This is a genomic window from Sphingomonas degradans, assembly GCF_053502645.1.
Genome location: NZ_CP177172.1, coordinates 3,958,129 through 4,010,000, shown reverse-complemented (window position 1 = coordinate 4,010,000; position 51,872 = coordinate 3,958,129). Strand labels below are relative to the sequence as shown.

Genomic DNA, 51,872 nt, shown 5'->3' with positions numbered 1-51,872 from the left:
GACCGTACCCGAAACCGACACAGGTGGTCAGGTAGAGTATACCAAGGCGCTTGAGAGAAGTGTCCTGAAGGAACTCGGCAAATTGCCTCCGTACCTTCGGAAGAAGGAGGCCCCATGTAAGCGCAAGCTCTCATGGGGGGCACAGGCCAGGGGGTAGCGACTGTTTAGCAAAAACACAGGGCTCTGCTAAGTCGGCTTCAAGACGACGTATAGGGCCTGACGCCTGCCCGGTGCCTGAAGGTTAAGTGGAGGGGTGCAAGCTCCGAAATGAAGCCCAGGTAAACGGCGGCCGTAACTATAACGGTCCTAAGGTAGCGAAATTCCTTGTCGGGTAAGTTCCGACCTGCACGAATGGCGTAACGACTTCCCCACTGTCTCCAGGACATGCTCAGCGAAATTGAATTCTCCGTGAAGATGCGGAGTACCCGCGGTTAGACGGAAAGACCCCGTGCACCTTTACTGCAGCTTCAGAGTGGCATTAGGAAAGAACTGTGTAGAATAGGTGGGAGGCTTTGAAGCCATGGCGCCAGCCGTGGTGGAGCCACAATGTGAAATACCACCCTGTTGTTTTCTGATGTCTAACCACGCACCGTCATCCGGTGCTGGGACCCTCTGTGGCGGGTAGTTTGACTGGGGCGGTCGCCTCCCAAAGAGTAACGGAGGCGCGCGAAGGTTGGCTCAGGCCGGTTGGAAACCGGCTGTTAGAGTGCAATGGCATAAGCCAGCCTGACTGCGAGACTGACAAGTCGAGCAGAGACGAAAGTCGGTCATAGTGATCCGGTGGTCCCTCGTGGAAGGGCCATCGCTCAACGGATAAAAGGTACGCCGGGGATAACAGGCTGATAACCCCCAAGAGCTCATATCGACGGGGTTGTTTGGCACCTCGATGTCGGCTCATCACATCCTGGGGCTGGAGCAGGTCCCAAGGGTTTGGCTGTTCGCCAATTAAAGTGGTACGTGAGCTGGGTTCAGAACGTCGCGAGACAGTTTGGTCCCTATCTGCCGTGGGCGTCGAAATTTGAGAGGAGTTGACCCTAGTACGAGAGGACCGGGTTGAACATACCTCTGGTGTACCAGTCGTTCTGCCAAGAGCGCAGCTGGGTAGCTATGTATGGACGGGATAACCGCTGAAAGCATCTAAGCGGGAAGCCTCCCTCGAGATAAGATTTCATAGGACGGTCGGAGACCACGACCTTGATAGATCGGATGTGGAAGTGCGGTAACGCATGAAGCTAACCGATACTAATTGTCCTATTCGCGCTTGAGAGTTCCACCATCAATGTCAGCACTGGGCAACCAGCGCCGTCATGGTGTGATGATCATCGCAGCCCGTATTATCATCTTACAATTACCGTGCACGGTATCGATTTGAAAAACTTCCAGCTGCACCTGCTTCATTGCTTGGTGACCATAGCGTCTGTGACCCACCCGATCCCATCCCGAACTCGGCCGTGAAACCAGACAGCGCCGATGGTACTATCGCCTAAGCGATGGAAGAGTAGGTCGTCGCCAGGCATTGAAGCCGGTGCAGCCAGAAGTTTCTTCGCACGAAGAACCCATTCACAACGCCAAAGACATACACCCTGACGCGGGGTGGAGCAGTCCGGTAGCTCGTCAGGCTCATAACCTGAAGGTCACAGGTTCAAATCCTGTCCCCGCAACCAAAACACACAACCGCTTCAGCAACACGCTGAGGCGGATTTTTTTTGCCCGCGCCAGGCCGGCGCACATGCTCCCGCCTACGACCGCACGAAGAAATCGCGCAGCCACGCCGCTCGCGTCCGCCCCGCCGTCCGCCAGTCGGCGTCCTCCTCCGGCTGATACGTCGTCGGATCCAAAACCCGCACCCGCGCCGCCTTGAACGCCGCGCCGTTGCGCGTCACCAGCGTCAGCCCGTGCTCCAGCGCCGTCGCCGCGAACAGCGCGTCGCGCGTCACCGACAGCCCGATCTGCCCGCGCCGCCGCGCAACCGCCAGATCCAGCGGCAGGATATTGCCCTCAAACGCACGAACCACGCTCTCGTCGATCCACTTGCGCAGCGCGGCGCCCGCCGCCTTGTCCCGTCGCGCCGCGTCTGTCGCTGCCGCCTCCAGTTCCACGAGCGTGATCGACGACACGAACAGCCGCTCGCGCGCCACTTGCCCTGCCCAGAGCGCGAGTCCGGGCGCGACATCGCGCTCCCGCGCACGGCGCAGATCGAAGACGATCGGGGTATCCAGCAGGTACATCAGCCCCCGTGCCTGTCCCAGGATTCGGGTGGCGGCAGCACGCCGCCCGCCGCGTCCGGCATCGCCAGCAGATCGACGATGCTCTCGCGCTCGCCGCTAAGCGCGCGAAACGCCTCGACGCTCATCAGCACATGCGTGGGCCGTCCCCGATCGGTGATGAACACCGGCTCGACCCGTGCCAAACGTTTTGCGGCGCTGACATCCTGATTGAACTCGCGGCTGCCGATGACTTTCATGCGTACCTACATCGCTATTCTGATCGCAAGTTAATGTAGCGAGGTTACTACCTTGTGGGCCAGTTGCAACACTCAGCGGTCGCGCGCCGGAAAAGCGATTGCGGGGCCCCTTTTCCCCTTGCGCAGCCACAGCGGCCCGCGCTCTCTCAACGCCGCGCAAAGGCTCGACAAACGGCCGCGCGACCATGGGGGGATGCGGAATGTTCGATCTGATCACCGGCGCATGGCATGCGCTGCTCGACGTGCTGAGCCCGCACGGCCCGGCCGTACATGCAGCGAAAAGCTACGCCCCAGGCGACTTCAGCATCCATTTCTTCCTCCAGCTCGCGATCATCATCCTGGCGTGCCGCGTCGTGGGATGGCTGGGGCAGAAGCTGCTCGGCCAGCCGCAGGTGGTCGGCGAGATGATCGCCGGCGTGGTGCTCGGGCCGTCGCTGTTCGGCCTGCTGCTGCCTGACCTTCAGCTTGCGATCTTTCCCAAGGAGACGCGCAACGTGCTGTATGTCGGTGCGCAGCTGGGTGTCGGGCTGTACATGTTCATCGTCGGGCTGACGCTGAATCTGGGCCATTTCAAGTCGAAGGTGCGCAGCGCGGCCGCGGTGTCCGCGGCGGGGATCGCGGCGCCGTTTCTCTTCGCGGTGCTGATCGCGCCGTTCCTGCTAACGGTGCCCGGCCTGTTCGCGCCCGGAATCGATCGCGGCAGCGCGACGCTGTTCATGGGGGCGTGCATCGCACTCACCGCCTTTCCGATGCTGGCCCGCATCATCAACGAACGCGGGCTGGCCAATTCGTCACTGGGCACGCTGTCCCTCACGGCCGGTGCGTTCGACGATGCGGCGTCGTGGTGCGTGCTGGCGATCGTGCTGGCGACCTTTGGCGCAGGTCCCGGCGTCGCCGTGCTCGCGATCGGGGGGGCGGTGCTCTATACCGGCTTCATGCTGCTGTTCGGGCGGCGGTTGCTCGCGCCGCTGGGCCGTGCGGTCGAGCGGCGCGGCGAGATGAGCAGCCAGGTGCTGGCGATCGCGATGCTGCTGTTCTGCCTCTCCGCGTTCCTGATGGACGCGATCGGAATCCATGCGATCTTCGGTGGGTTCCTGATGGGCGTGTGCATGCCGCGCGGGCTGTTCGTCGAGGAATTGAAGCGCAAGGTCGAGCCGCTGGCGGTGGTGCTGCTGTTGCCGATGTTCTTCACCTATTCGGGGCTGAATACCCGGATGGACATGGTCAATTCGGGATCGCTGCTGCTGATCGCGCTGGGCATCCTGGTTGTGTCGATCCTGGCGAAGTTCGGTGCCTGCTACGCCGCGGCGCGGCTGTCGGGCGAGGATAACCGCACCGCGCTCGGCATCGGCGCGCTGATGAACTCGCGCGGGCTGATGGAGCTGATCATCATCAATATCGGGCTGCAAAAGGGTATCATCGGGCCCACGCTGTTCTCGATGCTGGTGCTGATGGCGATCGTCACCACGGTGATGGCAACCCCGCTGTTCGAGCTGGTCTATGGCCGCAAGGCGCGTGCGCAGGGCGAGCTGGACGCAATCGATCCGGGCCTCGCCACCGCCTGACCGAGCGGCCAAGGGCCCGAATCCTCGCATGCACCGGCGCCAATGCCCCGGATATCCGGATCAGGACCCGGTGGGGTTCATTACAGCCGCACGCCGCCGGTGTTGATCGCCCCGATCAGCGCGCGATGCGTGGGCAGGTCGGCGACGGCGCGGTCGCCAAAGGCGCGGATGCGCGCGAACGTCTTTTCCGCCGCTGCGCCATCGGGGAAATCGGCGCGCCCTGCCCCCAGGTCGGTCGGGTATTCCATCCCGTAGAGGATGTACTGATAGTTGAAATAGGCGAAGCTTTCGACGTCGATCAGGAAGTCGAACCGGTTGGGCGGGCGGTGCCGCCACTGGTCGAGCAGGTCGCGCAGCGCGGCGGGAATCGACTCCGGGGCGGCGTTGTCGCGCCAGAACGGCTCCGCGCGCCGGCTGAGGCAATAATGCAGCTTCAGGAAATGGACGATCCGGTCATAGCGCGCGGCCATCAGCGCGTTGAACTGGCGGGCGGGAGCATCGATCGGGCCGCTATGCGGGAACAGTTCGGCGATCATCGCCACTGCCGCCTCGACCAGTACCACGCCGGTCGATTCCAGCGGCTCGAGGAATCCGCCCGACAGCCCCACCGCGACGCAATTGCCGATCCATTGCCGGGGGCGATACCCCGATTCGAACGGAATGATCCGTGCGTCGAAACGGTCATGGCCGATATAGCCGCGCAGCAGATCGGCGGCGGCAGCGTCGCCCAGATGGGCGGAGGAATAGACACAGCCGATCCCGCGCGCGCCCTCCAGCGCGATGTCCCAGGTCCAGCCTGCCTGATGCGCGGTGGCGATCGTGAAGCTCTCGATCGGGGCATCGTCGCGGTCATGGGGCAGCTTGCAGGCCAGCGCACGATCGGTGAACAGCTGGTCCTGCACCGACGTGAACGGCGCGCCGAGCGCCTTGCCGATCAGCTCGGCGCGGAAGCCCGAGCAATCGAGGTACAGGTCCGCCGTGAGCGCGCCATGTTCGCGGGTGTGGACACAGGCGATGGTGCCGTCCTCGGCCAGCTCGACGCCGGTCAGCAACCCCTTCAGGTGGCACACGCCGAGCGCCGTCGCGCGGCGGGCGATGACATCCACAAAGCGCGCCGCATCGAAATGATAGGCATAGTTTAGCGGCCCGGCGAATGCGCCTTCATCGGCGCGCTTTGGGGCCCGGCTGCTTGCGGCGACGCGGTTCTGGATCGTCACCGCTTCGGCAAAGGGGGCGCGCGTCGCCGGGTCCTGCAACAGCCAATAGGGGACCAGGCTGGTGCCGTCGGTCTGGAACGGCGGGTCGAACGGGTGGAGATAGCGATGCCGGCGCCCGTCGGCGGTGGGCGCGTGCAGCCAGTCGTCGAACCGGATGCCCTGTTTGAACGTGCCCGAGGTCTCGCGCAGGAACGCGCCCTCATCGATGCCCAGGAACTGCAGCGTCGTGCGGATCGTCGGGAACGCGCCTTCGCCGACGCCGATGATGCCGATGTCGGGCGATTCGAGCAGCGTGACGTCGATCCGTCCGCCGAAGAAGCGGGCGAGATAGGCGGCGGCGAGGCACCCCGCCGTGCCGCCCCCCACCACCAGAACGCTTCGCTTCGCAGGCATGGCCAACCGCTACCGCATCGGCGCGGCGGCGGGAACATCAAAAGGGGGAACTATCCCTGGAGCACGGCGCGCCCCGCCGCGCGGCCGGAGAACAGGCATCCGCCCAGGAACGTCCCCTCCAGCGCGCGATAGCCATGCATGCCGCCGCCGCCGAAGCCCGCGGCTTCGCCCACCGCGTAGAGCCCGGGGACCACTGCGCCGTCGCTGCCCAGCACGCGCGCGTCGAGATCGGTTTCCAGCCCGCCCAGCGTCTTGCGCGTCAGGATGTTGAGCCGCACGCCGATCAAGGGGCCGTTGGCGGGATCGAGGATCGGGCGCGGCGGGGCGGTGCGGACCAGCCGTTCGGCAAAGCCGAGCCGGGCGTTGCGGATGCCCATCAGCTGGAAATCCTTGGAAAAGCGATTGTCCAGCTGGCGATCGCGCGCGACGATCGCGTCCTCGATCTCCTGCCGGTCGAGCCGGGCGGCGTCGCCGATGCGGTTCATCCCCTCCACCAGCGTGGCGATGTCGCCGGCCACCACGAAATCGGCGCCGTGACGCTTGAAATCCTCGACCGGGCCCGGCGCCTTGCTGCCCCCCACGCGCCCCAGGATGCGGCGCCAGCTGCGGCTGGTCAGGTCGGGATTCTGCTCCGACCCCGACAGCGCGAATTCCTTGCGGATGATCGACTGGTTGAGCACGAACCAGCTGTACGGATTGCCGCCCTGCATCAGATAGTCGAGCGTCCCCAGCGTGTCGTAGCCGGGATAAAAGGGCGCGGGCAGCCGCTTGCCGCGCGAATCGAACCACATCGACGACGGGCCCGGCAGGATGCGGATGCCGTGATCGGCCCAGATCGGCCGCCAGTTTCGCAGCCCTTCGACATAATGCCACATCCGATCGGGATGGATCACGCGCGCGCCCGCATCCTGCGCGATGCCGATCATCCGGCCATCGACATGCGCGGGCACGCCGCGCACCATGAAGGCGGGGGGCGTGCCCAGCCGCTGGGGCCAGTTGCGCCGCACCAGGTCCAGATTGCCACCGATTCCGCCCGAGGCGATGATGACGCTGCGCGCAGTAAGCGTGAAATCGCCCGCCGCATCCTGCGCGCTGGCGGCGCCGCGTTCCACTGCGCTGGGGCCAAGGATCGTGCCGCTCACACCCACCACCGCGCCGCCGCGCCTGTCGAGCGCATCGACGCGGTGGCGCCACAGGAAACGCAGCCGCCCCCGCCGCTGGGCGTCGAGCGCCGCGAGCGCAAAGGGCTCGACCAGCCCCGGCCCGGCGCCCTGGGCGATGTGGAAGCGGGGGACCGAATTGCCGTGCCCGCTGGCATTGCCGTCGCCGCGCTCGGCCCAGCCGACCACCGGCATCACCCCGACGCCCTTCGACCGCAGCCAGGCGCGCTTTTCATGCGCAGCGAAGCTGACATAGGCCTGTGCCCAGCGGCGTGGCCATTTGTCGTCCGCGCGATCGAAGCCGGCGGTGCCCATCCAGTCCTGCCACGCCAGCGCCAGGCTGTCGCGAATGCCCAGCCGGCGCTGCTCCGCCGAATCGACGAGGAACAGCCCGCCCAGCGACCAGAAGGCCTGGCCGCCCAGATTCTGTTCGGGCTCCTGGTCGACGACGATCACGGTCGCATTGCCCGCAACCGCCTCCAGCGCGGCGACCAGCCCGGACAGCCCGGCGCCGACCACGATCACATCCGCTTCGTTCGTCATCGTCACCGCACCTCCCGTCGCAGGATCTTGCCGACATTGGTCTTGGGCAGCGGCGTATCGCGCATCTCCACGATCGCCGGAATCTTGTATCCGGTCAGGCGCTCGCGGCAATGGGCCCGGACTGCCTCGGCCGTCAGTCCGGGCGTGCGCGGGTGGATCACGGCCTTGATCCGCTCGCCCTTCACCGGATCGGGCACGCCGACCACCGCGACTTCGGCGACGCCGGGATGGCCGGCGATCACGGCCTCCACCTCGGCGGGATAGACGTTGAACCCGGAGACGAGGATCATGTCTTTGATCCGGTCGACGATGCGAACCGCGCCGCTTTCGTCCATCACCCCGACATCGCCGGTCGCCAGCCAGCCGTCGGGTGAGAGCACCGCCGCCGTCGCCTCGGGCTGTCGCCAGTATCCGGCCATCACCTGCGGCCCGCGCACGCACAGCTCGCCCGGCTCACCGATCCCGGCCCAGCTGCCATCGGCGCGGCGCATCCGAACCTCGGTGGAGGGGACGGGGAGGCCGACCGTGCCATTGTGCCGCATCCGATCGGGCGCGGCGAAATCGACGGGACGGATGCACACGATCGGCGCGCATTCGGTGAGGCCATAGCCCTCGACCAGCGGCTTGCCGGTCATCGCCTCCCACCGCGCCGCCACATCGGGATGCGTTGCCATGCCCCCGGCGATGGTCAGTTCCAGGGCGGAGAAATCGCGGGTGCGGAACGCGGCGTCGTCCATCAGGCTGGCGAACAGCGTGTTGACGCCTGCCAGCCCGGCAAAGCGTTCGTTGCGCAGGATCCAGCGCACGCGCTTGGTATCGCGCGGATTGGCGATCAGCACGTTGCGCCCGCCGATGCCGCTGAACAGCAGCAGGTTCGCGGTGAGCGAGAAGATATGGTAGAGCGGCAGCAGCGTCACGTTGGTGCGCGGCCTATCGTCGGGCAGCTGCGACATCACCCAGGCGCGCCCCTGCAACACATTGGCGACGACGTTGCGGTGCGTCAGCATCGCCCCCTTCGCGACGCCGGAGGTGCCGCCGGTATATTGCAGGAACGCCAGGTCGCCCTGCGTCACGGACACGCGGCGGAACGGCAGGCGGCGCCCGCGTCGCAGCACCGCGCCCCAGCGCAGCATCCCCGCACGGGGATAGGCCGGCGGCGCCTGTCCGGCGGCGCGCAGCGACAGCGCGAGGAGCGGCCCCTTTACCGGCCCCAGCATGTCGCCCATCCCGGTAACGACGGCATGTCTCACCGCCGTTTGCTCCCGGATCGCGGCGAAGGTCGCGGCGAACAGGTCCATCACCACCAGCATTGTCGCGCCGCTGTCGCGCAGCTGGTGCGCCAGTTCGGGCGCGGTGTAGAGCGGGTTGACGTTGACCACGACGCCGCCGGCGAACAGCGTGCCAAACAGCGCGACCGGATATTGCAGGCAATTGGGCATCATCAGCGCGACGCGGTCGCCCTTTTCCACGCCCATCGCCTGAAGCCATGCGGCGAAGGCGTGCGCATCGCGCAGCACCGCGCCATAGCTGCGTCCGGTGCCGAGGCTGACGAACCCCTCGCGCGCGGCATGGCGGGTCGCGTCGCTTTCAAACACATCCGCCATCGACCCTGCGGCATCGAGTTCCGCGTCGATCGTGGCGGGGACACCGGGGCTGTAGTGATGGGTCCAGAATCGCTCGGCCCAGAGCCGGTCCGCGTCCGCCGCCTGCCCCGGCGCGGCGCTCATTTCTCGACCACCGCGACGACGCCCTGTCCCCCGGCGGCGCAGATCGAGATCAGCCCCCGCCCGCCACCGCGCCGGTGGATGCTCTGCGCCAGCGTGGCGAGGATGCGGCCCCCGGTCGCGGCAAAGGGGTGGCCGGCGGCGAGCGAGCTGCCGTTGACGTTGAGCCGTGCCCGATCGATCGCCCCGGGGGGTGCCGCGCGGCCCAGTTTCTCGCGCGCGAAGTCCGGGTCTTCCCAGGCGGCAAGCGTGCACAGCACCTGTGCGGCAAATGCCTCATGCACTTCGTAGAAGTCGAAATCCTGGAGCGCGATGCCCAGCTTGTCGAGCATCCGTGGCACGGCATAGGCGGGGGCCATCAACAGCCCCTCTGCACCGCTGGCGAAGTCCACGGCTGCCGCTTCGCCCGCGCGCAGATAGGCGAGCACCGGCAGGTCGTGCGCGCGCGCCCAATCCTCGCTGGCGAGCAGCACTGCCGCCGCGCCATCGGTGAGCGGGGTCGAATTGCCGGCGGTCAGCGTGCCGTTGGCGCGATCGAACACCGGGGCGAGCCGGGCGAGCTTTTCGACGCTGCTGTCGGGGCGTAGGTTATTGTCGCGCGACAGGCCCCGCCACGGCGTGACCAGATCCTCGAAGTCGCCCCGGTCATAGGCGGCGGCCATCGCGCGGTGGCTGGCGGCGGCAAGCGCGTCCTGATCGGCGCGGGCGATGCCCCAGCGTTTCGCCATCTGCTCGCAATGCTCGCCCATTGACAGGCCGGTGCGCGGCTCGGCGTTGCGCGGCAGTTCGGGGCGGAAGGGCAGGTCGGGGCGGATACCCGCCAGTGCCTTCAGCCGCGCGCCCATCGTTCGGGCACGGTTCGCGCGGAGCAGCGCCTGGCGGAACCCTTCGTTGATCGCGATGGGCGGATCGGAGGTGGTATCCACGCCGCCGGCGATGCCGACATCGATCTGTCCCAGCGCGATTTTATTGGCGACCAGGATCGCGGCCTCCAGCCCGGTGCCGCAGGCCTGCTGCACGTCATAGGCGGGGGTCTCGGGCGACAGGCTGGTCGACAGCACCGATTCGCGCGTCAGGTTGATGTCGCGCGAATGCTTGAGCACGGCACCGGCGACGACTTCGCCCAGCCGCATGCCCTCCAGCCCGAAACGATCGACCAGCGCCTGGAGGACCACGGTCAGCATCGCCTGGTTCGACGCATCGGCATAGGCGGTGTTCGATCGCGCGAACGGGATGCGCCGTCCGCCCAGGATCGCCACGCGGCGCGGTGCGGAAATGCTAAGCATGGTCGGTCTCCCGGAATCGGTGGCTGCGCCCGAGGCAGCCGATCAGATGGAGGCGCGCGCCGCTGGGGTCGCGCACTGCGAAGTCGGTGGTTTCGCCGTGCGCGCCGACGCAGAATGCGGCGCGGCCGGGCAGCAGGATCGGCGCGCGGAACGCCACGTCGATCGCCACGGCGTCGCTCTGCATGGGCGGCAGAACCAGCGCGAGTGCGCGCGCCTTGGTCCACATGCCGTGGGCGATCGGCTGGCGGAATCCGAACAGCCGGGCGCCCAGCCACGACATATGGATCGGGTTGCGATCGCCTGACAGCTGCGCATAGCGCCGGGCCACGGCGCGCGAGATGCTTTCGGGCAGGACGGCTTCGGTCGGCGCAGTGTCGGCGGACAGGGTGCGTAGCGGCGTGCCCAGCGCGGAGCGCGCGCCGACGCGCAGATAGCTGCTCTCGCTCTGCCACACCGTCGCGCCGCCCCGCTGCGCTTCGACCAGGATGGTGAAGGCCTGGCCGCGCGAGTGCGTGTGGAACGCGCCGCAACGCGCGGCGATGTCCAGCCGGTCGCCGGGCTGGATCGCCGCATGCTGGACGATGCGATTGGCGACATGCACCAGCCCCGCCATCGGATAGGGGAAATCGCGCCGCATCATCAGCGCCAGGTGCAGCGGAAAGGCGAGCAGGTGCGGATAGCTGGGCGGCACGCCATGCTCGGGTGCGAAGCCGCAGAGCGCGCGATAGTCGGCCACGGACTGCGGCTCGACCACGACGCCGCGCCGCAGCAGCCGGACGCCCGGCAGCACGGGCGCGGCGGGCGCGCGCTTGGCCAGCGTCGCGAGCCCGGCGACCAGCACTGCACCTTGGGAAGGGGGCGCGTCCAGAATGCGGGTGTCTGCGCGCGCCATCGGGGTCATGCGCCGAGCAGGCTCTGGCCGCAGACGCGGACGATCTGGCCGTTGATCCCGCCGCTGGCCGGATCGGCGAGCCAGGCGATCGTCTCCGCCACATCCTCGGGCCGGCCGCCCTGGCCCATCGCGTTCATCCGCCGCCCCGCCTCGCGGATCATGAAGGGGATGGCGGCGGTCATCTGCGTCTCGATAAAGCCCGGCGCGACGGCGTTGGCCGTGATGCCCAGCGACGCCACGTCGCGCGCCAGCCGCTCGATCCAGCCGATCACGCCCGCCTTGGACAGCGCATAGTTGGTCTGGCCCATATTGCCCGCGATCCCGCTGAGCGAGGAGACTGCGACGATGCGCCCGCCGGGACGGATCTGGTTCGCCGCGAGCAGCGCCGCCGTGGTCCGCATCGGTGCCGCGAGGTTGACGGCCATGACGGCATTCCAGCGCGCGGCGTCCATCCGCGCGATCGTCTTGTCGCGGGTAATGCCGGCATTGTGGACCACCACGTCATAGCCGCCGCGCCCGGCGGCATCCTCGGCAATGCGTGCGGGGGCGTCGTCTGCGGTGATGTCGAGCGCCAGCGCGCTGCCGCCCAGCCGCGCGGCCTGTTCGCGCAGTGCGGGCTCGGCGCCGGGGACGTCGAGCCCGACGACGTGCGCGCCCTGCGCGGCGAAGCTGGCGGCGATGGCGGCGCCGATGCCCCGCGATGCGCCGGTCACGAGCACGACGCGCTGGCGGGACGCCTCTGCCGCGGGCGCAGCGCCGATGCGCACCACCTGGCCCGAGACATAGGCCGACCGGCCCGAGAGAAAGAACGCCAAGCTGCTCGCCAGCGCGGGCGGGGCCGCCAGCGGGACATAGAGGAGCTGCACGGCGATCGCACGACGCGCTTCCTTGCCGAGCGAGCGCGTCAGCCCCTCGAGCCCGCGCCAGATCGCGGCGGACTCCGCATCGGGCGCGTCTGCCGGATCGGTCGCGAACACGAGGATGCGGCCATTGGCGGAGACGGCGCGGATATGCGCGTGGAGCAGCCGGTACAACGCATCGGTGTCTGCAACGGTGCGGCAGCCCGTCGCGTCGATCAGCAGCGCGTCGAAGGTCGCGCCCGCGCCTGCTGCCACGCTCGCAATGCCAAGCCCGCGCAGTTCGGCGGCAAGCTGTGGCAGCAGCCGGCCGTTGCCGCCATCGGCGAGCAGCGTGGTTTGCGCGATGCGCCGGGGATCGCGGTCGATCGGCACCGGCTGGGGCATGCCCAGCGCGCCGGTCAGCCAATGGCCGAGCCCGGAATTGGCGAAGGCGAGATACCGGTCGCTCATTCGGCGGCCTCCGCTACCGACGCGCGGGGTGCCTCTGCCGCGCGGCGCTGCAAGCCTTCGGCCAGCCCGAAATCGGGGGCGAAGTCGTCCACCTGCACCGCCAGGTCGGCATGATGCGCGAACCGCTCGATCACCGCGCGGTCGGTCGGGCCGATCAGCCCCTGCGCTTCGGCATCCGCTGCCCATGCGGCGAGTTGGCGGTAATTCTGGGGCAGGCGCGCGATCCGGCCGCTGCGGATCGCGTCGCGCAGCCGCCGCTCGATCGCTGCCACGGCGGGGTAGCATTCGAACGCGACCTGCGTGGCGGCAATGGCGTCGACCTCCATGCGCGGCGTCCAGCTTCCGGCGAGCAACCGGTCGCGTGCCGGGCCGTGGGTCTGGACCAGCTGCGCCACGGCAGCGCTCACGCGGTCGTCCGGGCCAGCAAAGCTGCCGCCGAACGGCCGCACCAGCACCCGCAGTACCAGCGCGGCGGCGCGGCTGGGGTGGTTGTCGATCACTGCGCGCAGCGCCGCGTCTGCCCGCGTCAGCGCATCGCGCGCCGCCCAGTGGACGAAGGGCAGGTCGGCCGCCGGCCGGCCATCATCCTCGAACCGCTTGAGGATCGCGGAGAGGATGAACAGTTGCGACAGAATATCGCCCAGTCGCCCGGTCACGGTCTCGCGCCGCTTCAGCGTGCCGCCCAGCGTCGCCATCGACACGTCGGTCGCAAGCGCGAGCGCAGTCGAAAGCCGGGTCGCGGCGCGATAATATCCCGCCATTTCGGGCGCGGCCCCGCGCGGGCGCCCGAGCAGCAGCCGCGCCGGCGTGGCAAAGGCCAGTGCCCGCGCCGCATTGCGCAGCAGGAAGCCGAAATAGCCGAACAGCGCGCGATCGAATGTCGCGAGCCCGTCGCGGCCCGGCGCCTCGGCCGAACGCATCAGCGTGAGGATATAGGGATGGCAGCGGATCGCGCCCTGGCCAAAGATGATCAGCGTGCGCGTCATGATGTTCGCGCCTTCGACCGTGATCGCGATCGGTATCTGCTGATAGGCGCGGGCAAGGAAGTTGCCCGGCCCCATGCACACGCCCTTGCCGCCGATCAGGTCCATGCCGTCGTTGACGATGATGCGCGCGCGTTCGGTGACGTGATATTTGACGATCGCCGACACGACCGACGGCTTTTCCCCCAGGTCGAGCCCGGCGGCGGCGAGCCCGCGCGCGGCGTCGATCGCGTAGAGGTGGCCCGCCATGCGCGCCAGCGGTTCGTGCGCCCCCTCGAACGCGCCGATCGGCACGTTGAACTGGCGCCGGATCGCCGCATAGGCACTGACATTGCCGGTCGCGAGCTTGGCCATGCCCACATTGGACGAGGGCAGCGAAATCGCGCGCCCGGCCGCCAGGCACTCCATCAGCATCCGCCAGCCATTGCCGATCTGGTCGCGCCCGCCGATCACCATGTCGATCGGCACGAACACGTCGGTGCCGGAGGTCGGGCCGTTCTGGAACACGGCGTTGAGCGGCCAGTGGCGCCGGCCGATCTCCACGCCGGGATGGTCGCGCGGGATCAGCGCGCAGGTGATCCCCAGATCGTCCGCGCCGCCGAGCAATCCCTCGGGATCGCGCACGCGAAAGGCCAGGCCGAGCACCGTCGCGATCGGCGCCAGCGTGATGTAGCGCTTGTTCCACGTCACCCGGAAGCCCAGCGTCTCGCGCCCCTGCCACACTTCGCGGCATACAATGCCGGTGTCGGTCAGCGATGCGGCGTCCGAGCCCGCATAGGGGCTGGTGAGCGCGAAGCACGGAATTTCGGCGCCGCGCGCCAGCCGTGGGAGATAATGGTCCTTCTGCGCATCGGTGCCATAATGGAGGAGCAGTTCGGCGGGGCCGAGCGAGTTGGGGACCATCACCGATACGGCGGCCGCCGAACAGCGCGTCGACAGCTTCTGGATCACCTGGCTGTGCGCATAGGCGGAGAAGCCGAGGCCACCGTAGCGCTTGGGGATGATCATCCCCAGGAATCCCTTGTCCCGGGCATAGGCCCAGGCGGCGGGGGGCAGGTCCTGCCACACGGCGGTGCTGTCCCAGTCGCTTGCGAGGTCGCACAGCTGCTCGGTCTCGACGTCGAGGAAGCGCTGTTCCTCGGCGGTCAGCGCGGGCGCGGGCGTCGCCAGCAGGCTCTGCCAATCGGGGCGCCCGCCAAAGAGCTGCGCGTCCCACCAGATCGTGCCGGCGTCGATCGCCGCCTGCTCGGTCGCGCTCATCCGGGGCATCACCCGGCGGAACAGCGTGCGCAGCGGCGCGGTCACCACCCGGCGACGCAGCGGGCGCAGCGCCAGCAGGGCTACCGGCAGCCACAGCGCCGCGAGCACCGCAAGCCCGGTATCGCCCACCAGCCCGAATGCCCGCCCCGTCGCGATCCAGAAGGCCAGTGCCCCTGCCCAGGCCCAGAGCGGCGGCTGCACCAGCAACAGCGCAAAGGCGGGGAGGAGGGCCGCGATCCACAATGCCATGACCATGATGTCCGCTCCAATAATATTGACATCAATGTCAATATATAAGGGGTCGCTGTCAAGCGCCTTTAGCGTGCGCTGCGCAGGCCTTTGGTTTCAAAGATGTTTTGGGATGGGGCGGGGCCGGCGGTGGCGAGGAGGACCGATGGTACGGGTCGACTCCGCGCGGGGCGGCGGTGCCCCAAGGGTGCCGGGCGCACCATCGGCGCGCCCGGCGGGTAGATCAGTAGGTCAGCGTGGGCGACAGCCGCACCTGGCCGTTGACCCGGCACGGCGAACCGCCGGCGGGATTCGACGGAATCGGCGCGTTGACGAAGGTGAGGATTCCGGTCGACTGGTTGTAGGTACCCGAGAGGTTGCCGAAGCAATTGCCGGTGATCGCCGTCACGGTGACGTTGTTGATCGTGACGGTGGTCCCGCTGGCGGTCACCGCATAGGGCGTCGAGGTGAAGGTCACCGAAGTGCAAAGCGGCCCGCTGAGTGCGATGCCCGTGACGCTGGCGGCGCCGCCCGACGTCACGTTGCCGCTGCCACTCAGGCCACAGCTGAGCGTGATCCCCTTGCTGACGCTGATCGCGCCGACATTGGTGATCGTGAACGAACCGGCCGGCGAGAAGGTCTGCGCCGAGGCTTGCGGAACCAGGAACACGGCGGATGCGGCGAGTGCTCCGGCCGACAAGATCTTCTTGATCATATTTCCTCTCCTTGCTTTTTCGGGCATTGCGTTGCCCATTGCGGAGGCGAGAATTTCTCCCCCCGCTCATCAGACGCAGGGGCGGGGCAGCCGGGGGGATCGCGGCGCGCCGACACGTCCAAAGCGGAGGGGATACATCATCCGGACCCTATATCCTTCGGACCATCGGGCCGTCCGCGCGGCATGAGCGAGGCGCGGACCAAGCGGCGCAAGCGCAGCGCGGGCGAGGCGCGCGACGAAGGGCTCGCCGCTGCGCGCACGCTGTTGCTGGCACAGGGGCCGGGCGCGGTCACGCTTGCCAATGTCGGCCGCGCTACGGGCATGTCGCACAGCAACGTCATCCACCATTTCGGTTCGGCGTCGGGGCTTCAGGCCGCGCTGATGGAGGCGATGATCCGCGACCTCGACGGGGCGCTGGGCGATGCGGTGGGCAGCCTGGGAGTCGATGCCGAGGCGCCGGCCCTGCTGGTCGGCCGCGTCTTCGATGCGTTCGACCATGGCGGCGCGGCGCAGCTGGCGGCGTGGCTGGTGCTTGCGCAGGAGCCGGGGCATCTGGAATCGCTGGGCGGCGCGGTGCGCGATCTGGTCGATGCGGTCCGCGCGCGCGTTACCCCCGGTGAGGGCAGCGACCAGCGTATCCGCGCGGGCGTGCTGCTGATCGCGGTGTGCGCCTTTGGCGACGCGCTGATCGGGCCGCCGCTGCGCAGGATGCTGGGCCAGGAGGATGCGGCGATGCGCACGCTGCTGGCGCAATTGCTGCCCGCGCTGATCGCGCCGCCGCGCTGAGCATTTAGCGCGCGCGGCGCCAGGTCTGGGTGCGGCACAGGAACATCGCGATGCAACCCTTTACCGCCAGCGTATCGGCGTCGGTGAGCGTCAACGTGCCCGAGCCCGCCAGATTGCCCGTTTCGGGATCGTAGAGCGGCCCGCCCTTCCACCGCTTCGGCCCCCCGGAAAATCCGTCGAGCACGCGAAGCCCCTTCACCTTGCGGGTGCGCAGCGCGGGATCGGGATTATGGACGTCGCGCTGGTCGGGATTGGCGCGCAGCGGCGCTCCGTCGAGCACGCGCCCGCACAGCGCAGCGCCGCAGCGATGGATTTCCACCATCCCGTCCTTGCGCTCGGTCCGCCATTTGCCGAGCAGCGCCGAGTCTGCACCCGATTGGGCCGCGGTGGATATGGGGAGCGCCACCAGCAGCGCGGCGGCGGCGATCATGGGCCCGCGCAGCGCGCCGGGCAGGGGTGTGGAAAGCAATGGTCACTCCCTGGCGTTGGGTCGTGCCCGGGCATGCGCGCCCGATCCCGGTGTGCGGGGATCGGGCGCGCGCCCCCGGAGTTCAGAAGCGCTTGGACAGGCGGAAGCCGATGATGCGCGGCTCCAGCGTGAACACGTTCGTGGTCAGGCCCGTATCGTCCGAATTGGTGAACGCATCGGTGATCGGGGCATCGTCGAACAGGTTCTTCACATAGAGCTGCGCGGTCATGTTCCACATCGAATTCTCGATCGTCAGCGCCATGTTGACGTTGTTCCACCCGTGCAGCCGGTCATAGGCGGTGTTGTACACGCGGGCGAAGCTGGGCCCCTGGCGATAATAATCGCCGCGCAGCGTCACTTTCCAGGCGTCGGCGAACACCGTGTATTCGGCGCCGACATTCACGGTCACGCGCGGCGAATTGGGCAGTTCGTTGCCGCTGAGATCGGCATAGAAACCACGCCCGCCATTGGGGGCGCCGCTGCGCGGATCGGTGCTGCCCAGCGTCCCCAGCGGGTTGAGATTGGGATTATAGGGCAGCAGCGGATCATAGGTGAAGCCCATCAGCGCGTAATAGGGGATCTGCCCTTCGGGCAGGCCGGGTTCGTAGTCGCCGAGCCGGTTCGACGCGCTGCACAGCGCCGCGAGCGCATAGGTGCCCAGCCCGCCATCGGGCCCCATCGATAGCGGCGAGGCGAGGATCGTCTCCACTGCAGCGCGCGGCGCGATGCAGTTCGACGGCACCTGGATCCACGGGCGCACCACCACCCAATCGGCATTGCCCTGGGTCCGGTTCATGATGTCGATCGAACGTTCGCCCTTGTTGATGCGGGTGCGTAGATAGCCGGCATTGGCGTTGAGCCGGAAGTTACGCGACGGCCGCCACCAGGTTTCCAGCTCCAGACCCATGCTCTTTGCGTCGAAATTCTCGTTGAGCGAGATGCGGTCGACGATCTGCGAGACCTGGTAATTGGTATAGTCGTAATAGAAGCCGGTCAGGTTGAGCCCGCCCTTGCCATTGCCCAGCACGTTCTTGGTGCCGATCTCGAACGCATTGACATATTCCGGCTCGAACGTCTGGGCGAGCGGCTGGTAGCGCACGATCTCGGGATCGAAATCGACGCGCGGCGGGTTTGCGCCGCCGCCCTTATAGCCGTGCGAGAACGAGGCATAGACCATGGTGTCGTCGGTGAACGAGAGGTGCGGCTTCCAGTCGAGCACGGCGCGGCCGCTGAAACGCCCCCATTTCTGGACGATGTCCGGTTGCGCGGGATAGCCAATCGCGGTCTTGCCGCCGGTCGAGCCGCTCAGTACCGGGCCGATACCCAGCAACAACTGGCTTGGATAGGGCGTGCTCGTCTTCGAATCATTAGTGTAGCGCAGTCCCGCCGTAAGCTTCAGCGAATCCGTAAACTTGTAATAGGTTTCGCCGAAAAGTGCCCAACTCTCTGTTTTGACGACATTTTTGCTGCGGAAATAATTGTGACCTTCGCCATTGATGTTAGCCAACGTGTTCGGATCAATATAAACGCAATCTGAAGCGCTATCGGTGGTTCCGGTTGGTTGGCATTTGCGGGTGGCAATAGTATAAGTTGCCTTGTCGAAGTCGAAGTTGAAATCTTGATTGTAAAAATATTGAGATATCAGCGTGAAGAAGTTGCTGAATACGTAGTAATCATCTTCAGATTTGAATTTTAGATAATTTGCCCCCAGGCTGATGTTCAGCGGCCCGTCCCAAGAGGATTGCAGCCGCAGCTCCTGAGTCCATTGTTCGTTGCGCGACTGGCTGAGGTCGACCGACAGGAACCGGTTCGACGGGCCGAGCTGGGGGTCGGTGAAGATGCCACCCGGGGTCAGATTTGGCGCAATTACCTCGAAGCCAAACGTAGAGGTCAGTCCCGGCTGGGTGGAATTGCCGAAGATCGGGTTCGACGCGAAGCGGTTATAATCCTGTGACGAATAATAACGGTCGCGCGCGTACGCGCTTTGCGAGATCAGCCGCAGTCCGTCGGCGACGCCGAAATCGAGATTGAGCTGGTAGAAATCGTTGCGGGCGCGGAAGATCGGATCATAGCTTGTCGAGATTTCGCGCAGGTCTCGCGACTGGCTTAGCCCTTTATAAGGGTCCGTTTGTAGTGGAACGGCCCTGACAAAAGTGCCGTCCGGCAATTCGCCGATCCCAATCGAACTGGCGAGGAACACTTGCGGCAGGCTCTCGGCGTTCGGCATGCCGAACGCGGCATCGTCGTACAGCGATGCCGGGCGGCAGCCCTGGCTCAGCCGCGCGCGCAATGCGTCGGGCACCGGGGTGCTGCCGATCTGGGTGGGGCCGTCGTCGCGCGTGCACAGCTGCTTGCCGCTGCGCGAGCGATTGTCGTCTTCGTTGAAATGCTGCCACACCACGCTTGCGGTGAAGTCGCTGCTGGGCTTCCACGACGCCGACACGCGCGTCGACCACAGGTCGCGCCCGTTCACATGGGTGTCGTTGAAGCTGTTATATTCGAACCCGTCGCGCTTGGTATAGGCGCCGGCGGCACGCACCGCGAGCGTGCTGGAAAGGGGCAGGTTGACCATCCCGCTGGCCCGGCGCGTATCGTAATTGCCCGCCTCGAGCGACAGCGCGCCTTCCAGCTTGTCGGTCGGCAATATGGGCAGCACGTTGACCACGCCGGCGGTCGCGTTGCGGCCATAGAGCGTGCCCTGCGGCCCGCGCAGCACCTCGACACGCTCGACATCGAAGAATTCCTGCTCGAACAGGCGGTTGCGGATCAGCGGCGTGTTGTTGAAGCTGACCGCGACGGCCGGATCGGAGCTGGCCGACACCGCCTTGGTCCCGACCCCGCGGATCGAGAAGTTGTAGCCCGAGAAATTGCTCTTGGAGAACGTCACGTTGGGGATGGCGCGCAGCAATTCGCCGCCGGTCTCGATCTTCTGGCTGTCGAGCGCGGCGGCGGAAAAGGCGCTGACCGCGATCGGCACGTCCTGCACCGACTCGCGCATCTTCTGCGCCGTCACGACGATGATGTTGGGGTCGACCGCCTCGGGCGGCGTCTGTTGCGCAAGTGCGGTCTGGTCGGTCTGGGGGGCCGCGTCGCTGGTCGGGCCGGTCACCACCACATAGACTTCGCCGCGCCGCCGATAGGAAAGCCCGCTTCCGCGCAGCAGCGCGGTCAACGCCATCTCGACATCGCTGGTCGCGACATAGCGCGGCGCGAGCTTGCCCCGGGTCAGCGCGGCATCGGCCATGATCGAGACCCCGCTCTGCAGCGCCAGGTCGCGCAGCGCGCCGGCCATCGACTGCGCTTCGATGCGGAAGGCGACCACATTGGGCGCGGCCTTTGCCGGTGCCGCCGCTGCCATCGATAATGTTGCCGTTCCGATCAGCAGCAGACAACGCGTTACCGGCACCCATTTGCGCATGTTTTTCCCCTCCATTTTGAACGTTTCGCCCGCCGTTTCGGCGTGACTCGTCCTTCTCTGGAAAACCAAGACGCCGGCGGGGGCCGAACCGGGGGGATAGTCAAAAAAATAAATCGTGCGGCTGACGAACAATGTGTTCGCATATGCGGCGATGCCCCTCACGGTGCACTGCAACAATGAACGATTAGCGTCCATTTTCGAGCTAAGGGTATCGATATTGACAAGTAATTGAACGGCGTGCCTCTCTGGTTTCGAGGGATGGGCATGCTGAGGCTGGATCGAATCTGCCGACAGTACGACGCGCCAACTCGAACGCTCACGGTGCTCGACTCCGTGACGCTTTCGGTGGAGCGCGGAGAGTTCTGCGCGATTGTCGGGCCGTCGGGCTCGGGCAAGAGCACGCTGCTCAACATCATCGGGCTGCTCGACGTGCCGACCAGCGGCCGGCTGGAAATCGGCGGGGAGGCGATCCGCTCGTGGACGCCGCACGCCACCGCGCTGCTCCGCAACCGGCTGATCGGGTTCGTCTTCCAGTCGTTCCAGCTGCTGCCTCGGCTCACCGCGTGGCAGAATGTCGCGCTGCCGCTGCAATATCGCGGCGTCGCGCGGCGGGATCGGCGCGCGGTGGCCGAGGCGATGCTGGCGCGGGTCGGGCTGGCGGCGTGGAGCGAGCACATGCCCAACCAGCTGTCGGGCGGCCAGTGCCAGCGCGTGGCGATCGCGCGCGCGCTGGTCGGCACGCCGCGCCTGCTGCTGGCGGACGAGCCCACCGGCAGCCTCGACACCGCGACCTCGCGCGAAGTAATGGGCTTGCTGCGTGCGCTGAACGCGGAGCTCGACGTCACCGTGCTGATGGTCACGCACGACCAGGAAGTCGCCGCCAGCTGTCCCCGCCAGATCGCGCTGCGCGACGGGCGCGTCGTCGAGCGATCAGAGGCGCAGGCCGCATGACCATCGGCGCGCCGCCCCTGCCACTGCTCGAGTCGCACCTGCCCGACACGCTGGCAGAGGCATGGACCAACCTGCGCGCGCAGGGGCGGCGCTCCGCGCTGGCGCTGCTCGGCATATTGATCGGCACCGCGTCGATCATCGCGATGCTCAACAGCGGGCACATGGCGCAGCGCGAATCGCTCAAGCTGTTCGCCAAGCTGGGCGTCGACATGCTGCAGGTCCAGGCGACGCCGGCGGGCGACGCGCCGGTCGCGCTGTCGCAGGCGGCGATCGACGCGCTGCCGGTGTCCGACCCCGATGTGGTGGAAGTGATCGCGCTCGCCACCGGGCGGGCGATGGCGCGCGCGGGCGGGACATCGGCGGACCTCGCGGTCTTCGCGCCCCCACCGGCGCTGGCGCCGCTGGCCGGGCTGGCCGCCGCGCGCGGCCGGCTGTTCGTCCCGGCGGAGAATTGCGCGCTGTCGGTGGTGCTGGGGGCGGAGGCGGCTGTCGCGCTGTCGGGCCCGGCAGCGGCAGTCGGGCCGGGCAGCACGGTGCTGCTGGGCGGCTATGGCTTCACCGTGGTCGGCGTGCTTGCGCCGGTCCGGCCCGAGACGCTCGACCCGGTCCAGTACAACATGGCGGCGATGATTCCCCCCCGCTGCGCGCGCCGCGTGATCGCGGGCGGCGGACCCAATACGCTGCTGGTTCGGCTGCGGCCCGGCGCGGACAGCAAGGCGGCGGGCGCGCGGATCAGCGCCCGGCTGGCGCCGCGCGACGGCACGCTGACCGTGCTCGACGCCCAATCGATCCTGGCGACGATGCAGGCGCAAAAGGCCGTGCACAGCCGGATGCTGATCGCGATCGGGGCGGTCTCGCTGCTGGTCGGCGGGATCGGCGTGATGAACGTGATGCTGATGACGGTGATGGAGCGCCAGCGCGAGATTGGGCTGCGCGCGGCGACGGGGGCCTCGCCGGGCGCGCTGCGGATGCTGTTCCTGACCGAGGCCGTGCTGCTCAGCATGGCGGGCGGGGTCGCCGGATCGCTGCTGGGGGCGGGGATCAGCTATGCCATCGCGCGCGGATCGGGATGGGATTTCGACCTGGCGCCATGGACGCTCGCGCTTGGCCCCGCCGTGGCCGGGGGCATGGGGCTGGTGTTCGGCCTGTATCCCGCGATCACGGCGGCGCGGCTCAATCCGATCGATGCGCTGCGTGCGGATTGAGCGGACATGCGCGCCGCTGGCGGCGGCCTTGCTGATGCTGGCGGCTCCGGCGGCTGCGCAGCGCGTGTCGCCGGTCGCGCCGGTGCCCGCGCCGTCGAGCATCGGGCCGTTGCAAGTGTCGGCGCCGATCGCGCTCAGCCTGGTCGAGGCCGTGGCGATCGGCCTGCGCGACAATCGCACGGTGCGATCGGCGTTTCTGGAGCGCGTGGCGCAACGCTTCAGCCTGGACGCCGCCGAGCGGCGCTTCGCCCCGCGGCTCAACATTGTCGCGGACCTGTACCGGGCGGACAATGACGGGCGGGTCACGACCCAGGCGGATGTGAGCGGCACCGCCAGCTGGCTGCTCCCCACGGGCGCGCAGCTCGGCTTCGTATGGGACCGGCGCCAGCGGCTGGACCGGCGCGAGGACGGCGATACCGCGAGCCTGGTGCTGACCCAGCCGCTGCTGCGCGGGGGGGGGATCGCCGTCAATCGCGCGCCCCTGCGCATCGCCCGGCTGCGCGATGCGACCAACCGGCTGATGCTGCGCAACACGCTGGCCGAGACGATCAGCGCCATCGTCTTTGCCTATCGCGCGCTCCAGCGGGCACAGGCGCAGGTGACGCTGGCCGAGATGGCGCTGGCCCGCACCGGCGAACTGATCGCCACCAACCGCGCAATGATCGAGGCGGGGCGGATGGCGGCGGCTGACATCGTCCAGACCGAAGCCGATCAGGCGAACCAGCAGGGCGCGGTCTATGACGCGCGGCAACAGCGCGTCTCGGCCCAGCTGCGGCTGCTCGAGCTGCTCGCGATCGATCCCGGCACCAATGTCACCGCCGCCGATCCGATCGCGGCGGAGCATGTCCCCATCGACCTCGGCTCCGCGATTGCGCTCGCGCGCGAGAACCGGATGGACATCCGGGCCCAGCGCTATGCCGTCGAACAGGCGCGCGAATCGCTGCGGATCGCGCGCAACCAGCGGCTGTGGGACGTGTCGGCGGTGGTGGCGGCCACCCGCACCGGCGGGCGCGATGCCCAGATCGGCGCGCTGCAGCCGCGCACCGACAATCGCGTCGGATTGCAGCTTTCGATTCCGATCGGCGATCCGGGACCCCGGCTGGCAGTAATCGAGGCCGATACCGGACTGCGCACCGCCGAACTGCGGCTGGAGGCGCTCGACCAGAGCGTGGAGACGCAGGTGCGAGACGCCGTGCAGCGCGTCGAGGCGGCGTGGCTCCAGCTGGAGTCGGCGGAGCGGTACAAGACGCTGGCGAAGCGCGCGGTCGACATCGAACGCGACAAGCTGGAGGCCGGGCGATCGAGCAATTTCCAGCTGTTGTCGCTCCAGGACGCGCTGCGCACTGCCGAGATCCAGTCGCTCAACGCGACGATCGGCTATCTCGATGCGCTGGTATCGTTCGACCTCCAGATCGGCGCGACACTCGAGAGCTGGAAAATCGACTGGAGCGACGAATGAGCCGGATTCCGCGACGCATCTGGATCGGGCTGGTCGCGCTGGTGGCGCTGGCCGGGTCGGTATGGGTGCTATGGCCGGAAAAGGGCGGGGCCGAGGGGCCGGCGGCGGGAACCGAGCAGCGCCTGGTCGTGGCGTACCAGCCCTTTGTCGCGACATTGGTCTTTGCCGGTCGGATCGCGCCGGGCGATGCCGTCGGCATCACCGCGCCGTTCGACGGGGCGGTGCGCACGCTGTCCTTTGCTTTCGGCAATCGCGTGGCGGCGGGGGACACGCTGCTGGTGCTCGACACCGAAGAAGCGGCGGAGGCGCGCAATGTCGCCGAGGCGGGCGTGCTCAAGTCCGCAGGGCCGGCGCGCGACCTGGCGAACTGGGCGAGCGGGCCGGAAGTCGCGGCGGCGCGCCGCCGGCTGCGCCTCGCCGAACTGGAGCTGGCGCGGTACGAACGCGAGGCGGCGGAAAGCCGGCGGCTGTTCGACAAGGGGCTGATCGCGCGCAACGAATATGCCGGCGCCGAGCAGCAGCTGACCGCGCAGCGCATGGCGACCGCCGCCGCGCGCGACGAACTGGCCGATACGCTGTCACGGGGAGACGCCGTCGCCGTGCGGGCCGCACAACTCGAACTGAACGTCGCACAGGCCCGCCTGCGCCATGCCGAGGAGGAGATGCGCGCGGCAATCTTGCGCGCGCCGGTGTCGGGGGTGATGGTGCGTCCCGCGACGGTGGGAACGCTGGCCGGCGCCGCGCCGATCTATGCCGGCGGGCGGGTGTCGCGCGGGCAGTTGATCGGGCTGATCGCGCGCGATGGCGGGCTGTCCGCCAGCTTCGAGATCGACGAGGCGGATGTGAACGCGCTGGCGGTGGGCCAGGCCGTGACGGTCACCGGCCCCGGCTTTCCCGGGCTGGCGCTGTCCGGCCGGGTGGCGTCGATCGCCGCCGATACGGCGGAGGCGGGTACGGCGGGCAAGACTCGATTCGTCGCGACGGCGACCCTCGACGCCCCGCCCGCCGGGCAGGCCGGGCGGGTCCGCGTCGGCATGACGGCGGCAGTCGCGGTCGTTACCGGGCAGAAGCCGCGCGCGATCGTCCTGCCCCCGCTTGCGGTAGAGGGCAGCGCGCCGGCGACGACGGTGCGCGTCCGCGTCGGCACGGCGACTGAGCAGCGCGCGGTGCAGGTGGGGCAGGCAACGCCCGCCGGAATCGAGATTATTTCGGGCCTGACCCCCGGCGAGACCGTGGTCTGGAACGCGCCGCCGCCGCCGGCCCAGCCGGGGTCGCAGTGAAATGATATTCGCGCACTCCCCCCGATCGTCGCGCGGATGCGTCCCTGGCTGGAAGGGGGGCCGCAGTTTCGCGGCGCCCGGTGCCGTAGGGGAACGATGCGCACGATGTGGGCGAGACGGGTGCCAGGGGGAGCGGATGCCGCGATGAGCGACGCCTCGCGCCTGCAATCCGATCTGACGCTGTGGGTCAGCCGCCACGGCCCGGCGCTGCGCAGTTATTTCCTGCGGCGCGTCAACGAATCCGAAGCCGACGACCTGATCCAGGAAGTGTTCCTGCGCCTGCACGCCATGCGCCGCGACACGCCGATCGAAAATGTCGATCGCTTCATCTTCAAGGTCGCGCGCAACATCCTGATCTCGCGCCACCGCTATCTGAAGGCGCGCCATGCCTCGGCGCATACCCCCTTGACGGGGGCGAACGATCCGGTCGATGCGATTTCGCCCGAGCGGATCGCGATCGGCGTCGACGAATATGAACGGGCGGTGCGCGCGATACTGGAGCTTCCGCCACGGGCGCGCGCCGCGTTCCAGCTCCATCGGTTCGAGAAAATGACGTATCAGGAAATCGCCGAACGGATGGGAATATCGCGGGAATCGGTCAAGGAACTGATCCACCGGGCGCTGGTCCGGCTCGCCGAGCGACTGGACCGCGACGCATGATCGGCCGTCTCCGCATGCGATCCGACCGGGCGGTCCGCGAACGCGCCGCGCAGCGCTTCCTGGCGTGGCGCGCCCAGGACGCCGTGCTCGACCCGGTACGCCCCAGCGACGCCGATGCCGCCGCGACCGAGGAAATGCGCCGGGTATGGGCGCTGACCGGTGCCGTCGCCGACGACCCCCGGCTGCGCGACGCGCTGCGCAGCGACCTTGCCCGCTTCGCGCCCGAGCGGCGCGCCCGGCGCCCCCGCGCGCTGGCCGCGGCGATCGCACTGATGCTCGCGGTGCCCGGCGCCGGGCTGGTCGCATGGCATGCGCTCGCCCCCGAGCCGGAGGCCGTGGCGGCCAGCGGGCACCATTTCTTCACCGGCGTCGGCCAGCGCACGCGGATCGTGCTCGCCGACACGTCGAGCGTGTCGATCGACACCGACAGCGCGCTGCTGATCCAGATGGACGAGCATCGGCGTTCCGTGACCCTCCAGCGCGGTCGCGCCTTTTTCAAGGTGGCGAAGGACCGGACCCGCCCCTTTGTGGTGACCGCGGGGAACAAGCAGGTGCGCGCCGTCGGCACGGCATTCGAAGTGCGGATCGACCGGAACCGCGTCGTCGTGACCGTAGTGGAAGGCGTGGTCGAAGTGACCGAGCGCGGGCCGCGCCGCCCGGTAGAGCACGAGGCGTCGATCGAGGCCGGCACGCAACTCGTCGCGCATGACGACAATGCCTGGGACATCGGCCAGATCGATCCGAAACAGGCGACCAGCTGGCTGACCGGGCGGCTGTCGTTCATGGGCGAGCCGCTGGCCGATGCCGTCGAGCAGATGAACGGCTATTCGCGGCGAAAGCTGGTGTTCCGGGGCAATCACATCCCCGACGAGCGGATCGTCGGCGTGTTCCGATCGGGCGATACCGAGGCGCTGGCACAGGCGATCGAGCTCAACGGATTCGGGCGGATCGTCGCCTCCACGCCCGAGCAGATCGAGATCGAGGTCCGCGAATAGCGTGGCCGGGGCGCGCGGTCATTTATAGTACTTATGGACTTGCCGATGGCAGGCGCGCCGTTACACCGGGCGCGAATGACCTATCCTGACCTAGACGGCGATCACTCCGGGCCCCAGCTTGGCCGAAACCTCACATACGGCATGCTCGACTGCCTGGGGCGTGCGATCGTCACCGGCCAGTATGAAAGCCAGGCCTTTCCGACCGAGGCCGAACTGGCCAAGCAGCATGGCGTCAGCCGTTCGGTGACGCGCGAGGCCGTCAAGATGCTCACCGCGAAGGGGCTGCTCAGCGCCCGCCCGCGCCAGGGCACGCTGGTCCAGCCCGCATCGTCGTGGAACCTGTTCGATGCGGACGTGCTGAACTGGCTGCTCGAGCGCAAATTCTCGGTGCAGTTGCTCACCCATTTCAACGAATTGCGCGTGGCGATCGAGCCCGAGGCGGCGGCGCTCGCGGCCAGCATCCGCGATCCGGCCGACCTTGCCGGCATCGCCGCGGGGCTGGCGCGGATGCAGGCCGCCGACGCCGGCAATGACGACCCGCTGGAGGCCGACATCGCCTTTCACGTCGCGGTGCTCCGCGCGTCGAAGAACCCGTTCTTCGCGCAGTTCCGCGATGTCGTCGGCACGGCGCTGCGCACTTCGATCCGCTTCACCAATCGGATCAAGGGGCGCACCGCGAGCCTGGCGGACCATGCCGCCGTGCGCGACGCGATCGCCGCGGGCGACGCCGATGCCGCGCGCACTGCGATGCGGGCGCTGATCGGCGACGTGCTAGCGCTGATCGGGCATGGCGATGCGGGCAACGCCGCCGGCCCCGAGGCCGGCGCGCGCGCTTAATTCATCTTGATCGGCAGGATCGCACCGTCGGCGCGATAGTCGAACGGCTGCACCGCGATGCAGCGCTCGTCGCTATAGGGACCATCGCCTTTGCGGTCTTCCCACCGGTGATAGGCGATGTACCATTTCCCGTCCTTGGGGTCCTCGAAGAAGCTGTGGTGGCCGGGGCCCTTGTACTTCTTGTCGCTCTGGAGGATCGGGCCGCCATAGCGCCACGGACCGACGGGCGAGAGCGCGACGGCGTAATGGACCTGGTAGTTGGAATAGTTCCACTGCCCCGCGCTGTACGACAGATAGTACACGCCCTTGCGATAGTGCATGAACGCGCCCTCGGTGAAGTTGGGCGGGGTATCGATCGGTACTTCATGATCGATCGTAACCCTATCGGGCTTGAGCACCCAGGCGCGCAGCTTCTTCCCCGCGCTGCCGCCCGCATAGAGATAGGGCGTGCCCGTCTTGGGATCGACGAACACGGCGGGGTCGATCGCCTCGAACCCGTTTCCGCCGGTGACCAGCGGCGCGCCGCTGTCCTTGCAGCCGCCGCCGGGCGTGTCGCACACCGCGACGCCGATCCGGCTGGGCGTCGGGTTCTGCGGGCCGACCGAGTAGTAGAAATAATATTTCCCGTTGGCGGCGGTCATCGCGGGTGCCCACAGGAAGTGGACCCGCGCCCGATCATCGTCGATCCAGCGCACGTCCTTCTGGGTGAGGAGCGGCTGGGCGCCCCGCGTCCAGGTCTTGAGGTCGCTCGATTCCCACGCGAACATCTTGTCGCCGCGCCCGATATCGGTGGGATAGATCCAGTATTTCCCTTCCGCCGCGATCGCTTCGGGGTCCGCGCTCGAAAAGGCCGACGCGACCGGCTGGGCCTGCGCCGCCAGCGGGAGCCCCGCCAGCAGCGCCGCTGCGAAAACCAGGCGCTTCATCACTGCACCGCCGGGACGACGCCCTTGGGGGCGGCGGCGAGACGCTGGATCAGGTCGGTTTCGGCCTGGCGATAGGGGGTGCCGTCGCCACGGAATACTTCGTGGAACCAGATCGTCGGCTCTTCGAAGGTATAGGGCTTCTTCCAGCTGTCCCAGGGCAGGCGGGTCTGCGTCTTCCCGTCGACAAAGCCCCAGTTCATCATGCCGATCCCCAGCCGCTTGGCGATCGGCAGCGAACCGTCGAAGGTCGATCCGTTACCGCGCGCCATATATTCGGTGCAGAACACCGGGCGGCCATAGCTCAGCATCTGGCGTGCGCGCTTCTCGAAGGTTTCCGGCCAGGAATAATCGTGGAAGGTCAGCACGTCGGACTGGGTGAGCTGGACCTTTTCGATGGCATCGACGCGGGTCATGTCGTCCCAGTTGTCGCCGATCCACACGCCCGAGGTGAGCGGCTGGCTGGGGTTCGCGCTGCGGGCCCAGGCGAAGACGCGGGGCAGGAGCAGGCCGACATATTTGTTCTTGTCGACGGTTGCCGGGTAATTGCCGCCGCCGCCGTTGTTCGGCTCGTTCCACACGTCCCAGCCCAGGATGCGCTGGTCGTTCGCGAAGCTGCCGACCACGTCCTTCACATAGGCTTCGAGCTTGTCATACTGGCCGGCATCCTTCAGCCGGGCGCTGCCCGGCCCCTGGACCCAGCCCGAATTGTGCACGCCCGGGATCGGCGGATGCTGCGGCCCCGCCTTGGGATCGGGGTCCCAGCAGCTGTCGAACAGGACGAACAGCGGCTTGATCTTGTGCCGGGCGGCGATCGCGAGGAACTGGTCCATGCGCTTCTTCAGGCCCTTGGGATCGTTTTCCCACAACAGGTTGTGCACGAACACGCGCATCGTGTTCATGCCGATGCCCTCGGCCCAGCCCAGTTCCTTGTCGATCGTCGCCGGATCGAAGGTCTCGGGCTGCCACATTTCGAGCTGGTTGATCGCTGTGGCCGGGGTGTAGTTGGCCCCGATCAGCCAGGGCTGGCGGGCGTACCAGTCATTTGCCTGTGCCTTGGTCCACTGGTCGCGCGCCTGGGCGGGCGCGGCGGCGGCGGTGAGCGCCAGTGCGGTGGCGGCGAGCAGGAATGTGCGGCGGATCATGCGGTTCTCTCCCATGGTGCTCAGCGCTTCTTGGGCGCTGCGGTCTGCCCCGTGCTGAGGCGATAGGTCATCGTGTTGCGATAGGTCTGGCCGGGCGCCAGCCGCGCGTCGGGATAGCCCTTCTGGTTGGGCGAATCGGGGAAGATCTGGGGCTCCATGACGATCGCGTCGCCTTCGCGATAGATCCGGCCGGCCTTGCCGCTGGTGGTGCCGTCCAGGAAGTTGCCCGAATAGAATTGCAGCCCCGGCTGGTTCGACCAGAGTTCGAAACCGCGCCCGGAAACCGGGTCATGCACCTTGGCCATCAGGTGCTGCTGCGACGTGACGGCCTTGCCGATCACCCAATTATGGTCATAGCCGCGCCCCCACACGATCTGCTGGTCGCGGGCATCGCGGACGCGATCGCCAACGGCGCGCGGCGTGCGGAAATCGAACACCGTGCCGGCCACGGGCCGCGCCGCGCCCAGCGGGATCGCGCCCTCGTCGGTGGGCAGATAGCTTTGTGCCGGGATCGTGACGACATGCCCCATCGCACCATTGGCCGATCCTTCGCCCGACAGGTTCCAATAGGCGTGGTTGGTGATGTTGACGATCGTCGCCCGGTCGGTGGTGGCGACATAGTCGATCGTCAGATTGTCGCGTTCGTCGAGCGCATAGGTGGCCTCCACCGTCATCGTGCCGGGATAGCCCTGGTCGCCATCGGGGCTGACATAGCGCAGCGTCACCGATGCCACCGGGCCGCTGCGGGTCGATACGACGTCCCACAGCACCTTGTCGAACCCGGTCGTGCCGCCGTGGAGCGCGTTCTTGCCGTTGTTTATCGGGGTCTGATAGCCCTGGCCATCGACGCGGAAGCGGCCTGCGGCGAGGCGATTGGCGAAGCGGCCGACCGTGGCGCCGAAATATTGCGGCTTGGCGAGATAGTCGCCGAGCGTGGCATAGCCCAGCGCGACGTCCGCCTTGCGCCCCAGGCGATCGGGCATCACCAGCGACTGGAGGCTCGCGCCATAGGCGATGACTGTGGCCGAGATGCCATGCCGGTTGGACAGCGTGACCGAGGGGACGGGGCGGCCATCGGGCAGCGTCCCGAATTTCGCCGTGCGCGCTTCACCGGCGCTGGCGGGGGCGGCCATCAGCGTCAGGCAAAGCCCGGCCAGCGGCACTAGCGTTCTCGACAACATCCTCTTTCCTCCTTTTTGTCTTTTTTCACGTCGTGGGGCCGGGGAGGGCTTCCCCGGTCCGGGGCATCAATGGCTGTCGCGCGGCAATCCCCTGGTCTGGGCGATGCGCTGGTATTTGACGGCGCTTTCCAGCACCGCCCCGCCCTCGAACTGGCCCACCAGGTCGCGGTGGATTTCCTGCCACGGGGTCTGCGATTCGGGCACATAGTCGACCGCGAGTGCGGCGCGGCGGCGGGCAAGCTCGGCATCGTCGACCAGCATGTCGGCGCGCCGGTTGGCGAGATCGATCCGGATGCGGTCGCCGGTGCGCACCAGCGCAAGCCCGCCGCCCACCGCCGCTTCGGGCGCGGCGTTGAGGATCGACGGCGAGCCGCTGGTGCCCGACTGGCGACCGTCGCCGATACAGGGCAGCGCGTGGATACCGGCGCGGATCAGCGCGGCGGAGGGGCGCATGTTGACCACTTCGGCCCCGCCCGGATAGCCGACGGGCCCCGCCCCGCGCATGATGAGGATCGAGTTGGCGTCGGCGCCGAGCGCGGGGTCGTCGATGCGGCGATGGTAATCCTCGGGCCCGTCGAACACGATCGCCACGCCTTCGAACGCTTCGGGATCGTCGGGATTGCGCAGATAGCGGGTGCGGAATTCCTCCGAGATCACACTCAGCTTCATCACGGCATTGTCGAACAGATTGCCCGACAGCACCGACAGCCCGGCCTTTTCCATCATCGGCGCGTCGAGCGGGAGGATCACGTCGGGGTCTTCGCTCACTGCCGTGCCGACATTCTCGGCCACGGTCCGGCCATTGGCGGTCAGCGCGCTGCCGTCGATCAGCCCGGCGCGCAGCAACTGGCCCATCACCGCCGGCACGCCGCCGGCGCGGTAATAATCCTCGCCCAGATATTTGCCGGCGGGCTGGAGGTTGACCACCAGCGGAATGTCCGCGCCATGGCCTTCCCAGTCGGCCAGATCGAGCGCGACGCCGATATGGCGGGCGATGGCATTCAGATGGATCGGCGCATTGGTCGATCCGCCGATCGCCGAATTGACGCGGATCGCATTGAGAAAGGCCGTGCGGGTCAGGATGTCGCTGGGCTTGCGATCGGCGCGCACCATCTCGACGATCTGGACGCCGGTGCGATAGGCGCATTCCTGGCGATCGCGATAGGGCGCGGGGATCGCCGCCGATCCGGGCAGCGACATGCCCAGCGCCTCGGTCAGCGAGTTCATCGTCGTCGCGGTGCCCATCGTGTTGCAGAAGCCGGTCGACGGCGCCGACGAGGCGACCAGTTCGATGAACCCCTTGTAATCGATCTCGCCCGCCGCGAGCATTTCGCGCGCTTTCCACACGATGGTGCCCGAACCGGTCCGTTCGCCCTTGTGCCAGCCGTTGAGCATCGGGCCGACCGACAGCGCGATGGCGGGAATGTTGACCGTGGCCGCCGCCATCAGGCACGCCGGCGTGGTCTTGTCGCACCCGATCGTCAGGACGACGCCGTCGATCGGATAGCCGTAGAGCGTCTCGACCAGGCTGAGATAGGCGAGGTTGCGATCGAGCCCCGCCGTGGGGCGCTTGCCGGTTTCCTGGATCGGATGGGTCGGAAATTCGATGGCGATTCCGCCCGCGTCGCGGATCCCTTCACGCGTGCGTTTGGCGAGTTCGATATGGTGGCGGTTGCACGGCACCAGATCGCTGCCGGTCTGGGCGATGCCGATGATCGGCCGACCGGACTGGATCTCTTCCAGGCTGATCCCATAGTTCAGATACCGCTCGACATAGAGCGCGGTCATGTCCGGGTTTTCCGGATTGTCGAACCAGGCGCGCGAACGCAGCGGCACGGGGTTCGAATCGGTCTTCTCTCGCATGCATCCTCCGGTGGCCCTGCGTGGTGCCGGTGCGCCCCGGCTTGCTACAGGTCCCGCGTCCGAATAGAAAGCATATATATCGTATAAAAGGAAGGGCGGAGCGGACGTCGCGGCGGATCAGGCTGGGATTGGTGGGCGTGGGCAAGATCGCACGCGACCAGCATCTGCCCGGCGCTCGGGGCCGACGGGCGCTTCGACGTTGTCGCCACCGCCAGCCGCCATGGGCAGGTAGAGGGCGTGCCGGGGCACGGCGATATGATGCGATGCTCGCCGGGGGGCGGGGGGGCATGCGCTCGGCGCGGTCTCGCTCTGCACGCCGCCCGGTGGCCGCTATGACCAGGCGCGCGCCGCGATTCATCGCTCACTCCGCTTCCCTGACCCTCCTCCATAACTGGAATTTTCCAGCTCAAAACGGCCCAAGAAACGGGCAGCACGTCACTTCACACGGCCCGCATTCCCTGTGGATTGCCGGTGATCCGCTCCGCCGCTCAGTCAAGCTCCCGCGCGATTGGATACTCCAGGAGATGCGGGTGCCCGGGGCCCGCGTGCGCATGCAGCCAGGCGAGCCGCGCGTCCGGATCGCGCGCGAAATCCGGTTCCGCCTGAAGCTTCGCCTCGAACGCGGCCTTTACCGTGGGTTGGGTCGCCAGCAGCCGCTCGCCCAGCGCGGCGAGGGCGAAGGCATCGGTGCTTGGCACGGGCGCCAGCATCTCGGGGAAGAAACCCCAGGCGAGGAACGAGTCCTGGCTCTCCGGCTCGAGCAGCGCCGCCGCCAATAGCCCCAGCGGCTGATCGGCAGGCACGCGGATACTGCCCGCTGGCATCACCTGCTCGGCCACGCCGTGGACGAAGCCGGCGGTGATCGGCACGCGCCCTTCCTTGGGCTGGGCCAGCTTGGCATCGACCAAGCGTACCTGATCGAGCCGCAGCGCGCGGGGCGCATCGATCGTCTCGAGGGCGATGCCGTGGACGCGGAGGCGATCGATCACCTCGGTCTGTTCGGGCGGAATCCACCACGCCTTGGGCAGGCGGACGGTTTCGGTCGGGCGCTGGCCGATGATCGGCATGCGGAAGGTGATCGGCGTGCCGGTCCAGCGCTGTTCCGGGCGCCCCGAGGCGGGCGAGGGCACCATGTCGAACGCCACGCCCTTGAACTGCTCGATCCAGCCGATCGGCTGTTCGGCGGGCGTCCAGCGGGTGAGCAGTTCCGCCGGGCGGCTGGCGCGATCCTGCGCCTTGGCCTCCGCGATCCGCGCGGCGTCGGTCCCGGCGATCCGCAGCGCGGCCTCCAGCAGCACATAGGTGCCGAGCACGCGCTGCCGATAGGGCTTCAGCATATGGTTCTCGACCAGCACTGTCGGCATGCCGATGAAGTCGCCATAGCCGGTCGAGTAGCGCGGCCCTTCGGGGCTGTAGCGGATGCCCTTGGCGGGCTCGCGCGTGTCGATCGGGCTGGGGTAGATAATCGGCGTATGGCCCGCGCGGGTCAGCGCCTGCATCGCGGCGGGGCCGAAGCGCTGCTCCAGCCAGTCGGCGGTGGCGCGGTGACGGGCATAGCGGCCCCAGCCGGCATAGGTGAAGGTGATATCATACTGCATGTCGAAGCCTTCGCTGACATGGCAGTCGATATAGAGGATGGGGTCGAGCTGCCGGATCAGGGCGATCATCGCCCGCGTCTCGGGCGCGTCCGCCTTGGCATAATCGCGGTTCAGGTTGATGTTGCGGGCGTTGGCGTCGCGACCCTTTTCGGCAGGACCGCGCAGATGGACGTAGTTCCACGGGCTCCTCTGCTCGTGCCCGTCGATATTGTAGATCGGCACGAAGACCAGATCGACCTTGTCGAGCAGGTCCGCCTTGCCGCGCAGCGCGATGTCGCGCAGCAGCATCAGCCCGGCGTCCTTGCCGTCGATCTCGCCCGAATGGATGCCGCCCTGGACCAGCACCACCGGCTTGGGTGCGTCGCCCTTGCTGGCCCGCACATACAGCATCTCGCGGCCCTGTCCGGTGCGGCCGAAGCTGTGCAGCGCGATCAGGTCGGACGCCGCGTCGAGCCGCTCCAGCCATGCCCGCACCTCGGCATAGCGCGGCGTCGTCTTGAAGTTCCCAGCCTCCGCCGGGGTGATCCAGGGATCGCCGGGCCGGGCAACCAGCGCCTCGCTCTTCCCCGACCAGGGCAGCGCCGGCGGCAGGTTCAGCACGTCCTGGGCGGACACAGGGGTAGCGCTCGCGCAGAGCAAGGCGGCGGCGAGCATTGCCGCCCGGCGGGGTCCGTCAGCGTTCATCGTCATATCACTCACATCAGGTGGGGCGCACGGGCCAACGCTCAGAAACTCGCGCGCAGCCCGATCGTGGCAGTGCGCGGTGCCCCGGGCTGCACCCAAAGCTGGGTATAGCTGTTCGCATACCAGTGCGCGTCGAACAGGTTGGAGACGGTGCCGAACAGCTGGAGGCGATCGGTCAGCGCCACTTCCCCGAAGGCGCGCACCAGCGTGTGCGACGGCAGGGTGAACCCCGTCCCCGTCTCGCCGGAACGCTCGCCGACATACTGAACGCCGCTGCCGAACCGCGCCTTTACCCCCGCGACCGTCACGTCGCGCGCCAGCTGCACGTTCAGCGTGTGGTCGGGGATGTTGATCAGCCGATCCCCCGGCCGCACCTGGAACGAGAAGTTCGGATCGAGCACGTTGGAGCGCGCCTCGGCATCGACATAGGCATAGCTGAGCAGCAGATCGACATCGCCGGGCAGCTTGCCGGTCAGGTCGACCTCGACGCCGCGGCTGCGCGCCTTGCCGATCGCCACCGAGAAGCCGGGGTTGCCGGTATCGGTCGCCAGCACGTTGCGCTTGTTCATCTCGAACACGGCGACGGTGCCGTTCAGCCGCCCGCCGAACGCGGCGAACTTGACCCCTGCCTCGATCGAGCGGGTCGTCTCCGGATCGAAGATCACCCCAGCCGCGTCGGTGCCGACATTGGCGCGAAAGCCTTCGCCATAGCTGGCATAGAGGCTGATCGGATCGCTCAGTCGATAGACGATCCCGGCCTGCGGGCTGAACCGATCGCGGCTGCGGCGGCTCTTCACGCGGGTCAGGTCGTTGTCGGTGCGCAGCAGCAGATGATCGTAGCGGCCACCCAGCCGGATCTCCAGCCGGTCGGTCAGGCCGATCTGGTCCTGCACATAGGCCCCGGTCGCGCGCTGCAAGTCGCTGCGATCGGTGTTCACCACCGGCGTCGGCAGCGGAAAGCGGCCATAGACGGGGTTGCGGATGTCGATCACATAGCCCGCAGCGTCGCTCGGCGCCGACGAAACCGCCGGCGGACGAACCCGCGCGAAGACCTGGTCGTAGAAGAACCGGTCATGGTCCGCGCCGAACAGGATGCGGTGGCGCAGCGATCCGGTTTCGAACGAACCGGAAATTTCGGCGCGCACCACCGACTGCTCTGCGTCGTAATACCGGCTGCGACGCTGCCGCGACAGCGAATGGCCATCGACGAACAGCTTCTGGCGCGCAGTCGCGGTCTCGGCATCCGAGGAGAAGCCGGTCAGCAGCGTGTCGCGATGGCTGGCGCCGACCAGCAGGCTCCAGCGATCGCTGAAATCATGCTGGACGCGCAGCTGGTGGCCGGTCGCGCGTGCCACCGTGTTGCCATCGCCCGGCTCGCCCAGGAAGCGCGAGCGGGGCACCGTGTTGAAATTGCCGTTCAGCACGACGATGCCGCGATCGAACGGCGTCTCCACGCGGGTCCATTCGAAGTCATAGGTGACGCGGGTCGAATCGCCGAGCGCGACGCCGAACGACGGCAGCAGGCCCCAGCGCTTCTGGTGCACCGAATCCCGGAAGGTGTCGCCATCCTCGGCATAGCCGATCAGTCGCGCGGTGATCCCGGGGGTGAGCGCGATATTGGCGTCGGCCTCCGCGCGCACCCGATCGAAGCTGCCATATTGCAGCGAGGCACTGCCGAAGCTGCGGCCGAGCTGGGCCTGTTTGGTGACGAGGTTGATCGTGCCCCCCGGCTCGCCGCGCCCGAGCAGCGCCGCCGCCGGACCTTTCAGCACTTCGATCCGCTCGATGCCCGCCACGTCGCGCTGGCCGCTGAAGCCGCGCCCGCCATTGAATCCGTTGACCAGGTAGCCGCTGGGCAGATTCTCGTCACCGGCAAAGCCGCGGATCGCAAACGAATCCCACAGCCCGCCCAGCGTGTTCTGGCGGGCGACCGAAGCATTGAGGTCCAGCGCATCGGTAAGGCGAGTGATGTTCTGCTCCCGCAGCACCTTGTCCTCGATCACCGCGATCGATTGCGGAATGTCGCGCAGCTTGAAATCGCCACGATAGGATTGCCGCACGCCGTGGACGGTGATTTCCTCGCGGTCCTGCTCCAGGCTGGTCTCCTGCTCGGCCTGGGCGCGCGCCGGCGCGGTCGCCAACAGGGCAAATGGAAGAGCGCCGGCCAGCAAGCCGGTACGAACGGAAAGATGCAACGCCGAATCCCCTGTTTATGATGCGGACGCCGGCCACGGCCGTGGCGGCGCCAGGATCGCGTCGCGATGCAGGCTAGGCCCGGCGACGACAGGATATGTTGTAACGTGACGTTACTTGTTGCGCAAGCGAACGCGTTGTTACGGAGTGTTTCCAGCAGGCAGCCTGCCGCGCAGCCCCTGCCGCTCGTCCTAGCGTGCGCGCGGGGCCGTAACGCCGGCGTCGGTTTGCGTGACCGGCTTCATGGTGCCGTCCGCATTGTAATCGAGCCGCTCGACCGTAACGGCACGACGGCCGATCGCGCCGTTCAGGTTGCCGATCGTCAGCGTGGCATTGTGCAGGAAGAGATACCAGTCGCGTCGCGCATGGTGAACATCTCGTCACGCTGCGCTTCGTCGTGCCCGACGTAGAGATACAGCCGGTCCCCGGCGACCAGCGGGGCCGGATCGGCGGTGAACTTGTCGCGGATGACCGGGTTCGATCCGGGCGGCGCAGCGTTCTGCGCCTGCGCCGCGCCCGCCGCACCGAGTAGCATCAGGCAGACCGCCGCCAGCATCGACCGCCCGATATGCCGCCGCCGTCTAGACGATCTCGCCCCCTCCTGGCGGAGCAGAGGCGCACCGCGATACTCTACTGTTGACGCTTCGACATATCCTGCGCCGCGAAGCGACGATCGAAATCCGCAGCGATGGCATCGAGCGTCACGGTCTCGAGCTGCGCGATCAGCAGCCGCTCCGCGCGACCCAGCGCCTCCGACATCGAGGCATTGACTGCCTGCTCGACCAGGCAATCGGGGGCCGGATCGGCCAGGCCGATGGCGAAGATGCGCGGTTTGCCCACCGCCTGGTAAACGTCCAGCATCGTGAGGTCTTTGAGCGCCTTGGCGAGGATCCAGCCGCCGGCATGGCCCTTGCTCGAACGGACCATCCCGGCTTCGCGGAGGCCCGCGAGCGTCCGCCGAACGACGACCGGGTTCGTGCCGAGCATCTGCGCCGCAGCCTCCGAGGTGATCGGCCCATCCGCGCGATCCATATGGATCAGCAGATGGAGCATGCGCGACAATCGACCGTCCAGTTGCAACTGCGTACCTCCTGCGGCTTCTTTATCACGACACTTTTCGAGTTGCAAAACTGCGGCCGCGCGATCATGTAACATCATAGGTTTCATGATTTGAAAGGAGAGGCCCGATGCACGACGCTATCGTGATCGGTGGAAGCTTCGCGGGGCAGTCCGCTGCCATGCAGCTGGCACGGGCGCGGCAGGATGTGCTGCTGATCGACGCGGGGGCGCCCCGCAATCGCTTCGCCGATGCCGCGCACGGCTTTCTGGGGCAGGACGGTCGCGCGCCCCATGCGATCCTGCAACAGGCGTCGTGCCAGTTGCTTGCCTATCCGACGGCGGAGATCCTGCGGACGGAGGCGGTCCACGCGGTGAAGGAGGACGAGAGCTTTGTCGTGCGCGTGGCCGATGGCACGCATCGACGGGCGAGGCGGCTCGTCCTTGCCACGGGCGTGACCGACACGCTGCCCGATATTGCGGGCATGGCCGAGCGTTGGGGCGCGACCGTGCTCCACTGCCCCTATTGCCATGGATACGAAGTGCGGGATCGCCCCCTGGGCGTCCTTGCCAACCATCCCCTGTCCGCGCACCAGGCGGCGTTGCTGCCGGACTGGGGACCGACAACCTTGTTCACGCAAGGGGTGTACGAGCCCGATCCGGAGCAGGCAGCGCTCCTGGCGCGTCGCGGCGTAGCGATCGAGCGCACCCCGGTGCTGGCGCTGTTGGGCGATGCGCCGAGCCTTGCCGGGCTCGCGCTGGCGGACGGGCGGATCGTTGAGATCGGCGCGGTCTTCACGGCGCCAAGAACCCGGCCGACCAGCCCCATCGCGGCCGCGCTGGGCTGTGCGATGGAAGACGGGCCGACCGGGCCGTTCGTGAAGGTCGATGCCTGGGGTGCGACATCGGTGGACGGCGTCTATGCCGCGGGCGATGCGACCAGCCCGATGCATAACGCAACGATCGCGTCCGCATCGGGCGTGCTCGCCGGGATCGGCGCGCACCAGTCGCTGACCAGAGGCTGAGCGCGGGATCTGTCCGTCGGCGTCGCTGGGCGGCTGAAGACGCCCCTAAGCAGCCGGACCGCGCGCATCGAAGCGTGGCGCGCGATCGAAGTCGGCCTTCCCGAACGGGCGGTCGCGGAACAGATAGCCGTAATAGAAGGACCGCAGCCGCGCATGGAACGCGCGGATGCGATCCTGATAGGCGAGCTGCGCCGCAAGGTCCGTATCGGCAAGCCGCGTCAGCAGCGCCTGCACCCCCACCGAGGGCAGCACCCAGCCCAGCGCGCGCCCGGCCGCATCGCGCCGTTCCAGCCCGGTGCGATAGGCCCGCACGCGCGCGGCGACGCTCTCATCGCCATTCTGATGGAAGGCGAAATACCATTTGTAGTGGAATTCCGGTCCCAGCGGGGCCGAGTTCGCCCATTCGGGATGCGCTGCGTAGAAGCGCCGCATCGTATCCTCGCGCGGAATATCCCAGGCGTGGTTTACCGCGTCGCGCTGGGCGAGCGCGATCTCGGCGCCCTGGTCGACCGGGACCGCCTGGTTGATGAGGACATTGGCGAGCGTCGGCACGATCAGCACCAGCACCAGCCATGCGCCCGCAAGCGTGGCCGCATTGGCCACCGACCGCCAGCGCAGTCGCCCGACCAGCGCCGCCAGCGCGATCCAGAACAGCAGATAGGCTACGATCACCGCCAGCACGAGCAGGATCGCCCCGATCGCGACGCCCTCGATTCCCGCCGCGATCCCGAACGGCAGCGCCAGCACGCCCCAAAGCAGGCCGAGCCGCAGCACGGCCCGCCGCCGCCACAGCGCCGTGCCGCCTTTGGGCAGCGCCTCCAGCATCCGCAGCCGCCCAGCCTCGCGCTCGCCCGAGACGAGATCGTGGTACAGCGCGATCACGAACAGCGGCGCGAGGAAGACAAGCACAAAGGCGAAATCGAACCTGCCGGGCAGCGCCAGTTCGGGGTTGAAGGTGTCGCCGTCATAGATCTGCGCCTCCAGCCCCAGCGCGCGGGCGCGCAGGATATAGGGGGAAACATCGCGCATCCCGAGCGCCGCGAAGGCGAGCGGCGCGGGCGGATCCCAGGTGGCGTGGAAGCTGTAATAGGCGGCGCTGCCGGCATCCTTCTTGTGATCGACCCAGGCGGCGATGGCGCCGATATCCTCCGCCTGCGCCACCGGAATGGCGGCGATCGCGGCACGCTGGCGGGCGACCTCCGCCATGCCGGCGGCGAGTGCGGCGATGGTCAGCAGCCCGAGCAGCGCGAGCGACAGGAGGGTGAGCCGCTGGCGGAGCAGCAGGCGGAGTTCATGGCCGAACAGGGTCATCGAAAAGCTCCCAGGCGGCGGGTCGCCAGCGCGAGCAACAGACCGGCGACAGCCAGCCAGCCGAGCAGCAGGCCCAATCCCGGCAAGGCACCACGGGCGAGCGCAGCGCCGGTCGGCGCGACATAGGTGAAAGCGGGCATGGCCTGCCAGTTGCTGGCCGACACGCGCTTGCGGCGGTCGGCATCGGGGTCGACGGCGGTGTCGTCGCTATAGCGGACATCCTCTGCCTGCATCCGGTTGAGCCGCTGGACCAGCGCATAGCGATAGGCCTCGGCCTGTTCGAGGAAGCGGCGATGGCCGGCGAAATCGGTGCCGGCGGCCGCCATCGACAGGGTGCGGATGGCGATGGCGGGGCTCAGCACGCTCACCCCCTCGACGATCGCGTTCTGGCGCGCCTGCGCGGCATAGCTCTGGCCGGCGTAGCGATCGAACAGTTCGGAGGTCAGCCGTTCGCCCTCCAGGCCCAGCAGCCCCTTGTAGTTGACCGGCAGGTCCTCGACGCGGGCCACGCCGTACCGGGCAAGCACCGCCCGCTTGAACGCGGCGAAATGCGGATCGTCGGGATTGTGGCTGTCGCCCATCCGCCGCAGATCGCGGGCGATCGCGATGTCGGTCTGGAGGCGGTTCTGCAACGGCACGGCGGCGCGTGCCATATCGGGTGCCACGCGCGGGAGCAGCACCACCGCCACCGCCCACAGCGCGACCAGCCCGAGCAGCGCATCGCGGCTGCGGCGGACCAGCGCCGACACCAGCAGGATCAGCACCACCCACAGCGCGAGATAGGCGAGATAGCCCAGCGCGATCACCAGCATCGGCAGCGCCAGCGCGCCGGGCTGCCCGGCGATCAGCACGAAGCCGATCATCGCGGGCAGCGCCGACAGCAGCGCGACCACGCCGAGGGCGAGCAGCTTGCCCGCGACGATCTGCGCGCGGGAGACGCCCTGCAACATCAGCAGCCGCATCGTGCCACGCTCGGTCTCACGCGCCAGCGCACCATAGCCGAGGAAGATCAGCAGCAACGGCGCCACCACCTGCAACACAAAGGCGGGGGTAAGCTGGCCAAAGCGGATGAGCAGCGAGCTTTGCCGCACATCGCCGAAATTGGCGGTGTTCTGGCGGTGCCCCTCCAGGAACATGCTGTTCCCGGTAAAGGCATCGACGCCCGGATCGAACGCCGCCAGCGGCCCGAGCGGGCGGAAGATGAAGTGGCCGTAATGCACCACGCGGTGGGGGTGGCGATCGGGCTGGGCGTGGAACGCTTCCTCGGCGGCATGGGCGTGGCGCGCGCGCAGTTCGGCGATGCCGCGCTGGTGCGACCAGCTGCTCGCCACCGCCACCAGGGTGAGCAGCACCAGCAGCACGAAGGCGATCACGGCGACGCGGTTGCGCGTCATCAGCCGCAGTTCGTCGCGGGCGATCCGGCGGACGGCGCTCATGCCGCCGCCTGCGTCTCGCCGCGCTGGAACCGGGCGTGGAGAGCGCGCACGTCGAACCGCTCCGGCCCCTGCGCCGCCACCTCGTGCTGGACGCGGCCCGCCTCCAGAAAGGCGATGCGATCGGCGACATCGGCAGCGGAAAGCAGGTCGTGCGTCACCATCAGCACCGCCGTGCCGCGATCGCGCACCGCCGCGACCAGCATGTTGAAATCGGCGGTGGCGCGCGGATCGAGGCCCGAGGTCGGCTCGTCGAGCAGCAGCACCGGCACCTGTCGCAACAGCGCCACCGCGATCGCCACCTTTTGCCGCATCCCCTTCGAAAAGCCGTCGAGCCGCTGGTCCCAGGCGCGTTCCTGCAACCCGGCAGCGGCGAGCGCATCGGTGATCGCGCCGCGCGCCTGCCGCTCGCCGGACAGCGCCAGCAGATAATCGGCATTCTCCACCGCGCTCAAATGTTCGTAGAGCGCCACATTCTCGGGCAGATAGGCGATGCGACGGCGCGCGCTGTCCGGGTCCGCGCCCGGATCGATCCCGCAGACCGCCGCGCGCCCGCCATCGCTGCGGGCAAAGCCCAGCAGGACCGACAGCGTCGTCGATTTGCCCGCGCCATTGCCGCCCAACAGCGCGGTGATGCTGCCCGCCGGCACGGCGAGCGAAAGCCCGTCGAGCACGCGATGCGTGCCATAAGCGAGCGTCAACTGGTCGAGCAGGATCGGCGGATCGGCAGGATTCACGGGGTTTCCTCGGCAATGCGCATAAATGCGACGTTACAACATCCCTTTGGCGCGAAGTTCGGTGCTTGGCTAGGCGGGAGGCAGCCTCCCGTTCATTTTCTGCGGTCAGGCGAACACAGAGAGTCGGAAGGAAAGCACCCCCCGAGCGAACGCCGTTCGTCCATTGCAACCGAACGGCGCAATAGCGTTGCAGGGCCGGGTGCCGGCACAGTCGGCACTGTGACCACGGAACGCGTGCGGCGCCGCGCGCGGCTGCGGCTTCGTCCTGCTCGGCTGGCGTACCTGCCGCACTGGACTGGCGCGTCCGTGCGCGTAAGAGCGCACCCGATATGCCGATTTCACCCTCCAGCGCCGAGCCCCGGCCCCGCGATCCTGTATCGGCCATTCTCGACGCCGCGCGCGAAGTCGTGGCGGAACGCGGCCTGGGCGCACTCAGCCTGCGCGTCGTGGCGGAGCGCGCGGGCGTATCGGTGGGGACGATCAGCTACCGCATCGGCGATCGCGCCGCGCTGCTCGATGCGCTGGCCCAGCGCGAGGCGGAGCGGGCGGCGGGCGACTGCACCGGCTGGGGCGAGCGAGTCGGACGGATCTCCACGGGCGACACGGCATGGCTGGCGGATGTCATCGACGCGTGGCTGCAATCCTGCGCGGGCACCGGGCGCACGGCGGCGATCGTGCGCAGCGAAATGGTCTCCGCCGCCTATCGCGACGCCGCGCTCGCTCCCCTTGTCACCGCCATCACCACGGCCGAATGGCAGATGTGGCAGGCGATGCTGGCCGATTGGCCCGATCCGGCGCGGCTTGCGCGACGGATCGCAGGCTATTGCGTCGACGAACGCCCGTTCGCGATCCTGCTGGCCGACGAAAGCGCCTATGCACTGCTGCGCGCGTCCACCCTTCGGGGGCTGCTGCGTATGCCCGGCGTGGCGGGCGTCTCGCCTGCATCCGCATGGCATATGCGGCTGATCGGGCAACTGGAGGCGCCGGCCCGCGCGGCCTGGGACGTGGGCGAGGCGCCGGGTGGCGCGCGCGCAGCAATCGCCGAACGCATCGCTGATCGCATCATTGCCAAGGGGCTCGACGCCGTGTCGCACCGCGCGATCGCACAGGCGACCGCCATGCCGGTGTCGAGCGTGGCGCATCATTTCCCGACCCAGCGGGACATGTTGCTCGGCGGGGTCGAGGCACTGTACCTCCGATTGCGTTCCGAAGTGCGCGCCGCAACCGACGGCGCCGCCGATCGGCCTGCGGGCACGGCGGTCGTCGCGCTGGGGCATGAAATGGCACTGGGGGCGTTGCGCGAGCCCGGCTTCCTGCCCTTCGCCATCGATATGCGCCGGCGCCGCGCCGAAAATGTCCATGCCATCGTCAGCCGCGCCCTGAACGGGAGCGAGGAGGGCGATCGCGCGGTCGCGCAGGCAGTGGTGATGGGTGTGATCGGCAGCAACCTGGGCGGTATCGGGCCGCGCGAGCCGGGGCTCGACCTGGCCGGCCTGGCGCGTTGGCTGTAGCCGCACTGTCGTATTAATTAGGCGTATATATTTCACACAGCGCCCGTACATTTGTCTCAATAGCGTAACGCACGCGGCGTAGCGGCCCCTGACACCATTTCCAGGGGGCTGCCCAGATGATTCGTTTCCGATCCACCATCCCGTTGCGCGCGGCCGGCGTGCTGCTTCTCGCGGGGAGCGCGCTGACGCCGCTGGCGGCGCAGGCGCAGGACGCGACGGCTGCGGGCGCCAACACCGGCGACACCGGGCTCGAAGAAATCGTCGTCACGGCCCAGCGCCGCGCGGAGCGCGCGCAGGAAGTGCCGCTGTCGATCCAGAGCGTCTCGGGCGAGGCGCTGGCCCAATCGGGCTATACCGACTTCACCGATCTCCAGTATCTCGTCCCCGGCGTGCAATACGATCCCACCCAGGGCGCGGCATTCCAGATTCGCGGCGTCGGCAGCACGTCGTTCGATTTCTCCAATGCCAAGTCGGTGAGCGTCGTCGTCGACGACGTGGTGATGGACGGGCAACGCGCCAACGGCCTGATCGGCATGGTCGATATCGCGCGCGCCGATGTGCTCAAAGGGCCCCAGGGCACGTTGTTCGGCAAGAATTCGACGTCGGGCGTGATCGCGGTCAGCACCAATCGCCCGGTGCTGAACACCACCAGCGTCCGCGTCAGCGGCAGCTATGGCGAGCATAACGAACGCATCCTCAACGCCACCGTCAACGTGCCGCTCGGGCCGATCGCCGCGTTTCGCCTGTCTGGATTCGACCAGGCGCAGGACGGGTTCGGCCGTAACGTCACGCTGGACCGTCTGGTCGGCTCGACGCACGAATATGGCGGGCGCGCGCGCCTGTTGATCGAACCGTCGGACAGCCTGAACCTGCTGCTCTCGGCCGATTACGGCCACCATTGGGACAGCAGCGTCCGCACCCCGGTGTCGGGCCAGCCCGCCGCGGTGACGACGATGCTCAACCAGCTGGGCGTCTATCCCGGTCCGAAGAGCGCCGACACCGCCGATGGCAGCTTCGGCCAGATCGAGACCGAGGAATGGGGCACGTCGTTCAACGTGACGGCGAAGCTGGGCGATCACGAGTTGCGCTCGATCTCGGCGCTGCGTTTCACCGGCTATGACAACAGCACCCCGGCCAATCTGCTGCCGCTCGACAAATACGCCTATATCCCGTTCAACATCGGCAACCTGGATACCGACAAGGTCAGCCAGGAACTCCACCTCGCCTCGCCCACCGGCGGGTTCGTGGAGTATGTCGTCGGCGCCTTTTACAACCGGCTGCACGCGCGCCAGACGCAGTTGCAATGGGCGACGCTGGGCCAGCCGCTGTACCGCGCGGACGGCACTCCGCAGCCGACGCTGTACGCCCTGACCGGCGCGATCGGCGTCAACGCCAATGCCTCGCTGTTCGATTCGGTCAACGAGACGGCGGCCGCCTTTGGCCAGCTGAAGGTCAACGTCACGCCGCGCGTCAGCCTGACGCTGGGCGGGCGCTATACCAAGGACTGGAACTCCCAGCGGCTGACCTTCATCACCATCGATCCGGTGACGGTCGCGGGCTACACCCCAACCTTCGTCGGCAGCAGCGCGGCCCCCGCCTATCCCTATGGCAAGGTAACGGGCGACAATTTCTCGTACCGCATCTCGCCCGAGTGGCGGATCACCGACCAGGCCATGGTCTATTTCACCTACTCGACCGGCTACAAGCCTGCGGGCGTCGCGTTCGTCGGCAACAAATATAACCCCTACCGCGCCGAGACGGTCGAGGCCTTTGAGGCCGGCATCAAGTCCGAATGGTTCGACCGGCGCCTGCGCGTGAACCTGGACGTGTTCCGCTCCGACTTTACCGATTTCCAGACGACGATCCTCACCACCATCCCCGATGGTGCGGGCGGCCAGCTTCAGACGACGGCGATCGGCAACGCCGGCGGGCTGCGGACCCAGGGCGTCGAGGGCGAGATTGCGCTGGCGCCCGTGCGGTGGCTCTCGCTCACCGGCAACTTCACCTACACCGACGGCGTCTTCACCGACTATGTGTATAACAAGACGACCGATTACACGGGCACGCGGCTGACGAACTCGCCCGATTGGACCGCGAGCGTCGCCGCTGATTTCACGCACGAATTCGCCTCGGGCTTCGGCGCGCGGGCGCATGTCGATTATGCGTGGCGCAACGATTATTGGACCGTGGTGGGCCAGCCCGGCTATTCGCACGTGCCCAGCTATGGCCTGACCAACGCGCGCATCACCTTCACGCTGCCGGATCGCGACATCGAGTTCGGTGTCTATGCCCGCAACCTGTTCGATACCTATTACTCCACCGGCTGGCAGGTCTACGGCGCGCTGGGGCTGCTCCATTACACCTCGCCGGGCGCGCGCCGCACCGCCGGCGGCTTCGTCAACCTGCGCTTCTGATCGGGGGACAGACGATGCAACCGCTTCACACGCGCATCCTGTGCGGCGCGGCGCTGGCCGTGCTCGCACTCGCCGGAACCGCCGCAGCGCGGGGCGACGGCCCCGCGCCCGCGCCCGAGGCTGCCGACCTGCCCGGCAGCCTGCCGATAAACCGCATCCAGGTGCTGGGCACGCACAACAGCTATTCGCTGCCGATCGACCCGCAGCTGCGCACGCTGCTCCGCCCGATCTTCGCCGGCTTCGACAAGATGATCCAGGCATTGCCGGCGCCGCAGAAAGCGCTGTTCGCCGAGGAGCATCCCAACCCGATCTCGATCGACGAAGGGCTCAACTACACGCATGACGGGCTGACCGCGCAGCTGGATCGGGGCGTCCGCAGCCTCGAACTCGACCTGAACCCCGATCCCCAGGGCGGACAGTATCTCGATCCCGAAGGCTATCGGCTGCTGCGCGCGCAGGGGGCAAAAGACCTGCTGCCGATCGACACCGCCGCGCTCGCCAAACCGGGGTTCAAGGTCCATCACATCACCGATGCGGATTTCCGCAGCCACTGCGCGCTGTTCACCGATTGCCTGCGCGAACTGCGCGGCTGGTCGGACGGGCATCCCGGGCATGTGCCGCTGTTCATCCTGATCGAGGCGAAGAGCCAGGCACTGCCGCTGTTCAAGGACTCGAAGCCCGCGCTTCCCTTCACCGCCGATCGCTTCGACGCGATCGACCGCGAAATCCTGTCGGTTTTCCCGCGCGAGCGACTGGTGACGCCCGACGATGTGCGCGGACGATACCCGACGCTTAACGCCGCGGTGCGCGCAGGCAACTGGCCGACGCTGGCGAAGGCGCGGGGCAAGATTCTGTTCCTGATGATTACCGCCAACGGCCCGGCGGGCGCGGCAGGCTATCTGGCGGGGCACCCCTCGCTCCAGGGCCGTGTGGCGTTTCTGCGCGCCCAGCCGGGCGAGGATCATGCCGCCTTCCTGATGTTTGACAACGCCGTCCGGCGCGACGCCGAAATCCGCGCGGCGGTGGCACAGGGCTATCTGGTGCGCACCCGCTCCGACATCGAAACCTATGAGGCGAAGACCAACGACCCGACGCGCGCGAACACGGCGTTCGCGAGCGGCGCGCAGATCGTCTCGACCGATTTCGAGCATCCGGGCAACGCCTATGGCACACCCTATGTGGTGCGGCTGCCCGGCACCGGCGCGGCGCGGCGCAGCCCCGCCTTCGCACCCGGGCGCTGATCGCGGATAGCGCCGTCCACCGCCCAATGGGCAGGGCGGGACGGCGCCATCCGCGCGGGGCCTCTACGGATGCGACGGGCTCTCGGCCGCGTCGACGTCACCACGCGATCCCGATCTTTCCGAAATGGCCCGCGCTGCTCTCAAAACGAAACGCATCGGCCAGTTGTTCGAGAGGAAAGCGTCGATCCACGATCGGATGGATACCACTCCCATCGAGTGCGCGTACGAAATCCTGCTGCTCCCGCCGGCTGCCCACGATCAGCCCCTGCAGCCGCGCCTGCTTCGCCATCAGTGCGGCGGTGGGCACTTCGCCCGCCCCGCCGGTGAGCACGCCGATCAGCGAGATATGCCCGCCGACGCGCACCGCCTCGATCGACTGCGCCAGCGTGCCGGGCCCGCCCACCTCGACGACGTGATCGACGCCGCGCCCGCCGGTCCAATCCCGCACGGTTCGTCCCCAGTCCGTCTGCTCCCGATAGTTGACGCGGAAATCGGCGCCGAGCGCAGTCGCGCGCTCCAGCTTTTCTCCCGACGAGGACGTGATCGCCACCGTCGCCCCCATCAACTTCGCGATCTGGAGCGCCCAGATCGACACGCCGCCGGTGCCGAGCAGCAGCACAGTGTCGCCCGCCTTCAGCTTTCCGTCGACGACCAGCGCGCGCCAGGCGGTGAGCCCGGCGGTGGTGATCGTCGCCGCCTCTACCGCGTCATAGCCGCGCGGCGCGTGCGTAAAGGCAGTGGCAGGCCGCACGACATGCTCCTGCGCGAAGCCGTCGATGCCATCACCGGGGGTGCGGCTGAAATCGCCCACCATGGGGGCGCCGTCCTGCCAATCGGGGAAGAAGCAGGAAACCACCGAGTCGCCGGCCCGGAATTCGGTCACGCCCTCGCCAACCGCTTCGACGATGCCCGCGCCGTCGGCGAGGGGGATGCGGCCATCGGCGGTGGGCATCCGCCCGGTCGCAACGCCCAGGTCATGGAAGTTCAGCGAACTGCCGTGCAACGCCACGCGGATTTCACCCGCGCGGGGAGCGCCCGGGTCCGGCCTGTCTTCCAACGTCAGCCGATCCAGTCCGATCGGGGGCCGTAATACCATCGCCTTCATGCGCAAACTCCACTGCTTCAGACTGGCCTAACGAACGAGACTTCCGTCCGACACAGACGATCGCGCGGGACCGGCGCGCTTGCGCGCGACGAGCACGCGCCACCGGCGGGTTGCCCGCACCAACCGCACTTGCCAGGCGCAGCCCGTCAGGCGCAGAAAGCGCGCCTGGATGGCGTCGGCATGTTGCGCGAAATCGTAGAAGTCGATGCGGTGATGCGCCAGCACCAGCCGCCCGCCCGTGCGCAGCGCGGCCGCAACGTCGCGCGCGACGCGGGGCATGTCCTTTGCAGACAGATAGTACAGCAGCTCCGCGACGACGACCGCGTCATAGCGGTCTCGTGGCAGCCGTCCCGGCAGCGTCAGTCGCAGGGCGCGGGCATGGGGATCGTTGCGCAGCGCCGCGGCGGTCAGGCGGGTGCCTTCGATCGTGCCTTCGGTGGCGTCGAGACGCCCGGCGCGACGCGCAAGCGCCTGGCTGTTCGAGCCATTGCCGCTGGCCAGTTCCAGCACGCGGCCGATCGGCCCCGCGCCCAGGCCGTGCAGGATCGCCGCGCGCTTCACTGCCTCGTCCCGGCTTGTGAACGTGGCCCACGGATCGTCGCTCGCCGCGAACTTGTCCGCAAAGCCGGTCAGGTCGATGGGCCGCATCGCGCAACCTCCACAAAACGCTCGATGGGGTGGGCGAACGCGGCCAGTTCGTGCCGGGCGATGGAGAATCCGTGCGGATCGTCGCGAATCACGCCCATCTGGGTGCGATGCACGCGGATCAGCGACCGTTTCGCCGGATAGCCGCCCTGCACCCGCAGCGTCCGCTCGCGCAGGCCGCCGCCGGAGCGGGGCGGCCAGACCCGATAGCCCAGCCGGCGGGCCTTTCCGCGCACCGTGCAAAGCGCTGCGGCAACGGCACGATGATCGGGATGCGCGTCGGTGGCCGTGGGGCCGACGATCAGGTCGAACGGGCCACCCTGCGCAAGCGCGCGCGCCAGCGCGCGCTTGCAGCGGGGCAGGCGCGCGGACAGCCCGCCATCCGCCAGGCCGAGAAACGCGACGTCGCCCATAGGGACGCCCAACCGGCGCAGCGCCCGCCGAGTCTCCGTGCGACGGGCAGCCACCAGCCGCCGGGCTGGCCATCGCGCGCTGTGGGCATGCGATGCCGCGCCATCGCTGACGACCACCACGGCCACCCGGCTGCCGCGTCGCTTGAGCGCCTGGATCAGCGCGGCGGCGCCGATCACCTCGTCATCCGGGTGCGGGGCGACGATGGCCGCGCGGCGCACCTGTCCGATGCGCAGTCTCATAACGCCGCCGCCAGCACGCCGTTCTTCACTGCCCGCCCGACCCGGAGCCGCTGGGCGTCCGGCGCAGGCTGGCGCAGATAGACCGCCAGGTCCGTCAGCATGGCGGACAAGGGATGCTCCAGGAAGTGCGCGGCAAGCCCCACCGCCTGCTGCGCGACGGCAATGGCGCGTTCGGCCAGGTCGGCGATGGCGAGGCGGGCAGCGGCGACGCGGGCCAGCCGTTCCTCCTGCGCGGTGTCGAACCCCGTGACGGCGGCGTGGCGCACCGTGGCCGCCGCAGCGTCGGCCAGCCAGAAGAGTTCGGCGAGGCGCGCCGACTGGAACGGATCATCGGCGCGGTGTGCCGCGACCAGATGGTCGCGCGTGCGATCGCACAGCCCGGCGATGCCGCCAGCCTGCACCGCGACGAAGCGCAGCGCGCCGCCGCTGAAAAAGGGTTCCTGCGCATAGGCGTTCGGGGCCCCGATCCGGTCATCGTCCTGAATCGCCGCGCCGCGCCAGCGGACCCGGTGCGTCTCAGAACGCTGCATTCCGGTGGTGCGCCACCACGCCCGGTCGACCACCGGCGGAGTCGTGGCGAGATCGACCAGCACCAATTGCTGGCCCCCGCAATGCTCCGCCGTCACCAGCGCATGCGTCAGCACGCCCGCGCCGGACGCATAGCTCTTGCCGCCGTGCAGGCCATCGGCGTCGAGTATCAGCGGTTCGTCCGCGATTCCCGCATTCCATACGCCCAGCATCGCGCCATCGGATGCGGCGCGGCGGAGCCGGTCGATCTGCGTCGCGGTGCCATGGCGCTGCACGATCTGCACCGCGTCGACATGCCCTTCCGCCAGGCGACCGAGCGGCAGGTCGCGCCGGCCGATCGCATAAAGCGGCCGCAGGATGGCCAGGCTCTCGGCTGCCGTCACCGGATCGCGCGGCAGGTTCCGGTCCCAGCCGGCGGCCACGATCGCGGCGTGCAGGGTTTGCGCCATGGTCATGCCGCCATCTCGCACCCTTCGGATTCGAGCAGGGCGAGCATGTCCTCTGCCATGGCCAGCGGTACGTCGTCGGCATGATCGGCGCACGCCGGTACGACGCGCATCGCGAATGCTTCGGCATTCGGGCAGTCCCGGGCAACGCCCAGGATATGGTCCGCCGGCAGGTGCCATCGCATCCCCAGCGTGCCGCGAACCTCCTGCCGGTCGATCCTGTCGAACGCCTGCCGCGCGACCGCCTGTTCGCGCCATTGCCATGCCGCAGCGCGCGGGTTTGCGAGCAATGGCGACGCGCCCGTATCCAGCGCGCGCAGGGCGCTCGACAGACCCTGCACCGCACGCCCCTGGCGACGAGACGAAGTCTGGACGACCAG

41 protein-coding genes, 1 tRNA gene and 2 rRNA genes (2 of these 44 only partly in view) are annotated in these 51,872 nt (G+C 68.1%); 16 read left to right on the top strand and 28 right to left on the bottom strand.

All coding sequences use genetic code 11. From position 1 onward, the window contains the following. From ACG3SL_RS18470 to ACG3SL_RS18460, 3 genes are all read left to right on the top strand, one after another. Positions 1-1,266, top strand: a 23S ribosomal RNA gene (locus ACG3SL_RS18470) (it extends 1,527 nt beyond the left edge of the window). A 134-nt stretch (positions 1,267-1,400) separates the two neighbouring features. Next, positions 1,401-1,515: ribosomal RNA gene (rrf, locus tag ACG3SL_RS18465) — 5S ribosomal RNA — on the top strand. 72 nt (positions 1,516-1,587) lie between these two features. Continuing rightward, positions 1,588-1,664: transfer RNA gene (locus tag ACG3SL_RS18460), tRNA-Met, on the top strand. Positions 1,665-1,739: 75 nt separating this feature from the next. Here the strand turns inward: ACG3SL_RS18460 and ACG3SL_RS18455 are convergent. Both ACG3SL_RS18455 and ACG3SL_RS18450 read right to left on the bottom strand, forming a co-directional pair. After that, a complete protein-coding gene (locus tag ACG3SL_RS18455) occupies positions 1,740-2,228 on the bottom strand; it encodes a PIN domain-containing protein (protein WP_448662625.1) in 489 nt (162 codons plus the stop codon). Further along, entirely contained in the window at positions 2,228-2,464 is a 237-nt protein-coding gene (locus ACG3SL_RS18450; protein ID WP_448662624.1) for a type II toxin-antitoxin system Phd/YefM family antitoxin, read from the bottom strand. Before ACG3SL_RS18450 ends, ACG3SL_RS18455 begins: the two co-directional genes overlap by 1 nt. A 200-nt stretch (positions 2,465-2,664) precedes the next feature. On the opposite strand from ACG3SL_RS18450, the gene ACG3SL_RS18445 reads away from it, so the two are divergent. Further along, positions 2,665-4,029: a cation:proton antiporter gene (locus ACG3SL_RS18445; protein WP_448662623.1), complete on the top strand. Its 1,365-nt coding sequence runs from the start codon at positions 2,665-2,667 to the stop codon at positions 4,027-4,029. An 80-nt stretch (positions 4,030-4,109) separates the two neighbouring features. On the opposite strand, the gene ACG3SL_RS18440 is transcribed toward ACG3SL_RS18445, so the two are convergent. The 8 genes from ACG3SL_RS18440 to ACG3SL_RS18405 all read right to left on the bottom strand — a co-directional run bounded on the left by ACG3SL_RS18440 (position 4,110) and on the right by ACG3SL_RS18405 (position 15,740). Continuing rightward, positions 4,110-5,639 (bottom strand): tryptophan halogenase family protein, encoded by a 1,530-nt coding sequence (locus ACG3SL_RS18440; protein ID WP_448662622.1) that lies wholly within the window; start codon positions 5,637-5,639, stop codon positions 4,110-4,112. 50 nt (positions 5,640-5,689) lie between these two features. Then, positions 5,690-7,342 carry an FAD-binding dehydrogenase gene (locus ACG3SL_RS18435; protein ID WP_448665167.1) on the bottom strand — a complete coding sequence of 551 codons (1,653 nt, stop codon included), beginning with the start codon at positions 7,340-7,342 and terminating at the stop codon, positions 5,690-5,692. Positions 7,343-7,344: 2 nt separating this feature from the next. Continuing rightward, the gene (locus ACG3SL_RS18430) at positions 7,345-9,069 is read right to left on the bottom strand and encodes an AMP-binding protein (protein WP_448662621.1); all 1,725 of its coding nucleotides are present in this window, start codon (positions 9,067-9,069) and stop codon (positions 7,345-7,347) included. Further along, a complete protein-coding gene (locus tag ACG3SL_RS18425) occupies positions 9,066-10,352 on the bottom strand; it encodes an acetyl-CoA C-acetyltransferase (RefSeq protein ID WP_448662620.1) in 1,287 nt (428 codons plus the stop codon). The genes ACG3SL_RS18430 and ACG3SL_RS18425 overlap by 4 nt, the downstream gene beginning before the upstream one ends. Then, complete coding sequence (locus ACG3SL_RS18420) at positions 10,345-11,244, bottom strand: MaoC family dehydratase (RefSeq protein ID WP_448662619.1); 900 nt, start codon at positions 11,242-11,244, stop codon at positions 10,345-10,347. The genes ACG3SL_RS18425 and ACG3SL_RS18420 overlap by 8 nt, the downstream gene beginning before the upstream one ends. A gap of 5 nt (positions 11,245-11,249) precedes the next feature. Continuing rightward, positions 11,250-12,554 (bottom strand): 3-oxoacyl-ACP reductase, encoded by a 1,305-nt coding sequence (locus ACG3SL_RS18415; RefSeq protein ID WP_448662618.1) that lies wholly within the window; start codon positions 12,552-12,554, stop codon positions 11,250-11,252. Next, positions 12,551-15,052, bottom strand: a complete 2,502-nt coding sequence (locus ACG3SL_RS18410; protein ID WP_448662617.1) for an acyl-CoA dehydrogenase — start codon at positions 15,050-15,052, stop codon at positions 12,551-12,553. The genes ACG3SL_RS18415 and ACG3SL_RS18410 overlap by 4 nt, the downstream gene beginning before the upstream one ends. Positions 15,053-15,269: 217 nt before the next feature. Further along, positions 15,270-15,740, bottom strand: coding sequence for a hypothetical protein (locus ACG3SL_RS18405; protein ID WP_448662616.1), 471 nt, complete (start codon positions 15,738-15,740; stop codon positions 15,270-15,272). Between the two features lie 183 nt (positions 15,741-15,923). On the opposite strand from ACG3SL_RS18405, the gene ACG3SL_RS18400 reads away from it, so the two are divergent. Then, a complete protein-coding gene (locus ACG3SL_RS18400) occupies positions 15,924-16,526 on the top strand; it encodes a TetR/AcrR family transcriptional regulator (RefSeq protein ID WP_448662615.1) in 603 nt (200 codons plus the stop codon). Between the two features lie 4 nt (positions 16,527-16,530). Here ACG3SL_RS18400 and ACG3SL_RS18395 read toward each other — a convergent pair whose 3' ends face one another. Together ACG3SL_RS18395 and ACG3SL_RS18390 are read right to left on the bottom strand one after the other, a co-directional pair. Continuing rightward, the gene (locus ACG3SL_RS18395) at positions 16,531-16,995 is read right to left on the bottom strand and encodes a DUF2147 domain-containing protein (protein WP_448662614.1); all 465 of its coding nucleotides are present in this window, start codon (positions 16,993-16,995) and stop codon (positions 16,531-16,533) included. A gap of 82 nt (positions 16,996-17,077) precedes the next feature. Then, positions 17,078-20,413, bottom strand: coding sequence for a TonB-dependent receptor domain-containing protein (locus tag ACG3SL_RS18390; RefSeq protein ID WP_448662613.1), 3,336 nt, complete (start codon positions 20,411-20,413; stop codon positions 17,078-17,080). A 321-nt stretch (positions 20,414-20,734) separates the two neighbouring features. On the opposite strand from ACG3SL_RS18390, the gene ACG3SL_RS18385 reads away from it, so the two are divergent. From ACG3SL_RS18385 to ACG3SL_RS18355, 7 genes are all read left to right on the top strand, one after another. Beyond that, positions 20,735-21,364, top strand: a complete 630-nt coding sequence (locus ACG3SL_RS18385) for an ABC transporter ATP-binding protein (RefSeq protein ID WP_448662612.1) — start codon at positions 20,735-20,737, stop codon at positions 21,362-21,364. After that, complete coding sequence (locus tag ACG3SL_RS18380) at positions 21,361-22,569, top strand: ABC transporter permease (protein WP_448662611.1); 1,209 nt, start codon at positions 21,361-21,363, stop codon at positions 22,567-22,569. The genes ACG3SL_RS18385 and ACG3SL_RS18380 overlap by 4 nt, the downstream gene beginning before the upstream one ends. Further along, positions 22,559-24,028, top strand: coding sequence for a TolC family protein (locus tag ACG3SL_RS18375; protein WP_448662610.1), 1,470 nt, complete (start codon positions 22,559-22,561; stop codon positions 24,026-24,028). Before ACG3SL_RS18380 ends, ACG3SL_RS18375 begins: the two co-directional genes overlap by 11 nt. Continuing rightward, a complete protein-coding gene (locus ACG3SL_RS18370; RefSeq protein ID WP_448662609.1) occupies positions 24,025-25,308 on the top strand; it encodes an efflux RND transporter periplasmic adaptor subunit in 1,284 nt (427 codons plus the stop codon). The genes ACG3SL_RS18375 and ACG3SL_RS18370 overlap by 4 nt, the downstream gene beginning before the upstream one ends. Before the next feature lie 144 nt (positions 25,309-25,452). Beyond that, positions 25,453-25,968, top strand: a complete 516-nt coding sequence (locus ACG3SL_RS18365) for an RNA polymerase sigma factor (protein WP_448662608.1) — start codon at positions 25,453-25,455, stop codon at positions 25,966-25,968. Next, entirely contained in the window at positions 25,965-26,963 is a 999-nt protein-coding gene (locus tag ACG3SL_RS18360) for a FecR family protein (protein ID WP_448662607.1), read from the top strand. The genes ACG3SL_RS18365 and ACG3SL_RS18360 overlap by 4 nt, the downstream gene beginning before the upstream one ends. Before the next feature lie 75 nt (positions 26,964-27,038). Continuing rightward, positions 27,039-27,800, top strand: a complete 762-nt coding sequence (locus ACG3SL_RS18355; protein ID WP_448662606.1) for a FadR/GntR family transcriptional regulator — start codon at positions 27,039-27,041, stop codon at positions 27,798-27,800. Here the strand turns inward: ACG3SL_RS18355 and ACG3SL_RS18350 are convergent. The 8 genes from ACG3SL_RS18350 to ACG3SL_RS18315 form a co-directional block, all read right to left on the bottom strand. Continuing rightward, positions 27,797-28,726 carry a family 43 glycosylhydrolase gene (locus ACG3SL_RS18350; protein WP_448662605.1) on the bottom strand — a complete coding sequence of 310 codons (930 nt, stop codon included), beginning with the start codon at positions 28,724-28,726 and terminating at the stop codon, positions 27,797-27,799. The genes ACG3SL_RS18355 and ACG3SL_RS18350 overlap by 4 nt on opposite strands. Then, complete coding sequence (locus ACG3SL_RS18345) at positions 28,726-29,868, bottom strand: cellulase family glycosylhydrolase (RefSeq protein ID WP_448662604.1); 1,143 nt, start codon at positions 29,866-29,868, stop codon at positions 28,726-28,728. The genes ACG3SL_RS18350 and ACG3SL_RS18345 overlap by 1 nt, the downstream gene beginning before the upstream one ends. Before the next feature lie 20 nt (positions 29,869-29,888). After that, positions 29,889-31,049, bottom strand: coding sequence for an aldose epimerase family protein (locus tag ACG3SL_RS18340; RefSeq protein ID WP_448662603.1), 1,161 nt, complete (start codon positions 31,047-31,049; stop codon positions 29,889-29,891). Between the two features lie 66 nt (positions 31,050-31,115). After that, positions 31,116-32,912 carry an IlvD/Edd family dehydratase gene (locus ACG3SL_RS18335; RefSeq protein ID WP_448662602.1) on the bottom strand — a complete coding sequence of 599 codons (1,797 nt, stop codon included), beginning with the start codon at positions 32,910-32,912 and terminating at the stop codon, positions 31,116-31,118. Between the two features lie 488 nt (positions 32,913-33,400). Next, positions 33,401-35,194 carry a M14 family metallopeptidase gene (locus ACG3SL_RS18330; protein ID WP_448662601.1) on the bottom strand — a complete coding sequence of 598 codons (1,794 nt, stop codon included), beginning with the start codon at positions 35,192-35,194 and terminating at the stop codon, positions 33,401-33,403. A 41-nt stretch (positions 35,195-35,235) separates the two neighbouring features. Beyond that, positions 35,236-37,389: a TonB-dependent siderophore receptor gene (locus ACG3SL_RS18325; protein ID WP_448662600.1), complete on the bottom strand. Its 2,154-nt coding sequence runs from the start codon at positions 37,387-37,389 to the stop codon at positions 35,236-35,238. Between the two features lie 320 nt (positions 37,390-37,709). Then, complete coding sequence (locus tag ACG3SL_RS18320) at positions 37,710-37,943, bottom strand: hypothetical protein (RefSeq protein ID WP_448662599.1); 234 nt, start codon at positions 37,941-37,943, stop codon at positions 37,710-37,712. 74 nt (positions 37,944-38,017) lie between these two features. After that, positions 38,018-38,467, bottom strand: coding sequence for an RrF2 family transcriptional regulator (locus tag ACG3SL_RS18315; protein WP_448665166.1), 450 nt, complete (start codon positions 38,465-38,467; stop codon positions 38,018-38,020). Between the two features lie 107 nt (positions 38,468-38,574). On the opposite strand from ACG3SL_RS18315, the gene ACG3SL_RS18310 reads away from it, so the two are divergent. Then, positions 38,575-39,468: an NAD(P)/FAD-dependent oxidoreductase gene (locus ACG3SL_RS18310; protein ID WP_448662598.1), complete on the top strand. Its 894-nt coding sequence runs from the start codon at positions 38,575-38,577 to the stop codon at positions 39,466-39,468. A gap of 45 nt (positions 39,469-39,513) precedes the next feature. On the opposite strand, the gene ACG3SL_RS18305 is transcribed toward ACG3SL_RS18310, so the two are convergent. The 3 genes from ACG3SL_RS18305 to ACG3SL_RS18295 are packed head-to-tail and all read right to left on the bottom strand — an operon-like array spanning position 39,514 to position 42,949. Then, the gene (locus ACG3SL_RS18305) at positions 39,514-40,779 is read right to left on the bottom strand and encodes an ABC transporter permease (protein WP_448662597.1); all 1,266 of its coding nucleotides are present in this window, start codon (positions 40,777-40,779) and stop codon (positions 39,514-39,516) included. After that, on the bottom strand, positions 40,776-42,215 hold the full coding sequence (locus ACG3SL_RS18300; protein ID WP_448662596.1) for an ABC transporter permease: 1,440 nt from the start codon (positions 42,213-42,215) through the stop codon (positions 40,776-40,778). Before ACG3SL_RS18300 ends, ACG3SL_RS18305 begins: the two co-directional genes overlap by 4 nt. Further along, positions 42,212-42,949, bottom strand: a complete 738-nt coding sequence (locus tag ACG3SL_RS18295; protein WP_448662595.1) for an ABC transporter ATP-binding protein — start codon at positions 42,947-42,949, stop codon at positions 42,212-42,214. The genes ACG3SL_RS18300 and ACG3SL_RS18295 overlap by 4 nt, the downstream gene beginning before the upstream one ends. Before the next feature lie 329 nt (positions 42,950-43,278). Here ACG3SL_RS18295 and ACG3SL_RS18290 point away from each other — a divergent pair, with 329 nt between their 5' ends. The 3 genes from ACG3SL_RS18290 (at position 43,279) to ACG3SL_RS18280 (ending at position 48,115) form a co-directional block, all read left to right on the top strand. Continuing rightward, complete coding sequence (locus tag ACG3SL_RS18290; RefSeq protein WP_448662594.1) at positions 43,279-44,460, top strand: TetR family transcriptional regulator; 1,182 nt, start codon at positions 43,279-43,281, stop codon at positions 44,458-44,460. Positions 44,461-44,576: 116 nt separating this feature from the next. Continuing rightward, positions 44,577-46,874 carry a TonB-dependent receptor gene (locus tag ACG3SL_RS18285; protein ID WP_448662593.1) on the top strand — a complete coding sequence of 766 codons (2,298 nt, stop codon included), beginning with the start codon at positions 44,577-44,579 and terminating at the stop codon, positions 46,872-46,874. Between the two features lie 14 nt (positions 46,875-46,888). Further along, complete coding sequence (locus ACG3SL_RS18280) at positions 46,889-48,115, top strand: Ca2+-dependent phosphoinositide-specific phospholipase C (RefSeq protein ID WP_448662592.1); 1,227 nt, start codon at positions 46,889-46,891, stop codon at positions 48,113-48,115. 97 nt (positions 48,116-48,212) lie between these two features. Here ACG3SL_RS18280 and ACG3SL_RS18275 read toward each other — a convergent pair whose 3' ends face one another. The 5 genes in view from ACG3SL_RS18275 to ACG3SL_RS18255 are tightly spaced (at most 27 nt apart) and all read right to left on the bottom strand, a layout consistent with a single transcriptional unit that may run on beyond the window. Further along, the gene (locus tag ACG3SL_RS18275; protein ID WP_448662591.1) at positions 48,213-49,220 is read right to left on the bottom strand and encodes a zinc-dependent alcohol dehydrogenase family protein; all 1,008 of its coding nucleotides are present in this window, start codon (positions 49,218-49,220) and stop codon (positions 48,213-48,215) included. A gap of 27 nt (positions 49,221-49,247) precedes the next feature. Further along, on the bottom strand, positions 49,248-49,868 hold the full coding sequence (locus ACG3SL_RS18270; RefSeq protein WP_448662590.1) for a class I SAM-dependent methyltransferase: 621 nt from the start codon (positions 49,866-49,868) through the stop codon (positions 49,248-49,250). Next, complete coding sequence (locus ACG3SL_RS18265; protein WP_448662589.1) at positions 49,850-50,518, bottom strand: PIG-L deacetylase family protein; 669 nt, start codon at positions 50,516-50,518, stop codon at positions 49,850-49,852. Before ACG3SL_RS18265 ends, ACG3SL_RS18270 begins: the two co-directional genes overlap by 19 nt. Continuing rightward, a complete protein-coding gene (locus ACG3SL_RS18260) occupies positions 50,515-51,501 on the bottom strand; it encodes an acyl-CoA dehydrogenase (protein ID WP_448662588.1) in 987 nt (328 codons plus the stop codon). Before ACG3SL_RS18260 ends, ACG3SL_RS18265 begins: the two co-directional genes overlap by 4 nt. Further along, on the bottom strand, positions 51,498-51,872 hold the 3' end of the coding sequence (locus tag ACG3SL_RS18255; RefSeq protein WP_448662587.1) for a glycosyltransferase. The gene runs 576 nt beyond the window's last position; only the last 375 of its 951 coding nucleotides appear in the window; its start codon lies beyond the right edge, outside the window; it ends in the stop codon at positions 51,498-51,500. The genes ACG3SL_RS18260 and ACG3SL_RS18255 overlap by 4 nt, the downstream gene beginning before the upstream one ends.

What these genes read in the sequence shown, in the direction of transcription:
- ACG3SL_RS18455 (WP_448662625.1), bottom strand. Translation starts at nt 2,228, where the DNA reads ATGTACCTGCTGGATACCCCGATCGTCTTCGATCTGCGCCGTGCGCGG.
- ACG3SL_RS18450 (WP_448662624.1), bottom strand. Translation starts at nt 2,464, where the DNA reads ATGAAAGTCATCGGCAGCCGCGAGTTCAATCAGGATGTCAGCGCCGCA.
- ACG3SL_RS18445 (WP_448662623.1), top strand. Translation starts at nt 2,665, where the DNA reads ATGTTCGATCTGATCACCGGCGCATGGCATGCGCTGCTCGACGTGCTG.
- ACG3SL_RS18440 (WP_448662622.1), bottom strand. Translation starts at nt 5,639, where the DNA reads ATGCCTGCGAAGCGAAGCGTTCTGGTGGTGGGGGGCGGCACGGCGGGG.
- ACG3SL_RS18435 (WP_448665167.1), bottom strand. Translation starts at nt 7,342, where the DNA reads ATGACGAACGAAGCGGATGTGATCGTGGTCGGCGCCGGGCTGTCCGGG.
- ACG3SL_RS18430 (WP_448662621.1), bottom strand. Translation starts at nt 9,069, where the DNA reads ATGAGCGCCGCGCCGGGGCAGGCGGCGGACGCGGACCGGCTCTGGGCC.
- ACG3SL_RS18425 (WP_448662620.1), bottom strand. Translation starts at nt 10,352, where the DNA reads ATGCTTAGCATTTCCGCACCGCGCCGCGTGGCGATCCTGGGCGGACGG.
- ACG3SL_RS18420 (WP_448662619.1), bottom strand. Translation starts at nt 11,244, where the DNA reads ATGGCGCGCGCAGACACCCGCATTCTGGACGCGCCCCCTTCCCAAGGT.
- ACG3SL_RS18415 (WP_448662618.1), bottom strand. Translation starts at nt 12,554, where the DNA reads ATGAGCGACCGGTATCTCGCCTTCGCCAATTCCGGGCTCGGCCATTGG.
- ACG3SL_RS18410 (WP_448662617.1), bottom strand. Translation starts at nt 15,052, where the DNA reads ATGGTCATGGCATTGTGGATCGCGGCCCTCCTCCCCGCCTTTGCGCTG.
- ACG3SL_RS18405 (WP_448662616.1), bottom strand. Translation starts at nt 15,740, where the DNA reads ATGATCAAGAAGATCTTGTCGGCCGGAGCACTCGCCGCATCCGCCGTG.
- ACG3SL_RS18400 (WP_448662615.1), top strand. Translation starts at nt 15,924, where the DNA reads ATGAGCGAGGCGCGGACCAAGCGGCGCAAGCGCAGCGCGGGCGAGGCG.
- ACG3SL_RS18390 (WP_448662613.1), bottom strand. Translation starts at nt 20,413, where the DNA reads ATGCGCAAATGGGTGCCGGTAACGCGTTGTCTGCTGCTGATCGGAACG.
- ACG3SL_RS18380 (WP_448662611.1), top strand. Translation starts at nt 21,361, where the DNA reads ATGACCATCGGCGCGCCGCCCCTGCCACTGCTCGAGTCGCACCTGCCC.
- ACG3SL_RS18370 (WP_448662609.1), top strand. Translation starts at nt 24,025, where the DNA reads ATGAGCCGGATTCCGCGACGCATCTGGATCGGGCTGGTCGCGCTGGTG.
- ACG3SL_RS18365 (WP_448662608.1), top strand. Translation starts at nt 25,453, where the DNA reads ATGAGCGACGCCTCGCGCCTGCAATCCGATCTGACGCTGTGGGTCAGC.
- ACG3SL_RS18360 (WP_448662607.1), top strand. Translation starts at nt 25,965, where the DNA reads ATGATCGGCCGTCTCCGCATGCGATCCGACCGGGCGGTCCGCGAACGC.
- ACG3SL_RS18355 (WP_448662606.1), top strand. Translation starts at nt 27,039, where the DNA reads ATGACCTATCCTGACCTAGACGGCGATCACTCCGGGCCCCAGCTTGGC.
- ACG3SL_RS18350 (WP_448662605.1), bottom strand. Translation starts at nt 28,726, where the DNA reads ATGAAGCGCCTGGTTTTCGCAGCGGCGCTGCTGGCGGGGCTCCCGCTG.
- ACG3SL_RS18345 (WP_448662604.1), bottom strand. Translation starts at nt 29,868, where the DNA reads ATGATCCGCCGCACATTCCTGCTCGCCGCCACCGCACTGGCGCTCACC.
- ACG3SL_RS18340 (WP_448662603.1), bottom strand. Translation starts at nt 31,049, where the DNA reads ATGTTGTCGAGAACGCTAGTGCCGCTGGCCGGGCTTTGCCTGACGCTG.
- ACG3SL_RS18335 (WP_448662602.1), bottom strand. Translation starts at nt 32,912, where the DNA reads ATGCGAGAGAAGACCGATTCGAACCCCGTGCCGCTGCGTTCGCGCGCC.
- ACG3SL_RS18330 (WP_448662601.1), bottom strand. Translation starts at nt 35,194, where the DNA reads ATGAACGCTGACGGACCCCGCCGGGCGGCAATGCTCGCCGCCGCCTTG.
- ACG3SL_RS18320 (WP_448662599.1), bottom strand. Translation starts at nt 37,943, where the DNA reads ATGCTGGCGGCGGTCTGCCTGATGCTACTCGGTGCGGCGGGCGCGGCG.
- ACG3SL_RS18310 (WP_448662598.1), top strand. Translation starts at nt 38,575, where the DNA reads ATGCACGACGCTATCGTGATCGGTGGAAGCTTCGCGGGGCAGTCCGCT.
- ACG3SL_RS18305 (WP_448662597.1), bottom strand. Translation starts at nt 40,779, where the DNA reads ATGACCCTGTTCGGCCATGAACTCCGCCTGCTGCTCCGCCAGCGGCTC.
- ACG3SL_RS18300 (WP_448662596.1), bottom strand. Translation starts at nt 42,215, where the DNA reads ATGAGCGCCGTCCGCCGGATCGCCCGCGACGAACTGCGGCTGATGACG.
- ACG3SL_RS18290 (WP_448662594.1), top strand. Translation starts at nt 43,279, where the DNA reads ATGCCGATTTCACCCTCCAGCGCCGAGCCCCGGCCCCGCGATCCTGTA.
- ACG3SL_RS18285 (WP_448662593.1), top strand. Translation starts at nt 44,577, where the DNA reads ATGATTCGTTTCCGATCCACCATCCCGTTGCGCGCGGCCGGCGTGCTG.
- ACG3SL_RS18280 (WP_448662592.1), top strand. Translation starts at nt 46,889, where the DNA reads ATGCAACCGCTTCACACGCGCATCCTGTGCGGCGCGGCGCTGGCCGTG.
- ACG3SL_RS18275 (WP_448662591.1), bottom strand. Translation starts at nt 49,220, where the DNA reads ATGAAGGCGATGGTATTACGGCCCCCGATCGGACTGGATCGGCTGACG.
- ACG3SL_RS18270 (WP_448662590.1), bottom strand. Translation starts at nt 49,868, where the DNA reads ATGCGGCCCATCGACCTGACCGGCTTTGCGGACAAGTTCGCGGCGAGC.
- ACG3SL_RS18265 (WP_448662589.1), bottom strand. Translation starts at nt 50,518, where the DNA reads ATGAGACTGCGCATCGGACAGGTGCGCCGCGCGGCCATCGTCGCCCCG.
- ACG3SL_RS18260 (WP_448662588.1), bottom strand. Translation starts at nt 51,501, where the DNA reads ATGACCATGGCGCAAACCCTGCACGCCGCGATCGTGGCCGCCGGCTGG.